Source organism: Methylobacterium sp. Leaf85 (assembly GCF_001422125.1).
Classification (GTDB): Bacteria; Pseudomonadota; Alphaproteobacteria; order Rhizobiales; family Beijerinckiaceae; genus Methylobacterium; species Methylobacterium bullatum.
The window spans coordinates 338677-394436 of record NZ_LMME01000001.1 but is presented as its reverse complement, the minus strand read 5'-3'; the positions used below and the strand labels follow the sequence as shown (position 1 = coordinate 394436).

Genomic DNA, 55760 nt, shown 5'->3' with positions numbered 1-55760 from the left:
CCGCCACCGGCCCCTTGTAGGGCACCTGACCTTCGATTCCCTCGGGGACGAGCTTGTGGGTGTCGCTGACCTCGGCCTGGAAGTAGCGGTCGGCCGAGCCGCGGGCCATGGCCCCCACCGAGCCCATGCCGCGATAGCTCTTGTAGGAGCGGCCCTGGTGCAGGAACACCTCCCCCGGCGCCTCGTCGGTTCCGGCGAGCAGCGAGCCCAGCATCGCCACGGAGGCGCCGGCCGCGATGGCCTTGGCGAGATCGCCAGAGAACTTGATGCCGCCATCGGCGATGACCGGTACGTCGGCCCGGTCGGCGGCCTCCACCGCTTCCATCAGGGCGGTCAGCTGGGGCACGCCGACGCCGGCCACGATGCGGGTGGTGCAGATCGAGCCCGGGCCGATTCCGACCTTGATCGCGTCCGCGCCGGCATCGATGAGCGCCTGGGCCCCGTCGCGGGTGGCGACGTTGCCGGCCACCACCTGAACGGCATTGGAGAGCTGCTTCACCCGGCGCACCGCATCGAGCACCTTGATCGAGTGGCCGTGGGCGGTGTCGACCACGATCACGTCGCAGCCTGCATCGATGAGACGCTCGGCCCGCTCGAACCCGCTATCGCCCGTGGTGGTGGCGGCGGCGACGCGCAGGCGGCCCTGCTCGTCCTTCACGGCGCCGGGATAGGCCACCTGCTTCTCGATGTCCTTGACCGTGATCAGGCCGATGCAGCGGTAATGGTCGTCGACCACGAGGAGCTTCTCGATGCGGAACTGGTGGAGCAGGCGCTTGGCCTCCTCCTGGTTCACGCCCTCGCGCACGGTGATGAGCCGGTCGCGGGTCATCAGCTCGGCGACGGTCTCGGAAGGGTTGGTGGCGAAGCGCACGTCGCGGTTGGTGAGGATGCCGACGAGCTTGCCGCGCGAGCCGTTGGGGCCGCGCTCCACCACCGGGATGCCGGAGATGCGGTTCTGCTTCATCAGCGAGAAGGCGTCGGCCAGGGTCTCGTCGGGATGGATGGTGATCGGGTTGAGCACCATGCCCGACTCGTATTTCTTGACGAGGCGGACCTGCTCGGCCTGCTCGTGCGGCTCGAGATTGCGGTGAATGACGCCCATGCCGCCGTTCTGGGCCATGGCGATGGCCATCGGCGCTTCGGTGACGGTGTCCATGGCCGAGGCCAGGATCGGCATGTTGAGGTGGATCGTGCGGGTCAGTCGCGACGCGACGCTGACCTCGGTGGGCATCACCGAAGATGCGGCGGGACGGAGAAGCACGTCGTCGAAGGTCAGGCCTTCGATGATGGAATCCGCGGTGATACGAGCCATGTGCCAACTCCCGAAACGGTGAGAGGCGCCGGGCTGTAACAGCCGTCGACGCCGAATGCGTTGGCACGGCGCAGTATCATGGGGCCGGACCCTGCGCAAAGGCAGGATCGCGGCATCGCAATGGAAAACTCAGTTGATCGTGACGCGGGGGCCCTTGTCGGTCCATTCCGGCGGCAGGCCGAGATAGTCGCCGACCATGCCGTCGATGCCGGGCGCGCGGCCGAACTGCTCGCAATCCGGGTCGAGCGGAGCCTCGCCGAGGGTGGTGACGCGGATGCGGTCCCAGCTCGGAATCGCCAGCGGCTCCTTGAACGGGTCGCGCCCGGTGACGAGCAACGTGCCGAAATCCTGGCCGAATTCGCCGGCCAGATCGTAGGCGTCCCCGGCCGCCGAGAAGCGCGCCTGGTTGGTGAAGGCGTTGGCGCCGCCGCCCCAGATCATCGCCGCCCGCTGCTGGTGACGGCTATCGAGGGCCTCGGCCTCGATGGTGATGCTGCCGAGACCGATCGGGATGCGAGGGATCGGCACGCGGCCGACAGCGGTGGCGAAGCCGACGCCGAGCTGGGACGCGATGGTGATTCCCGCCGAGGTGGCGATGGTCGCGCCGGCCGCCGGGACGTTGGTGAGTTCGACACGGGTGACGGCGGACCGGATCGTGAGGTCGGCCTTCTTGGTGGAGACCACGTCGTAGCGCAGCGACAGCTCGTAGCAGAGGGCGCGGTCGGCCGCGTTGGCGATCAGCCGGCGCTCGACGCTGTTGAGACCGGGGCCAGAGATCGATTCCGGAAACGCCGCCGGGATGATGCGGACCGTCCGCGTCGCCGCGAGGGTCGGCTGATCGGCGTAGAGCTTCGCCCCGGTGGCCACTTCGGTGCTTCCATTGAGGCGGTCGTAGCGGGTGAGCGACCCCGTCTCGTTGAGAATGACGGTGCCGCAACCGGCGACCATGAGCAGCAGGCCCAGAGCCCCACCGATGAGGGGCGAGCGTCGACAGGTTTCGAACCGCGAGGGCATTCAATATCTTTCGCGCAAAATGGCGGCGGTGGCTCGCTCGACCGACGTGATACGAGACAGCCGAATTGTTGCTGAGCTTAAGGCCGTATCGACTCCCCCGAAAGGCGGCCATGCCGGCCTGACGACTTGAAGCCTGCACCTGTGGCTCGTGGGTCACGGTCGTCCACCACGTGCGACACCGCACGTGTCATCCACAGAGACCATCATTTGTGTGCATGTTCGTTCGAGAGCCGAGTTGCGCGCCCTCGACGGCGTGACGGAACCGGGCGGCTTCGGCCGCGCTACCTACGCGATCCCCATGCGCCCATCACAGATCGTTCCCCTCGTCGTCGCCACCGCGCTGTTCATGGAGAACACCGATTCCACGGTGATCGCCACCGCGCTGCCGGCCATCGCCCGAAGCCTCGGCGAGGATCCGATCGCCCTGAAACTGGCGCTGACCTCCTATCTCGTGAGTCTCGCGATCTTCATCCCGATCAGCGGCTGGATGGCCGACCGCTACGGTGCGCGCACGATCTTCCGCGCCGCCCTCGTGGTGTTCATGGCGGGGTCGCTGGCCTGTGCCGCGTCCGATTCGCTCGGCGCCTTCGTCGCCGCGCGCGCGTTCCAGGGCATCGGCGGAGCGATGATGGTGCCGGTCGGCCGTCTCGTCATCCTCCGGGCGGTGCCGAAGGGCGAACTCGTCAGCGCCCTCGCCTACCTGACGATCCCGGCCCTGATCGGACCGATCATGGGGCCGCCTCTGGGCGGGTTGATCACGACCTATCTCGATTGGCGCTGGATCTTCTTCATCAACATCCCGATCGGGCTGGCCGGAATCGCGCTCTCGACGATCTATTTCGAGAACGTCCGCGAGCCGTCCCGGCCGCCCCTCGACGTCCTCGGGTTCCTGCTCTCGGGAGCCGGCCTCGCCACCTTGATGCTCGGCCTCGCCTCCCTGGGGCGCCACCTCCTGCCGGATTACGTCTCGTGGGGGTGTCTTGGCGGCGGCGCGATCCTGCTCGCGCTCTATCTCGCGCATTCGCGCCGGGTCGAGCATCCGGTGATCCGCCTCGATCTGCTGAGGTACCCGACCTTCCGCGCGGCGGTGACCGGCGGCAGCCTGTTCCGCATCGGCACAGGGGCGATCCCGTTCCTGTTGCCGCTGATGCTGCAAATCGGCTTCGGCCTCGATCCGCTGCAATCGGGACTGCTCACCTTCGCCGCGGCGGCGGGCGCGCTCCTCATCAAGATCATCGGGCCGCGCATCCTGCGCGCCTACGGTTTCCGCCGGGTGATGCTGTTCAACGCCGTCGTCGCCTCTTGCTTCCTCGCGGTGAACGGCCTGTTCACGGCGCAGACGCCGCATTGGATCATCATCGGCATCCTGCTCGTCGGCGGCTGCGTGCGCTCGCTTCAATTCACCTGCGTCAACGCCATCGCGTATGCCGATCTCGACAAGCGGGAGATGAGTTCGGCGACGAGTCTCGCGAGCGTCGCGCAGCAATTGTCCCTCAGCCTCGGCGTCTCCATCGGAGCCCTGGCCCTGGAGACGGCCGCCGCGCAGCATGGCCGCACGACCATCGAGGCCGGCGATTTCTGGCCTGCCTTCCTCACCGTCGCGCTGATCTCGTCCGTCTCCCTCCTCGCCTTCCTGCGGCTGAAGCCGGATGCGGGCGCGGAGGTGTCGGGTCAGCGCCTGGCGTCGAAGGGCGTTTAGGCCGCCGCACGGCTCGACGGCCGGGCGGGGCTACGCTTCGGTCCCTTGGCGGATTTCGCATTGGCGTTGGCCGATTGCGGCCGGGCGGGAGCGAGCGCCTCCCGGGTCGAGCGGCGCCAGCCCTGCCAGCTCCATGCGCCCGGGCCGGCCAGCGCGTAGATGAGGAAGCCGCCGGCCAGGCCGAGATCGGCGAGGAACAGGGTGCGCTCGGTCATCGCCGCCGCGCCGGAATAGGCCCAGAACCCGTGCAGCAGCACCGCCATCGCCACCGCGAACCCCGCCAGGGCGAAGCCGGTGATGCGGGGCAGGACACCGAGGATGAGCGCCAGCGGCCCGAAGACCTGAACCACCACGGCCGCCGTGGCGACGGCATTGGGAGACGGCATCCCGGCCCCGGCCAGCGCGAGCGCAAAACCCGACACGTTGAGCGCACGCGCGATGCCCGTCGGCAGCAGCGCCGCCGCCAGCAACAGGCGCGACGCAAGGAGGATTCCGTCCTGGCTCCGACCGAACACGCGCGAACTCCGTCCCTGACCCATCGAGGTCGGAAGAATGCGAGTGAGCGACTGAAGACGGCGTTAAAGCTTGGAGCCGGCGCTCACTCGCCCGGGGAGCGACGCTCCGCCTTCGCCAGCGAGCGCTCATGCAGCAGCACTGCGAGCCAGCCGAGGCCGACGGCGAGTAACGGCGTGAAGACGAAGGCGATCGCGTAGGAGGCGCTCATCGATCGAACTCTTTTGGGATCGCCCACCGTCAAGAGAAAGATAGGCGAGGCGCGCGTTGAGTTCAACTTATGGTCGCTGCCGAACCGGTGCGGTCCTCAACCCGACACCCCACCTCGGAACAACCGGCCACGTTCGGTCCAGGCGACCACGAGGAGGGCCGATCCGCCGAGGCCGGCATAGCCGAGGCCGAGGGGCAGCACCGTGCCGTCGAAGGCGTGGCCGATGATGAAGCCGCAGAAGGCGCCGAGGATGGTGGTGTAGAAGCCGAGGAAGGACGAGGCCGTGCCGGCGATCTCGCCGAGGGGCTGCAGGGCCAGCGCGTTGAAGTTCGGCATGGCGAAGCTGATCATGAACTGGTTGCCGGCCAGCACCGTCAGGAACAGCCACAAGGGCGGATGCCCGGCATAGGCGAGGCCGATTCCGACCTGGGCCAGAGCCACCGCCACGAACAGGGTGAGGCCCACATGCGAGAGCGGCCGCATCCCGAGGCGCCGCACAAGACGGGCATTGACGAGGGTGGCCGCCCCCATGGCGCCGGCCACCAGGGCGAAGGCGAGCGGGAACAGGGCCCCGAGCCGGTAGAGCCCGGTATCGAAGAGCTGCTGGGCCGAGCCGACATAGCCCATGATACAGCCGGTCAGCAGCCCAAGGGCGGTGGCGTAGCCGACCGCCACGCGGGTGCGGAAGGTCAGGGAGACCGCCTGCCCGATCGACCGCAGGGAGAGCGGACGCCGAAATTCCGGATGCAGCGTCTCCGGCATGCGCCAGGAGAACCAGAGGGTGAGGATTCCGGCCAGGGCCAGCATGGAGACGAAGACGTAGTGCCAGGAGCCGAGCAGCAGCATCGCCCCGCCGATGGCGGGCGCGATCATCGGCACGATGAGGAACACCATCATGATCAGCGACATGACGCTGGCCATCTCGCGCCCCGAATAGCGGTCGCGCACGATGGCGGTGGAGAGGACGCGCCCGCCCGCCGCCCCGATTCCCTGGATGACGCGGGCGGCCAGCAGCCATTCGAAGGACGGCGCGACCATGGCGAGGCCCGTGCCCGCGCCGTAGACCGCCAGACTCCCGAGCAGCACCCGCCGGCGCCCCAGCGCATCCGAGACCGGCCCGTAGACGATCTGGGCGACGCCGAAACCGATCATGTAGACGTAGACGAGAAGCTGCAGCGCATTCGGGTCGGCGACCGAGAACCGTGCCTGGATCGCGGGGAAGGCCGGCAGCAGATTGTCGATGGAGATGGCGGTCACGGCCATCATCAGGGCGACGATACCGACGAATTCGCCGAAGCCCGGGCCGTTCCAAGCCGGACCGCCCTCCGGAAAAGCCCGTTCCGTTACCGGCCGGCCGCTCGGCGGAACCGGCCTCAAAGGTGCAGTCACTGGTCCTGAGCCTCGCTGCGGTCGCCGGCTCCTGCGCCGGCGAGTCGTGATGGAAAGTCAGCGGCCCGACCTCCGGTTGCACGAGCCCTTCGCGGACCGCCATTCCCGGAGGCCGGGCTCGGCTCGGCTCGGCGGGGTGCTACTGCCCGCCGCCCGCCATCTGACCGAGCTTGTCGATGTTCTTGGTGACGAGGGCGATGTTGCCGTCGGAGGGCTTGGTGGGCTCGCCGGCGGCGATCGCCTCGTTGATGTCCTTCAGCGCGGCGGCCTTGTCCTTGGGCTTCATCTTCGTGTCGGCCTCGATGGCGGCGACCTGCTTCTTCAGCAGCGGCACGACGCCGACATAGGTCTTCGTCTCGGGGTCCACGCCGTCCAGCACCGCCTCGACGCTGTCGGCCGCGTCCTGCAGGTCGTCGACGCTGGCAAAACCGTTCTTCTTCGCGATGGCCACGGCCTGGGCCTGGACCTTCGGATCGGGCTTGTCCGCGTTGCCGGCAGGGAGTTTCGCCAGTTCGGGCTGCGCCGCCACGAGGCCGTCGATCAGCGCCTGGGTCAGGGCGACCTCCTTCTGCTCCTCGGCCTCGGGGGCCGGGGCGGGAGCGGCCTTGGCGGGTGCCGGCGCCTTCTGCGGCGCCTGGGCGAAGCTGACCTGCGAGACCAGGGCGGAGGTACCAAAGGCGAGGGACGCTGCCAGCAGTGCGCGAGTGGTGCGGCTCATGGATGTCTCTTCCTGTTGCGTGGTTGGGGAAGGGCCGTCATCGGCGGAGCGGGTCCGGTCGTGACGGATGGCTTCGTCCGTCGGCACGAAGGCGGGCCATGTTGCCGAGCTTCGGGGCAAAACAGTGATCTCGGCGCCGATGCCGATCACGGTTTCGCGGGAATGCCGCCGATCTCGACCGGGGGTGGCACTCCCGCGCAACCACGCCACATTCCCGCGCAACCTTGGCAGGATCGCAGCCGACGGATCACCGCGCCTCATGCTTTCACGCTTCCTTTCCGGCGCTTGCGCCCTGTTGCTGCTGCTCGGCGCGGCGACTGCCCAGGACAGGGCGTCAGGCACTCCCATGCAGGACGGGACCGGCGACTTCGCGCGCGAGGCCTCGGCCCTCATGGACTCGCACGCCAGGGGCGGCGTCTTCTCGGGTGCCGTGATCGTGGCGCGGGACGGCATCCCCCTGTTCCGCCGCGCCTACGGCATGGCCGACCGCGAATGGGCGATCCCCAACACGCCGGACACCATGTTCCGCATCGGCTCCATCACGAAGCAGTTCACCGCCGCGGCGATCCTGAAACTCGCCGAGGCCGGTTCCCTCTCCCTCGACGATCCCGCCATCCGCTACCTGCCCGAACTGCCGCCGGTCTGGGCGCCGATGACGATCCGGATGCTCCTCAACCACAGTTCCGGCCTGCCCAATGTCACCGCCCTGCCGGGCTACGCGACGCAGCTCGGGCGGATCGAGCGCTCGCCGATGGAGACGGTGGCCCTCCTCTACCGCGAGGATCTGCTCTTCCCGCCGGGGACCGGCCACGAATACAGCAATACCGGCTACATCCTCCTCGCCGGCCTGATCGAGCGGATCACCGGCCAGAGTTTCGCGCGCTACCTCAACGACGCCATCCTGGCACCGGCCGGATTGGCCTCGACGCGGGACGCCGATCCGGGCGCCATCATCCCCCGGCGTGCCGCCGGCTACCGCCGCGTCTCTGGCGAATGGCGCCACGCCCTGCCCCTGGCGGCCAGCGTCCCGTCGGGTGCCGGCATGCTGGCCTCGACCCTCGACGATCTCGTCGCCTGGGACAGGGCGCTGTTTTCCGGCCGTGTCCTCTCGGAGGCGTCGCGCCGGGCCATGGTGACCGATTACGGCCACGGCTACGGTCTCGGTTTGTACATCGGCACGGCCTACGGGCACCGCCTGTGGTCGCATGGCGGGTTCATCAGCGGGTTCAGCGCGATCAAGGATTCCTACCCCGATCTCGGCCTCACCATCGTGGTGCTCGGCAATTCCGAGATCGTGCCGGCCCAGGCCCTCTCGCGACAACTCGCGGCCCTCTATCTCGGCGAGCCCGCGCGCATCGAGATCAGCGTCGGCCAGACCGTTCTCGACCGCTATGTCGGCTTCTACCGGACCGGCCCGCGCTCGGTCCTGGGCGTCACCCGCGACGGCGACCGCCTCACGGCGCAGGCGCTCGGTCAGGGATCGACCGAGTCCCGCATCACCCTCGTCGCCGAGAGCGACAGGGCCTTCGTGGCGGAGAACGGCGCGATCCGCGTGGCTTTCGACATCGAACCGGACGGACGCGCCACGGGCGTGATGATCCACCGCGACGGCATCGAACGGGCCGGTCCCAGGATCGACCGGGCCATCGCCCGGCGGATCACCGCCCGGCGCTTCACCCGGCTGCCGTCGGGACGGTGAGTGTCTTGCCGAGCCTGTTTGGGTTGTTCGTCCAAGGCTTTACCTCATCCTGAGGTGATCTGATCGGATGATCGATTTTGGCAGAACTCCCGCTGCGGATCCGCACTCCCGGAGATAACCGCCGGTGATCGAGAGTTTTGCGAGGCCTTCCAAATCGCCTGCCAACGGCATCGCCAGACCGCCGCAGAGGGGTTAGACTGCCTTCAGCGCGTAGCTCCCCGCCATAGAAGCGGGACCACGCGCCGACCCGCTCGATGCCGTCGATCCGAGCCGGTTAGGCCAAAAGTCTATCTTGATTTGGCAATCCGCCCGGCTTCTGCTGGCGCATACAAGAACAACACGGAGGAAACGCACATGAACAAGCCCGAATTCCTGTCGTCAGGTACCAAGGCGCCGTTCTCGGCCCGTTACGAGAACTTCATCGGCGGCCAGTGGGTCGCCCCCGTCGCCGGCCGGTATTTCGAGAACACTTCGCCGGTCACCGGCCGCGTCATCTGCGAGGTCGCCCGTTCGGATGCGCAGGACGTGGAGAAGGCCCTCGATGCGGCCCATGCCGCCAAGGAGGCCTGGGGCCGGACCGCGCCGGGCGAGCGCGCCCTCATCCTCAACCGCATCGCCGACCGGATGGAGGAGAATCTCGACCTGATCGCCCTCGCCGAGACCTGGGACAACGGCAAGCCGATCCGCGAGACGACCAACGCCGACATCCCGCTGGCCATCGACCATTTCCGCTACTTCGCCGGCTGCGTCCGCGCGCAGGAAGGCTCGATCTCCGAGATCGACCACGACACCGTCGCCTACCATTTCCACGAGCCGCTCGGCGTCGTCGGCCAGATCATCCCGTGGAACTTTCCGATCCTGATGGCGGTGTGGAAGCTGGCACCCGCGCTCGCCGCCGGCAATTGCGTGGTGCTCAAGCCCGCCGAGCAGACCCCGGCCTCGATCCTCGTGGTCGCCGAGCTCATCGCCGACCTGCTGCCGCCCGGCACCCTCAACATCGTCAACGGCTTCGGCCTGGAATGCGGCAAGCCGCTCGCCTCCTCGCCCCGCATCGCCAAGATCGCCTTCACCGGCGAGACGACGACGGGCCGCCTCATCATGCAATACGCCTCGCAGAACCTCATCCCGGTGACGCTGGAGCTCGGCGGCAAGTCGCCGAACATCTTCTTCGCCGATGTGGCCAACGAGGATGATGATTTCTTCGACAAGGCCCTCGAAGGCTTCACCATGTTCGCCCTCAACCAGGGCGAGGTCTGCACCTGCCCGAGTCGCGCGCTGGTGCACGAATCGATATACGACCGCTTCATGGAGCGGGCGATCAAGCGCGTCGAGGCGATCACCCAGGGCTCGCCCCTCGACCCCGCCACGATGATCGGCGCGCAGGCCTCCTCCGAGCAGTTGGAGAAGATCTTGTCCTACGTCGATATCGGCCGCCAGGAGGGCGCCGAATGCCTCACCGGCGGTGAGCGCAACGTGAAGGACGGCGAGTTCGCCGAAGGCTTCTACATGAAGCCCACCGTGTTCAAGGGCCACAACAAGATGCGGATCTTCCAGGAGGAGATCTTCGGCCCCGTCCTCTCGGTCACCACCTTCAAGGACGATGCCGACGCGCTCTCCATCGCCAACGACACCCTCTACGGCCTCGGCGCCGGTGTCTGGACCCGCGACGGAACCCGCGCCTACCGCTTCGGCCGCGCGATCCAGGCCGGCCGCGTCTGGACCAACTGCTACCATGCCTACCCGGCCCATGCGGCCTTCGGCGGCTACAAGCAGTCCGGCATCGGCCGCGAGAACCACAAGATGATGCTCGACCATTACCAGCAGACCAAGAACATGCTGGTCAGCTACTCGGCCAAGAAGCTCGGCTTCTTCTAGGCCTTCACGAACGAGACCACCTTGCCCCGGCCGGAAACGGCCGGGGCTTTTTCATGCCCTGATCTCTGCGAAGACGCTATTCGCGCCAGCCGTAATCCCGCGCATGGGCGGCCGCCCGGTGGAACACCAGCCGGCGGTCGTATTCGAGCGGGTCCTTCGGCTGGACCAGGGCGCCGGGGGGCACGTTGAGCCAGTCGACGAGGCGCGTCAGCATGAAGCGCAGGGCGGCACCCCGACACAGGATCGGCAGCGCCGCGACCTCGTCGTCCTGCAGGCGCCGCACGGATTGGTAGCCGGCGATCATCGCCTCGCCTTTGTCGGGGAAGAACCTGCCGTCGGGCTCGAAGCACCAGGCATTGAGGCAGATGGCGAGGTCGTAGGCGAAGGCGTCGGTGCAGGCGAAGTAGAAATCGATCAGGCCCGACAGGTCGTCGCCGATGAAGAACACGTTGTCGGTGAAGAGGTCGGCATGGATCACGCCGGAGGGCAGGCCGAGCGGCCAGCCGGCCCGGAGCACCGCGAGGTCGCCGCGCACGCGCCCGGTCAGACCCTCGGACACGGTGTCGGCGGCGGGGCCGGCAGCCTCGAACAGCGGCTCCCAGGATTCCACCGAGAGGTTGTTGGCGCGGGTCATGCCGAAATCGCTGCCCGCCCGGTGCAGCCCGGCGAGAGCGACGCCGAGAGCCCGGCAATGGTCGACCGTCGGGCGCTTGACCGAGACGCCGTCGAGGAAGGTCACGATCACCGCCGGCCGGCCGCAGAGTTCGCCGAGCGCCACGCCGTCGCGCTTCGCGATGGGCTGCGGGCAGGCGAGGCCACGGGCGGCCAGATGCTGCATCAGGTTGAGGAAGAACGGCAGGTCGCCGGCATTCACCCGCTTCTCGTAGAGGGTGAGGATGTAGGAGCCGGCGGTGGTGTGCAGGAAGAAGTTGGTGTTCTCGACGCCCTCGGCGATGCCCTTGTAAGAGAGCAGCGTGCCGATCTCGTATTGGGCGAGGAAGGCGGTCAGCGCCTCGTCGGAGACCTCGGTATAGACGGCCACGGGCTTCGCTGACGTTGGAGGGCAGACATGAGAAGGGGCGCCCTCCGGCGCCCCCAGCGAGGAAAACGGGCGATGCGGCCTACTCGGCGGCTTCGCTGCGCAGTTCGCGCGGCAGCGGGAAGGACATGTCCTCCACCACCGTGGAGACCGTGTCGACGGTGACGTCGTAGCGGGCGGCGAAGGCGTCGATGATCTCCTCCACCAGCACCTCGGGCGCCGAGGCGCCGGCGGTGAGGCCGAGCTTGCGGATGCCCTCGAAGGCCGGCCAGTCGATCTCCTCGGCGCGGAGCACGAGGCGGGTGATCGGGCAGCCGACGCGCTCGGCGACCTCGCGCAGGCGCTGCGAGTTCGAGGAGTTCGAGGAGCCGACGACGATCACCGCATCCACCAGCGGGGCCACCTGCTTCACCGCTTCCTGGCGATTGGTGGTGGCGTAGCAGATGTCGTCCTTGTGCGGCCCGGTGATGGTCGGGAACTTCTGCTTCAGGGCGGCGACGATATGGCGGGTGTCGTCCACCGACAGGGTCGTCTGCGTGACCCAGGCGAGGTTGTCGCGGTTGTCCGGCTCCAGGGCGGCGATCTGCTCCAGATCCTCCACCAGGGTGATCGAGCCCTTGGGCAGCTGCCCCATGGTGCCGACCACTTCCGGATGGCCGGAATGGCCGACCAGGAGCACGTGGCGGCCGCGCTTGTGGTGGATCTCCGCCTCGCGGTGGACCTTGGTCACCAGCGGGCAAGTGGCGTCGATGGTGACGAGGCCGCGATTGTCCGCATTGGCCGGCACCGTCTTGGCGACGCCGTGGGCCGAGAAGATCACCGGGGCGTTGCCGTCCGGCACTTCGTCGAGCTCGCGCACGAACACCGCGCCTTTGCGCTTCAGGCTCTCGACCACGTATTTGTTGTGGACGATCTCGTGACGCACGTAGACCGGAGGTCCGTAGATCGCCAGCGCCCGCTCCACCACGTCGATGGCACGGACCACGCCGGCGCAGAAGCCCCGTGGCGCGCAGAGCAGGATCTCCAGCGGCGGCTTGGCCGAACCGTCGGGAAAGGTCTTCGAAAGAGGATCGCTCATGATAGCCGGGATGTGGCGAGGCGAGGCCGCCCCTGTCAACCTCCTATAGCGCATAATGCGCCGCGGTGTCAGGGCGGACGGGGCACACCTGCCATCCCCATCGCTTCCGTCGCGGGCCCCGCCCCCGCCGGCTGACGTTCCGGGAACGCCGCACCGCCGTCGAAGACGAATCACGAACGTGGCAAGCTCTCCCTATCCCACCGTCTCCCCCGCTCCCGCCCACGGCCTCCGCGATAGACCGGCCGGCCCCGTCTCAGGCTATAAGTCACTCTCGCCGGACGAGATGAGCGGCATTGTACGGACAAACCCTCTGCCTTAAGCTCCCCGATATACCGTTCCGGAGGAGTATTGCTCGATCCTCCCTCGATCTGATCGCATTCTTGGGCGCCCTTCATCTGCCGACGGGCAGAGCATCGATCTCTCTCCAGCGCGGAGGCGAGCCTCTGGGCCAATAACGGAGGCCGACCATGACCAGTGACGCCGGAACCGCGCCTCCGCCCCCGGCGGCGGGCGAAGCGGCCACGTTCGAGGCGTTTTCGCGCGCCGTGCAGGCGCGGTTCGACGCCGTCGTCGCGGCCGACGGCCATCTCTTCGAGGTCGACGCTCCCGATCTCGGTCCGCTCTTCCTCGAGCACCTGCCGGCGGAGCGGCGGCCCTATCACACCTGCTCCTGCTGCCTGACCTTCCTGCGCCGCTTCGGCCGCCTCGTCACCGTCACGAAGAACGGCGGCATCGCCTCCGCGCTGTGGAGCCCCGATACCGTTCCCGACCTCTACCGGCCCGCCGTCACCGCGATGATGGGAGCCGTCACCGGCGCCCCGATCCGCTCCGCCTTCCTGGCCTCCGGCGAGACCTGGGGCCGCCCCACGGCCGGTGGCTTTCCCCATTTCTCGCTCGCGGTGCCGGAAACGCGACGCTACGGCGGCATCGTGGTCACCGCCCGGCAGGCGATGGCGGCACGGCGCGAGGATTTCCGCACGCTCTCCCACGCCCTCGACGTGTTCGACCGGCGCGTCGTGGCGCAGGCCCTCACCCTCCTGCGGGCCGAGGCGCTCTACCGCTCCGAGAAGGTGATCGGCCCGGCCGAGTTTCTCCTGCGCCTGCACGACGAGGTTCCGCGCAAGGCCGGCCCGAAGCGGGACGCGATCCTGTGGCGGGCCGTCGCCAATGCGCCGCCCGGCTTCTGCACGCCGCGCGGCGGGATGATCGGCACGTTGCTGGAGGACATCGCAGAGGGCCGGGATTTCGCGACGGTCAAGGCACGCTTCGCCGCCAAGATGCACCCGCTCGTCTACCAGCGCCCGCAGGCCGCACCGAGGGCGGGCACGATCGCCCAGGCCGAACGCCTCTTCGCCCAGCTCGGTCTCGAACCGGCCTTGCGCCGCCGCTACGCGCATCTCGACGAGATCCCGACGATCTGGCGCCCGCGCCATGAGGCGGCGGCGGCCGAAGCGACGGCCTCCCACACCGCCTCCGGCATCTTCGCGGGTCTGAAGGCGAGGCAGGCGGCCGTGCCCGAGGCCGTGCTCGACATGCCGGCCCAGACGGTCACCTGGTCGAAGTTCGCCCGCGACGTCCTCCCTGACGCGCAGCGGATGTGGGTGTTCACGGCGGAGCGTATGACCTTTTGCGGCCTCGTCACCGCCGTCGATCCCGAGGCGCCGCCCCTCCTGCAATGGGACCGCCCCGAGGCGCGCAACCCCGTCTCCTGGTACATCTACGTGAACGGCTCGACCCCGACGCGCTGGCGCCTGCCCGAGGGAGCGTGGGTGCCGGTGACGGGGGCCACGCTCCTGCCAGTCCTGTGGTCCGGCGCGGACCGATATCGCCACCACAGGACGGGCGCGGTGCTGATCCTCGACGGCGCGCAGGATGACGCCGCCTCGGGCCTCTGCCTGTTCCCCGAGTTCCTGCGCTCGGACCTGCACGGGGTACGGGCCGTGATCGAGGCCTATTCGAAAGCCCACAGGATCGAGGGCGTCGAGGAGGGGACGGCCAACGGTCTCCTTGTCGGCCAGGATGGGGATCATCGGATCCGCGTCGAGAGCCCTATCGGCACCGCCACCTATCGGATCGACCGCTGGGAGTGATCCGCGACGGTCGGTCCGCCGGCGCGGGCACCGCCCAGGCGTGAGGGCGTTTCCCTCACCCCCGCCCCAGCATCCGGTCGCTGATGATCCGCCGCTGGATCTCGCTCGTTCCCTCGAAGATCGTGGTGAGCCGCGCGTCGCGCCAGTAGCGTTCCACCCGGCGTTCGGTGGTGTAGCCGTTGCCGCCGTGGAGCTGCATCGCCTGGTTGGTGACGCGCACCGCCATCTCGGTGGCCAGCAGCTTCACCTTGGCGGATTCGCTCTCGGCCGCCTCGCCCTCGTCGAGGAGGTGGGCCACCTGCTGCCAGTAGGCGCGGGCCTGATCGACCTCCGCCGACATGTCGGCAAGCGCGAAGCGCAGGGCCTGGAACTCGCCGATCGGGTGGCCGAACTGCTCGCGCTCCTGCAGGTAGAGCTGGCAATCCTCCACCGCCGCGCGGGCGACGCCGACGGCGCGGGCGGCGGTGTGGACGCGGGCGATGTTGAGGCCGCGCTGCACCGAGGCGAAACCACCGGAATCCGCATCCGCCCCGCCATCGCCATAGAGGCCGGTGAGGCGGTCGCCCTCGGGCACGCGCACGCCGTCGAGTTCGAGCTCGAAGGTGAGGAAGCCGTGATAGCCGATCTTGTCGATGACATGGCCCGTCATGCCCTCGGGGAAGGTGCCGGGCTTCTTGACCACGAGGAACGGCTCCAGCCCGGCCGAGCGCGGCTCGCCCGGCTCCGGCTCGCGGGTGCGGGCCAGGACTTCGATGAAGTCGGCGGCGAGCGCGAAACCGGCCCAGCGCTTGGTGCCGGTGAGCACCCAATCGTCCCCGTCGCGCACCGCGCGGGTCTTCACGCCGGCGAGATCGGAGCCAGCGGTGGGCTCGGACAGGGCGATGCCGCCGATCCACTCGCCGCGGGCGGACTTGCGCAGCAACGCGCGGCGGCGCTCCTCGTCGAGGGTCTGGGTGCCGAGCCCCTGCCCCCGCGCCAGGATGCTGCCGACGGAGAGCCAGGCGCGGGCCAATTCCTCCGAGACGAGGCAATATTCGAACACGCCGAGGCCGAGCCCGCCATGCTCGGCCGGGATGGTGATGCCGAACCAGCCCTTCTTCGCCATGGCGTCGATGAGCGAGCGCGGCATCTCGGCCTTCTGCCGGTCGAGTTCGTCGGCGAGTGGCAGGACCACATCCCTGGCGAAGTCGCGGGCCTCCTGCTGGAGCCGGGCGCGTGCCTCCGTGCGCCAGGGCGAGAACAGTTCGGGCGGACGCGGCTGCTTCAACTCCGGCTTCGACAACTCCGGCTTCGACATGGGTCCTCCCGACATATTTTTTGAGCTTTGCCGTATCTCTTCAAAGCCTCGGCCCGGGCGGTGGGTTCCGGGCAGGGCCAACCGGACCCCGATCAAACCGCCGCCATGGCGTCTTCCAACACCGAGAACGTCCTCGGATCGGCGCAATGGGCCACGTTGAAGCGCAGGAACTCGCGACCGCCAGCCCCGGCACTGAAGGCGGCGCCCGGGGCCAGCACCACGTCCCTGGCGAGGGCATGGCGCGCGACATCGGCGGAATCGAGCCCGTCCGGCAGGCGCGCCCAGAGGAAGAGACCGCCGCGCGGCTCGGTCCAGATCGTCAGGCCGCAGCGCTCCAGCCGCCGTGCGGTCTCGCCCATGGCGCGGGCGAGCTTTTCGCGGATTTCTGCGAGGTGGCGGCGATAGGCTCCGTCGGTGATGAGGCAGTGCATCAGCGCCGCCGAGAGATGTCCGTTGCCGAGGCTGAGGGCGAGCTTCAGGTCGATCAGCCCCTCCACCCAGTCGGGGCGCAGGGCGATGTAGCCGCAGCGGATCGAGGCCGAGAGGGTCTTCGAGAAACTGCCCACCGCGATCACCCGGTCGAGCCCGTCGAACCCCGCCAGACGCTGGGCCGGGTCGGCTTCGAGGTCCCCGAAGATGTCGTCCTCGACGATGAGCATGTCATGCGCCTCGGCGAGCTTGAGGACGCGGTGGGCCACGGCCGGGGCGAGGGTGGCGCCGGTGGGGTTATGGAGCGCGGAATTGGTCAGGTAGAACCGGGGCCGGTGCTCGACGATCAGCCGTTCGAGTTGCGCCACGTCCGGCCCGGCGGGGGTGAAGGGCACGCCCACCACCTTCGCGCGGTTCGCCCGCAGCAGCGCATGGTAGTTGAAGTAGCAGGGATCATCGACCAGCACGGTATCGCCCGGGTCGAGGAGGAAACGGCACAGCAGGTCCACGGCCTGTGTCGCCGAATCCGTCAGGACGATCTGGTCGGCCTCCGCCTCGACACCCTTGTCGGCGAGCCGCCGGGCGATCTGGCTCCGCAACGGCGGAAAGCCGAGGGGCTTGTCGTAGCAGATCACGTTCGAATCGGCGTCGCGGGCGATGTGGCGCAGGGCGCGCCGGATCGCTTCCTCGGGCATCCATGACGAGGGCAGCCAGCCGGAACCGGGCTTCAACAGCTCCGGCCCGGACTGCATGGATTGTCGGGTGATCCAGAGCGGGTCCACCGCCCGGTCGAGCTGCGGCCCGATCTCCTTCAGGCAGAGCGGGCGGGTCTTGCCCGCCACATAGAACCCCGAGCCCCGGCGCGCGACGATGGCGCCTTCCGCGCCGAGGCGCTCATAGGCCTCCACCACGGTGGATTTCGACACGCCCATGGATTCGGCGAAAGCCCGCACCGAGGGCAGCCGCGCGCCGGGCATGAGCTGCCGCCCGGCGATCCGCTCCGTGATCGCGGAGGAAACCGTGTCCACCAGGGTGGGCGTGGTCCGCGCCGATCCCGCCATCTGTACTGCTCCACCGTCCGGACAATTCAGGCGAAGCGTACTGGACTGTCCCTATCGTCGCCAGTGCCCCGGAGCGCATCACGACCGAACGATCACGTTGGGCGAGACGAGGACGATTGATGACCACGCTCCTGAAGCAGCAAGCCGGCACCGGGGCCGGTGACCGCGCCGGACGGCTCGCGCGGTTCGCTCGCCGGCTCCTGGCGAAGGCCGCCGCCGAGTTGTCGCGCCAGGCCATCAATCGTCGGGTCCTGCACAAGCTCAGCGTCATGACCGATCGCGAGCTAAAGGATATCGGCCTGATCCGGCAGGACGTAACCGATGCGGGCGCCGGCCCGGCCGATGCCTCCCAGTTCCTGATGAGCCGCCGGGACGAGAGACGGGAGGCGCGCCGCCGCCCAAGTCGTTAAGATCTGATCAGAACAGCAGAACGTGCATTATTGAGCATGACTTCGAATTCGGCATGCCGCCAAACTGGTCAATCGGGTGGTGATTGAGGTTTATCCGTGGTCCGGTTCTACCAGACCTGCAGGCACCGCAAGTCTATTGAGGCTAAGTGTTCGATCGCACGTCATTCACGGCGAAGGGGGCGCACATCACCCTCATCACCTTCCTCGTCGTGCATCACCTTCCTCATCGTGAACGTGCGCCGAGAACTTGGACACTAGGATCATGAACAGCACCCTCAACTGGACCCCGGGCGACGCAGCAGCCGAACAGGTCGGACGGGCCACCCGCTTCGTCGGCAGCCTCGTCACCAAGGCCGCCTCCGTTTTCTCGCGCAACGATGCCGACGAGCGCGGCCTCGTGGAGCTCGGCTCGCTTTCCGAGCGGGAATTGAACGATATCGGCCTGACCCGCTGGGACGTCCTCGACGCCTACGACGCGCCTACGCCTTCGGACGCCACGAAGATCATCCTGGCCCATCGCGCCGTCCGCCAGGTGACGCGCCGCTTCGCCTGAACCGCGTGCCGCTCCGCACCGGTGATGGATCCGACACCGCCCGTCCACGCCATGGAGGCGTGGCGGGGGCGGTGCCCCTGGTCTAAGAGGAGAGCACGGCGACGCGCCTACGGCATTGGCCGCGGGCGACCCCACTCCTCACAGACCGGATCGACATGGCGAGCGCCTCAACCCATGTGAGCTTCCTGCCGCCGGTGCTGACCTTCCTGTCGGCGGCGGTGATCGGCGTGCCGATCTTCCGTCTCATCGGTCAGAGCGCCGTGCTCGGATATCTCGTCGCGGGCGTCGTCATCGGCCCCTTCGGGTTCTCGCTCATCGCCGAGCCGGAGACCGCCGCGAGCGTCGCGGAGCTCGGCGTCGTCCTCCTTCTCTTCATCGTCGGCCTCGAACTCGAGATTTCGCGACTGATCTCGATGCGGCGCGACATTTTCGGGCTCGGTGCGACGCAGCTGCTGCTCTGCACCATTGTGCTTGCCGGCGCCGGTGCCCTGTTCGGGCTCACCCCGGCCGCGAGCCTCGTCATCGGCGTCGCCCTCGCCCTGTCGGCCACGGCGGTGGCGCTGCAGCTCCTCGAGGAGCGCGGAGACCTCGGCACGCCCTATGGCGGCCGCGCTTTCGCGGTGCTCCTGTTCCAGGACATCTCCGTCGTGGCGATCCTCGCCCTGATGCCGCTCCTCGCCTCCACCGGCAGCAGCGGCAACGACGCGTGGCTCGGCCAGGCCCTTCAATCCACCGCCACGGTGGGGGGCGCACTCCTCGCCGTGGTTCTGGTGGGCCGCTACGGCCTCAACCCGTTCTTCAGCCTGCTCGCGGCCAGCGGTGCGCGCGAGGTGATGACGGCGGCGGCCCTCCTCGTGGTGCTCGGCACGGCGATGCTGATGGAGCATGTCGGCCTGTCGATGCCCATGGGCGCCTTCCTCGCCGGCGTGCTGCTCGCCGAATCGAATTTCCGGCACCAGCTCGAAGCCGATATCGAGCCGTTCCGCGGCATGCTCCTCGGCCTGTTCTTCATGAGCGTGGGCATGTCCATCGACGGCGGCCTGCTCAAGAGCGCGTGGCCCGCCCTGCTCGGGGCGACGGCGGCGGCCATCCTCATCAAGGTCGGGCTGGTGGCCAGCCTGTTCCGCCTGTTCGGCTCGCCCTGGCTCGACGCGGTGCGCGGGGCCGCGATTCTCGCGCCGGCCGGCGAGTTCGCCTTCGTGCTGCTGCCGGCGGGCGCCGAACTCGGCCTGATCGACCAGCCCTCCACGCGCTTCGCGGTGGCGCTGGCCGCCCTCACCATGCTGGTCGGCCCCGTCGCCGCCAAGGCCCTCGACGGCTACCTGTCCCGCCACCGGCCGGAGGCGGCCGAGCATGCCCCCGACCAGATCGAGAGCACCGAGGCCCGCGTCCTCGTCGTCGGCTTCGGCCGCTTCGGCCAGATCCTGACCCAGGTGCTGCTCGCCGAGGGGATCAGCGTCACGGTGATCGACAAGGACGTGGAGCAGATCCGCAGCGCCTCGCGCTTCGGCTTCCGCATCTATTACGGCGACGGCACCCGCCTCGACGTGCTGCGCGCCGCCGGAGTGGGCCGGGCGGAACTGCTCTGCATCTGCGTCGACGACCCGCAGGCCGCCCTCAAGATCGTCGACATCGTGCACGAGGAATTCACGGCGGTGCGCACCTATGTGCGCGCCTACGACCGGATGCATGCGGTGGAACTGATGAACCGGGACGTGGATTACCAGCTGCGCGAGACGGTGGAATCGGCCATCGCCTTCGGCCGCGCCACCCTGGAAGGGCTCGGCATCCCGGCGGAGGCCGCCGCCGCTACGGCCCAGGACGTGCGCAAGCGCGACGTCGCCCGCCTCGTCCTGCAGCAGGCGGGCGCTCTTCCGGAGGAATCGCGCTACATGGGCGGCAGCCCCGAGATCAAGCCGGAACCGCTCACCGAGCCCAAGCGCCCCTCGCGCGCGCTGAGCACCGAGACGCGGGACATCATCGGTCTCGAGCGGCGCGAGGCGGCGACCCGCACGCTGCAACCCCAGGACACCCCGTCGGATGCCTGACACCCGCAAGGCGGCGGGACTTCCCGCCGTCCGACAGGAGGCCGGACGGTTCGTCACGGGATCGATCCTGCGGCACGTGGTGGTGATGACCGGCACGGGCTCCATCGGCCTGATGGCGATCTTCGTGGTCGACCTGCTCTCGCTGATCTACGTCTCCAAGCTCGGCGACCCGACGCTCACGGCGGCGGTGGGCTTTGCCACCATCGTCCAGTTCTTCGCCATCGCCATCAATATCGGCCTGATGATCGCCGCCGGCGCCCTGGTCTCGCGGGCGATCGGCGCCGGCGACGAGGCCGGCGCGCGTCGGCTCGCCACCTCGGCCTCGATCCACGGCATCGTCGTCTCGGGCATCCTCGTTCTCGCGATGCTGCCGTTCCTGCCCCTCATCCTGTCCTGGATCGGCGCCGATGCCGAGACGCTTCCCGTGGCCGAGCGCTTCCTCTGGATCGCCCTGCCCTCGAACCTGCTGATGGGGCCGGGCATGATGTTCTCCGGCCTGCTGCGCGCCGTCGGCGCGGCACGCCAGGCCATGTACGTGACGCTGGGCGGCGCCATCGTCACCGCCGGACTCGATCCCCTCCTCATCTTCACGGCGGGTCTGGGGATCGACGGGGCGGCGATCACCACCTGCGTGGCGCGGGCGACCTTCGCCCTCGTCGGCCTGTGGGGCGTGCGCCAGCACCGGATGCTGGCCGCCCCCACATTGGCGGACGTGATCGCGGACGCGCCCACCGTGTTCAGGATCGCCCTGCCCGCCGTGCTCACCAACCTCGCCCCTTCGGTGGCGAGCGCCTTCATCGCCCACGCGCTGGCCAAGTTCGGCGCCGTGGCGGTGGCCGGCAACGTGGTGATCGACCGGCTGACCCCGGTGGCCTTCGGCGGCCTCTTCGCCATGTCCGGCTCCATCGGCCCCATCCTCGGGCAGAACTGGGGAGCGGGGCGGTTCGACCGCATGCGCGGCGTGCTGCGGGATGGGGCGCTGGTGACGGCGGCCTATGTCGTGGTGGTCTGGGCCGCCCTGATCGTCTTTCGCGGACCGCTGACGGGCCTGTTCGAACTGACCGGCACCGCCGCCGAGCTCTTCGTCTTCTTCTGCCTCGTGAGCGGGGGCGTGTGGTTCTTCACCGGGCTGCTGTTCCTCGCCAACGCCTCGTTCAACAATCTCGGCTTTCCCTTCCTGTCGACCTTCCTCAATTGGGGCCGGGCGACCATCGGGACCGTTCCGCCGGCCCTCCTCGGCGCCCATCTGTACGGCCCGAAGGGCATCATCGCCGGGGTGGGCTTCGGCTCGGTCGCCTTCGGGGCGATCGGGATCGCGCTGGCCTTCCGGACGGTGGCGCAACTGGAGAAACGGGCCGGTCTCGCGCCGAAAATGGCATCGGAGGCCGAGGCGGATGCCTCCGGAGGCGATATTCCGGCCCCGGAGAGGCCGAACGCACTGGTTTAGTGCCGGTACGGGCACGATGCCGGGCTGGTAAGTGCCGCTGGGATGCGACAGAGTTCGCTCCTCGACAGCGGGCAGAAGCATTTCCGCCTGGCCGCGATGGGATTCGGAAGGCTTCCGCCATGTTCAACCTGTTCGATCTCATGCAGGCGCAAGGCGGAATGGGCGCCAACGGTTTCGGCCAGCAGTTCGGCCTGTCGCCGGACCAGACCCGGCGGGCCATGGAAGCGCTGATGCCGGCCCTGACGCTGGGCCTCCAGCGCAACGCCGCCGCCGATCCCACCGGCTTCACCCAGATGTTCAGCTTCATGGACCCGAGCGCGTCCGCCACCACGCAGGCCAAGCCGCAGATGGACGCCATGATGCGCCAGCTCTTCGGCTCGCAGCATCTGGGGCAGGCCGTGCTGCAGCAGGCCGCGGCGGCGAGCGGCGTCGCGACGCCGGCCCTCCGGCAGATGCTGCCGCTCATGGCCGGGATGGTGGTGGCGGGGATCGTCCACGTCATGATGAACCCCGGCCAGGCGGCTCAGGCCCCGGCGGCGCCTCCGCCCTCCCCCTTCGGCATCCCGACCCATCCCTATTGGACGGAGATGATGAACACGTTCATGGCGGCGGGCGGCTCGATGCTGTCCGCGCCCAAGGACGTGACGTCTTCCCGCGCAACCCCGGCCCAGAGAAGCCTGCCGCCGGCGCGCTTTTTCCCGGAGCCCAGCCCATCCGCGAGTTCGAAGGCTGCGTCGGGTTCCAAACCCGCCTCGGGCACGAGGCCCACCGAAGCGGCGCAAGCCTCCCCGCTCAACCCGTTCGACCTGTTGCAGCAGATGTTCCAGTCCGGGCTGGAGGCCCAGCAGGAGAACGCACGGACGATGCAGAGCCTGTTCGACAGCCTGTGGCGCGACGGCATGACGGCCATGGATCAGTCGAAGGCGAAACCCGCCGCCAAACCCGGCCCGACACGGCGCTGAGCGTCGCGCGAAGCCTCACGTGCTCCGGGCGATGGCGTCACCGATATATTTGTACATCGCGCCGACGCTGTCGGCATAGAGGTGGAGAGCCGTGACGATCGCCAGGAAGATCAGTCCGGTGATCAGCGTGTATTCGATCGCCGTCGTGCCGCACGTGTCCCGCTTGAACCGGGCGGCGAGGCCCGGGACACGGGATCGAGCCCGATCCCGCTGCGTCGCCCGAATTGTCTCGCGGTTCGTCATGGAAGTGGGGCTATCCTCGACGAAGCCGGCGCAGGTTGTCCTACGCCGGAAATCGTTGCCGCCCGTTTAAACGTTTCCCGTAAAACGCCCGCTTCTCCACTCAGGGAGCAGCGGAAACCGAGGATGAGGGCGGATCAGCCCCGTCCGGCTTCCTTGCGAAGGGCGTCGATGCGCTTGGAAGCCTCGGCCTTGTCGAGATCGGGCTCGAACGAGTCCGGCGACTTCGCCTCCTCCGACAGGGTCTTGAGGTAGGAGGCCTGCGCGCCGGTCATCGGCTCGTCGCCCGTGGTCCACTCGCTCGGATCCTTGATCCGGTTCGATGCGTCGCCACCGGCCGTCTTCGGGTTCTCGTTCTCGTCCGTCGCCTGCTTCTTCGTCATCGCGCAACCTCGTTCATGAATTGTTCTCTTCATAACGAGGGCCTCGCCGATGAGTTCCGCGCCGCCGCGCCTGTTCCCGGGGCGAGGATTCGAGGCCTCGTCGTCGACTCGCGCAGATGTGAGGCGGCATGTCCCAGGGCGCCCTGGTGGCGGTCGAGCCCGCCTGGACGGCGACGACACCTTGATTTTCGAGACGCGCGCCAGATTTCGCTCAAGGCGCCGGATGGCGCGAGCGTCGCCGTCTCTCAGGGTGTCGCACGCCTCACGCCGGCGACGGACCGGCGGTCCGATCCATCCGGTGCCGCCGGTTCTGCGCGCAGGGAAATGTAGATGAACGAGATGACGATCGACAAGACGAATACCGACTCGTACCCGATGGCGGGCCAATGCCCGTTCGGAGGCGACCGCATCGGCGGAGCCCTCGGCAGCCGCCCGGCCCTCGAGAACTGGTACCCGCACCGCTTAAGGGTCGAGCTCCTGCATCAGAACGGCCTCGCGGCCGATCCGCTCGGACCGGATTTCGACTACGCCAAAGCGTTCGAGACCATCGACCTCGACGCGCTCAAGAGCGACATCAAGCAGTTCCTCACCTCGTCGGTGGCGTGGTGGCCATCCGATTACGGCAATTACGGCCCGCAGATGATCCGCATGGCCTGGCACTCGGCCGGCACCTACCGCATCGCGGACGGGCGGGGCGGCGCCGGCACCGGGATGCAGCGTTTCGCGCCGATCTCGAGCTGGTGGGACAACGGCAACACCGACAAGTCGCGCCGCCTTCTGCAGCCGATCAAGCACAAATACGGCAACGCCCTCTCCTGGGCCGACCTGATGGTGCTCACCGGCAATTGCGCCCTGGAGATCATGGGCCTGCCGACCTACGGTTTCGCCGGTGGGCGCCTCGACGCCTGGGAGGCGGACAACGCCACCTACTGGGGTCCGGAGGTCGTCGAGATGGGCTCGGTGTCGAGCTTCGACGACATGGTCAACCGGGACAAGCGCTGGCGCGGCAAGAATGGCGACGCCGATTACGACTTGGAGAACCCCCTCGCCGCCTCCCACCAGGCGCTGATCTACGTGAACCCCGAGGGGCCTTACGCCAACGGCGACCCGCAGGGCTCGGCCAACGACATCCGCGTGACGTTCACCCGCATGGCCATGAACGACGAGGAGACCGTGGCGCTCATCGCCGGCGGCCACGCCTTCGGCAAGAGCCATGGCATGACCCCCGCCAAGGAGATCGGACCGCCGCCCGAGATGGCGCCGATGGAGGCGATGGGCCTCGGCTGGCACAACCCGAACGGCACCGGCGCCGGCAAGGACACGATGACCAACGGCATCGAGGGCAGTTGGACCCCCGACCCGACCCAATGGGACAACGCCTACCTGGAGAACCTCTTCAAGTTCGACTGGGAGCAGACCAAGAGTCCGGCCGGCGCCCTGCAATGGACACCGAAAGACCCGAGCGCGCCGCGGACGCCCGACGCACATGTCGCGGGGCAGTCGCATCCCCTCATGATGATGACCTCCGACATCGCCCTCAAGGTCGATCCGGAATACCGCAAGGTCTGCGAGAAGTTCCTCAACGACTTCGACGCCTTCACGCAGGCCTTCTCCAAGGCGTGGTACAAACTCACCCACCGCGACATGGGGCCCAAGCACCGCTACCTCGGCCCGGAGGTGACGATCGAGGACGGTCTGCTCTGGCAGGATCCGATCCCCGATGCGGCCTATGCCCCAGTGGGCGAGGCCGAGGTCGCCACCCTCAAACAGGCGATCCTGGCCACGGGCCTGTCGGTCTCGGATCTGGCCTTCACCGCCTTCTCGGCGGCCTCGACCTACCGCGACAGCGACAAGCGCGGTGGCGCCAACGGCGGCCGGCTCGCCCTTGCCCCGCAGAAGGACTGGGCCGTCAACCGCCGGGCCGCGCCCGTGGTCGACGCGCTCCGTGGGGTCATGGCGGAGTTCAACCATGGCCGGACCGACGGCAAGCAGGTCTCGCTGGCCGACCTCATCGTGCTCGCCGGCTGTACCGCCGTGGAGAAGGCCGCCAGGGATGCCGGGGTCGAGACGCAGGTGCCGTTCACGCCCGGCCGGGTCGACACCACACAGGAGCTGACCGACATCGAGATGTTCCAGTGGCTGAAACCCGTCGTCGACGGCTTCCGCAACTACGTCGATGACGGGTTCGGGGCAATGACGCGGAGCCTGTCGCCGGAGGAACTGTTCCTCGACAAGGCCAACCTGCTGACGCTGACCGCACCGGAATGGGTGGTGCTGACCGGCGGCCTGCGGGCGCTCGCCGCCAATCACGACGGCTCGAACCGGGGCATCTTCACCGACCGGGTGGGCGTGCTGACGACGGACTTCTTTCGCACCCTGACAGACACGAATCTGGTCTGGGAGAAGATCGATGCGGACGGAACGTCCTTCGCCCTCAAGGACCGTGAAACCGGACAGGCGAAGTTCGAGGCCACGCGCAACGACCTCATCTTCGGGTCGAACGCGCAGCTGCGTAACATCGCCGATGCCTATGCCGGCAGCGACGGCCAGAGCCGGTTCGTGGCGGATTTCGTGCGCGTCTGGGACAAGGTGATGATGCTCGACCGCTACGACGTGAAGGGCCACCGGCGTCAAGGCCCGATGGCGGCCTGATCGACGGCGGCGATAGACGCCCCCGTCCCTTCCTTCAATGGGACGGAGGTCGTGCGATGGACGGCCCCGCCTCGTCACCACCGGGGGCAGGCGATGTCGACGCGTCTTGTCCCTCGCCGTCGCAGGCTCCCACGAAGTGACGGCGAGGCCGTCATGTGGCGGGAGCCGCCGGATGCGTGGGCGCAACCGCGCGAAAGGGCCCCGAACTACGCCGCCACCGCCTTCGGCTGAACCTCGGCGGTGTAATCGTCCATGAGCGTCTTGGTCATGGCGGCCGGGGTGAAGCGGTAGGGGCCGATCTCGGAGACCGGCGTCACTTCCGCGGCCGAGCCGGTGATGAAGCACTCGGAGAAGCCCTCCATCTCCTCGGGCCTGATCCGCCGCTCGATCACCTCGAAACCGCGCCGACGGGCGAGGTCGATGACGGTCTGGCGGGTGATGCCGTTGAGGAAGCGGTCGGCGAGTGGCGTGTGGACCACGCCGTCCTGGATGAAGAAGATGTTCGCGCCGGTGCATTCGGCGACGTAATCCTCCCAATCGAGCATCAGGGCATCGGCATAGCCCTTGTTCTCGGCCCGGTGTTTCGAGATCGTGCAGATCATGTAGAGGCCGGCCGCCTTCGAGGCGGAGGGGATCGTCCGCGGATCGGGCCGGCGATAATCGGCCATGTCGAGGCGGATGCCCTTCATCTTGGTCTCGGGATCGAAATAGCTCGGCCATTCCCAGGCGGCGACGGCGAGGTGGATGGTGTTGTTCTGGGCCGAGACGCCCATCATCTCCGAACCGCGCCAGGCCACGGGACGCAGGTAGGCGTCGGTGAGGCCGCTGGTCTTGAGCACGAGTTCCTTGGCCGCCTCGATCTCGGCGACGCCGTAGGGAATCGTGAAATCGAGGTACTGCGCCGAGCGGAGCAGGCGCTCGGCATGCTCGTGGCTCTTAAAGATCCGTCCGCCATAGGCGCGCTCGCCCTCGAACACCGCCGAGCCGTAATGCAGGCCGTGGCTGAGCACGTGGATCTTGGCCTCGCGCCACGGCACCAGCACGCCATCGAACCAGATGGTGCCCTCGCGTTCGTCGAACGGGATCACGGACATGACGAATTCCTTGAATCCGCGGGCTCGCATCGTCGCGCCTGCGGGGTCGATCGATCGGGTTGGCGCGATGGCCAGGCAATGCCCCGCGCAGTATCCGCGAGGACGGAGGTCCGCAAGACGGCCGTTACGGCGAGCCGGCCCCGGTAAGGCTTGACGGGTATCAACGCCCCTGAGATATGTCAACAACACTGACGTATATTGAGGATGTCGCCGGACGTGACGCGCCAATCCACCCTGGCAACGGGCCCGGCCCCCCTATCCCTGTCCGAGGAGGAGGACGGGCAGGCGGAGTCAAGTCCGGCTCCGGAGGGCGTAACGAACGATCTCGTCGAACTGCTGTTCTTCGCCTACCGCGACTTCGTCGGCGACCCGGACCGGATGCTGGCCGAATACGGCTTCGGGCGGGCGCACCACCGGGTGCTCCATTTCGTCTATCACTACCCCGGCCTGACCATCGCCGAACTCCTCGACATCCTGCGGATCACGAAGCAGAGTCTGAACCGGGTTCTCAAGGATTTGATCGAACAGGGCCACATCGTGCAGAAGACCGGCCGGAGCGACCGCCGCCAGAGGCTGCTCTATTGTTCGGAGACGGGCGCCACCCTCACGGCGGAGCTGACGCGGGTCCAGGTGCGGCGGGTCGCCCGCGCCATCGCCGATCCGGTGGCGGACGAACCGACGGGCGCCCGGGACGGAAACGGATTTGCCGCGGCACAGGGATTTCTCATGGCGATGATCGAACCCGAAGAGCGCGCGGCGGTGACCAGCCTGATGGCGCGCCGCGCCCGGAGCCGTCGCTGACATGGCGTCGCCGGAGCCGAGAATCCGCGCCGAGCTTCCCGACCACGCCCCCCACATCCTCGTGGTGGACGACGACCGGCGGGTGCGCGAATTGCTGTCGCGCTATCTCTACGAACAGGGGTTTCGCGTCACGGCCGCCGGGAATGTCGAGGAGGCCCGGCAGCGGGCGCAGAGCTTCGTCTTCGATGCCCTCGTCCTCGACGTGATGATGCCGGGGGAGAACGGGTTCGATTACGCCCGGCAGGTGCGTGAGACCTCGCGGGTGCCGATCCTGATGCTCACCGCCCGCTCCAACCCCAACGACCGGGTGATGGGGCTCGAGATCGGGGCCGACGATTACCTGCCCAAGCCCTTCGAGCCGCGCGAGCTGATCCTGCGCCTCAACAACATCATCAAGCGCCGCCCGGACGGCGCGCCGCCCTCCGACCGCACCATCGCCACGGTGACGTTCGGGCCGTTCTCCTACCGCATCGATCGGGGCGAGTTGCGCCGCGACGAGGAGACCATCCGCATCACCGACCGCGAGCGCGAGATCCTGACGATCCTGGCCGAGGCCAAGGGCGGCAATGTCGACCGCGACGTGCTGGCCGGGAATGGCGGACTCGCGGCGGAGCGCACCATCGACGTGCAGATCAACCGCCTGCGCCGCAAGACCGAGGTCGATCCGGGCAACCCCCTCTTCCTCCAGACGGTCCGCGGCATCGGCTACCGCCTCGCGATCGATTAGACGGGACCCGCCATGGCCCTCGCCGGCCTGAACCTGTCGCGGATCAGAACCAGCACCGCCGCCGCCTGGCGCGCGAGACCGCATCCGCGCCGGATATGGAAGAGGCTCGCGCGCGCCATCGGCAACGCCCTGCCGAAGGGGCTCTATGCGCGCTCGCTCATCATCATCATCGCCCCGGTGGTGCTGCTGCAATCGGTCATCGCCTACACCTTCATGGAGCGGCACTGGCAGCTCGTGACCCGCCGCCTCTCGGCGGCCGTCACCGCCGACGTGGCGGCGATGATCGACGTCTACGAGAGCTACCCCCAGGACAAGGACGCCGACACCCTCACCCGCATCGCCGGCACGCGGCTGAACCTCGACCTCGACATCCTGAAAGGCGCCAAGCTCCCCCTGCCGGGGCCGCGCCCGTTCTTCTCCATCCTCGACGAGACGCTCTCCGAGGAACTCGCCAAGCAGATCGGCCGGCCGTTCTGGATCGACACGGTGGGCCGGTCGAGCCTCATCGAGATCCGCGTCGAGATCCCGGACGGGGTGCTGCGGGTGACCGCGCGGCGGAGCATGGCCTACGCCTCGAACTCGCATATCTTCCTGCTGTGGATGAGCGGTTCGTCCCTGGTGCTCCTCGGCGTGGCGATCCTGTTCCTGCGCAACCAGATCAAGCCGATCCTCCGGCTGGCCGACGTGGCGGAGAGTTTCGGCAAGGGCCGCGAGATCGAGTTCCGGCCGCGCGGCGCCCGCGAGGTGCGCCAGGCCGGCCACGCCTTCATCGAGATGAAGCGGCGCATCGAGCGGGCGATGGAACAGCGCACGACCATGCTCAACGGCGTCAGCCACGACCTGCGCACCATCATCACCCGGTTCAAGCTGTCGCTCGCCCTGGTGGAGCAGACGTCGGAGGTGGAAGACCTCCAGCGCGACGTCGACGAGATGAGCCGGATGCTGGAGGCCTACCTCGCCTTCGCGCGCGGCGATTCCGGCGAGGCCGCCGTGCCCACCGACATGCGGGCGATGCTGGAGGATCTGCGCACCGACGTGGAGCGCCTCGGCGCCCACGTGGCCGAGGTGAAGTTCGACGGCCGCGCCATGGTGACGCTGCGGCCGGACGCGTTCCGCCGCTGCCTGTTCAACCTCGCCGCCAACGCCGCCCGCTACGGCGAGACGGTGGCGATCCGGGGCCGCACGGAGGCGCGGTCCTTCCTCGTCTCCATCGACGACGACGGTCCGGGCATCGCTGTCGAGAGCCGCGAGGAGGTGTTCAAGCCCTTCGTCCGCCTCGACGATGCGCGCCAGGATGCCGGCGGATCGGGCCTCGGCCTCGCCATCGCCCGCGACATCGCCCGCGCCCATGGCGGCGACGTCGCCCTTCACGACAGTCCGCTGGGGGGATTGCGCGCCACCGTCCGCATCCCGGCGTGACCGTCCGATCCCTGTGAATTTTGTTGCGTCCGGGGTGTCCCCTCGGGCGCTGAGCAATGCTATGACCGGGGCCGCTTTACAGAGAGAAGGGCCGAACCCCGGTCCCGACATACGCGAGTACGCCATGAACCCGCTGGGTCCCGTCCTGATCGTCCTGCTCCTGCCGATCTCCGCCATCGGCCTCCTGCTCTACACCGATACCGGCATCGAGCCGGCGCTGTTCACCGCCACCGTGAAGACCTTCGTCGCGCTGTTCGCCATCGCCGGGATCCTGTCCTACGGCGCGAGCCGGCTCGCCGCCCGCTCGGAAGGCTAAAAAGACCGCGTCTCCGGACCGGCCCCATGGCGGGGCCGGTTCTGCGCCGACGCAACGGTGACGATGGGATCGAGGACGACATGAAGGCCGCCCTCGCTCGCATTTCTGTGTCTGCCCGGCAGAACGACGATAGTCGCAGATCTCGCGGGCCGCTCGGGTCCCCTCTCCTGGAACGAGAGGGACAGGGTGAGGTGTGCGACCTTTTCGGAGAGTCCACGCACCTCTCCCCAGGCCTCTCCTTCCAGGAGAGGGAGCCCGTCGCGCAGATCGGCGAATCCCGGAGATGGCGGGGGACGGTTCGAATCCTCGCCCTCTGCCTCGCGGCGGGCGTCGCAGCGCTGTCGCTTCCGGCCCTGGCCGCCGAGGAAAAGTCGGCCCCTCCGCCCGCGTCGATGCCCGAGCCCCCGGCCCGGCCCGCCGAGTTGAAGCCCGAACCGGCGCCGACGCCCGCAACGGTTCCGCCGCTCCCGGACGCTCCGGCCCCGCCCGAACGCCCGGCCGAACTGACGCCCCCTCCCCCGGCCGCGCCGGAGACGGGTCCGGCCGCCGAGATGCCGCCGCCGCCCCCGCGCCCGGCCGATCTCTCGACGCCGCCGAGCACATCGCCCGCCCTCACCCTGACGGTCGCCCCCCTCGACGACACCGCTTGCCGCAAGCGTCTGGAGCGCCTGGGCGCGACCTTCGAGGCGCTGCCGCCGATCTCGAACGGTCAATGCGGGGCCGAGAAGCCGCTGAAGCTCACCCGCCTCTCCGGCGACGTGGCGCTCATGCCTCCCGCGACTTTGGTCTGCAACACGGCCGAGGCCCTGGCGCGCCTGGCGACGGAGGCGCAGGAAGCCTCTGAGCGCATCCTGAAGGCCCCCCTCAGGAGCCTGTCCATCGGCACCTCCTACGAGTGTCGCGGCCAGAACCACGATCCCGAAGCCAAGCTCAGCGAGCACAGCTTCGCCAACGGCGTCGACATCATGGGCTACGGTTTCGAAGGGCGTGCACCGATCAAGGTCGGCGCCGGTCTCGACGACGCACCGGAAGCGACGTTCCAGGCCGCCATCCGGGCCAAGGCCTGCGGCTTCTTCCGCACCGTGCTCGGACCCGGATCGGATGCGGCCCACGGCAACCACCTCCATCTCGACGAGCGCGAGAGGAACGCGGGACATCGTCTCTGCCAGTAGGAGATGTGGAACGCCGAAGGGGCGCGCCGGCTTTAAGGAGCGCACCTGTCGATCCCCCGGCGAAAGTTGATCCCGAAATGGCCCATCTGCCCCTGCCGAGCGCCGTCGCGCTCATGGCCCTCGTCTGCCTGGCGACACCGGCGGCGCTAGAGGCGAAGCCGGCAGGAACCACGTCCTCCGACGCGGGCAAGACCACCCCCGCCGAGGCCCTGACCGTCGAGGCGATCAACGGCGCGACCTTCATGGCGCCGGAGAGCGGCGACAAGGCGGGCGGCAAGAAGGCCCGCACGAGCGCGAAGGACAAGCGACCCCAGCCGCTTCTGGTGAAGGTCCAGGTGCTCCTCGACCGGGCGCATTTCTCCCCCGGCGCCATCGACGGCCGCGACGGCGAGAACATGCGCAACGCCCTGTCGGCCTACGCGGTGGCGCAGGGGCTGCCTGCGAGCCAGACCCTGAACCAGGAGCTCTTCGACAAGCTCGCCGCATCGAGCGCCGACCCGGTGGTGGTCCCCTACACGATCACCGAGTCCGACGCGGCGGGCCCCTTCGCGGAGAAAATCCCCGCCAAGATGGAGGAGCAGGCCGATCTCGAGGCGATGAGCTACACCAATCCGCGCGAGATGCTGGCCGAGCGCTTTCACATGTCGCGCGACCTCCTCACCGCCCTGAACCCGGACGCCGCCCTCGACCAGGCCGGCACCACCATCACCGTGGCGGCGGTCCCGCCCCTGGAGACCGGCAAGCCGGCGAAGGACGAGGCGAAGCCGAAGAACAAATCCGAGGACAAGCCGGACGCTGAGAAGGGCACGGAGACGTCGAAGAAGGACGATACGACCAAGGGCGAAGATGCGCCCAAGAAAGCTGATACTTCCAACAAGGATGACACCCCCAAGAAGGACATCGCGCGGGTCGAGGTCGACAAGGTCACGCGCCATGTGCGCGGCTTCGGCGAGGACGGCACCCTGCGGGCCTATTACCCCGCCTCCATCGGCAGCGCGGAGAAGCCGGCTCCCTCCGGCGAGGCCAAGGTGAAGGGCGTCGCCTTCGCGCCGGTCTACACCTACAACCCCAAATACGCGTTCAAGGGCGTGAAGACGAAGAAGACCTTCTCGATCCGCCCCGGCCCGAACAACCCGGTCGGCATCGTCTGGATCGACCTGTCGATCCCGTCCTACGGCATCCACGGCACGCCCGAGCCGGAGAAGGTGGGCAAGACCGAATCCCACGGCTGCATCCGCCTGACCAACTGGGACGCCCGCGACCTCGCCACCCGCATCGAGCGCGGCGCCAAGGTGGTGTTCAAGGACGAGTGAGACCTGTTGCGGCGTGGGATCGATGGTTGGGGCGCCGTCGACCCATAGGGGTCACGGTCTCACCCATCGCAAGGCGTCGATCAGAGCGCGGAGCGCTGGCGTGACCTGCCTGTTGGGATAATAGAGGTGACAGCCCGAGAAGGGCGGGCACCACGCGTCGAGCACCTGAACCAACGTTCCGGCCGCGAGATCGGCTGCGACCTCGTCCTCCAACATGTAGCCGAGCCCCGCCCCCGCGCGCACGGCCGCAGCTGCGAGGGGGCCGTCATTGACGATGAACTGTCCGCCCGCGCGCACCCGTATCTCGCGGCCCTTGTCCATGTCGGTGAACTCCCAGGGCAGGAGGCCGCCGCCACCGATCAGGCGGTAGTTCACGCAGTTATGGGCTTCCAAGTCGCTTGGAGTCGCCGGCCGAGGATGGTGGGCGAAATAGCCCGGCGTGCCGACGACGACCGTGCGCAGGTCCGGTCCGACGCGGACCGACACCATGTCCTGCTCCACCGTGTCGCCGAAGCGTATGCCGGCATCGAAGCCGGCCGTGACGACGTCGGCGAGGCGATCGTCGATCACCACCTCGACCGAGACCGCCGGGTGTTCGAGCAGGAACCGTGGCAGGGTCGGCTCGAGGATGGTGCGGGCGGCGTAGGAGAACGTCGTCAACCGGAGGGTGCCGGACGGCGCGTCGCGCCAATCGGCCAACGCCGCGAGGCCACGCTCGACCTCTTCCAACGCCGGGCCGAGCGAGCGCAACAGTCGCTCGCCGGCTGGCGTCGGGGCGACGCTACGCGTCGTGCGCGCGAGCAGGCGCACACCCAGACGCGTCTCCAAGCCTCGCATCGCATGGCTGAGGGCCGACGGGGACAGGCCGAGTTCGGCCGCGGCCCGTGTGAAGCTGCGGGTCCGTGCCACCGCCGCGAAGGCCGCGAGATCGTCGAGTGCGCCACGCCGCATTGCTGCATTCCATTCACAGACCCTTGCCGCCGGCAACGGCTAATCGAATGGGGGCGGTATCGCTACCATCCGCTGGATCATTAGCGAGGCTCAACAATGGATTTGACGCATTATCGGTCGCTGGGCCGCTCCGGACTCGCGGTGAGCCCCCTGGCGCTGGGCACCATGACGTTCGGCGCGGCGCGCTGGGGTCTCGACGAGGCCGGCAGTCGCGCGGTGTTCGATGCCTATGTCGAGCGTGGCGGCAACTTCGTCGATACGGCCGACGTCTACGCGAGTGGCGGCAGCGAGACGATGGTCGGTCGTTTCGTCGCCGAACGCGGCCTGCGCGACCGGCTCGTCCTCGCCACCAAATCGGGTTTCGCCACCGGGAGCGGACCGCATGCAGGTGGCTGTGGCGCCAAGCACGTCCACGCGGCGATCGACGGTTCGCTGCGCCGCCTGGGAACGGACTACATCGACCTGTACTGGCTGCACGTCTGGGACGGGATCACGCCGGCGGAAGAACTCCTCGAAACGATGGTCGGCCTCGTTCGTGCGGGCAAGGTTCGCTACTGGGGTCTGTCGAACACGCCGGCCTGGTATGCCGCCAAGCTCGCGACCCTCGCCGCCTCGCGCGGTCTGCCGGGTCCGATCGCGCTCCAGTATTTCTACTCGCTCGTCAATCGGGAGGTGGAGGACGAGCACATCCCGCTCGCGGCTGAATTCGGCATGGGCATGGTGCCTTGGTCACCTCTCGCCTACGGGTTGCTCACGGGCAAGTACGACCGCGCCACCGTGGAGGCGGCCGGCCCACTCGCGGGTGGCCTGCCGAAGGACGCGGCGCAGGCCGGTGAGGCGCGCCCGGCCGACGACAAGCGCCTCGACGGCGCGAATCCGTTCGGCGACCGCCTGTTCACGCCGCGCAACTGGGATATCGTGGAGGCCGTCCGCCGCGTGGCCGACGCGATCGGACAATCGCCGGCGCGTGTCGCGCTCGCTTGGGTCGTGGGCAAACCGGGCGTGGCCTCGACCCTGATGGGCGTCAGCCGCGCGGCACAGGTCGCCGACAATGTGGCGTCCCTCGGCCTCGTACTGGAACCCCAGCACCGTGCCGCCCTCGATGCGGCCAGCATGCCCGCCGAGCCGCGACTGATCTACGCCCTGGCGCAACCGCCGTTGCGGCAACAGGTCGTCTTCGGAGGTGCGCAGGTTCAAGCTTCGGCAGACATCTCTCGATGCCGCTGACATCCGCCCAGCGCGGTTTGCTGTAGAAGGCGCGCGCGGGGCAGTGCCAGACGTCTCGCACGCGAGGGACAACAGGGATCGTTGTCCCCTCGAACGTCTGATTTTACGCACCGGCTTCCACGAACCGTCCCGTCTCAAGACCACCTGGGATGGACACGGCCTCGTCGTGCCGTTCTGACCGAAGACCGGCGAACGCCGCATCCGGTCGCCCCGGACGATGTCCCGGCCACGGCACCGGCCCGACGCGCCCTCGGGGGCCGTTCACGCCGTCCGGCCAATCAGGTGCCAACGCCGGGCAGACTCGCGTCGCCGCGAATACCGAGAAAGTCTCACATCCCGTCGGCTAGATCGTTTGTCTGCGCCAATGCGGATCTTCGAGTTTTCTCCGTGCCATGTGCATCAGATCGTCCCGCACGGACTTCGTCGCGCTGAACGGGATGTCGAAGTTCAAGCTATGATAGATCAGGCCGAGGACGGTGCCGTAATCGGGATCGTCAGCGCCGCCGTCGATGAAGTCCAAGCCCCATCGGTAGACCGCTTCATGATCCGATGGAGAGGGATCGTCCCCGACGACCAGCCGACCTCCGGTGATCCACTCGCTCCGCAATGCCGCGATGTCGTGCGCCGTCAGATTTGTCATACCGCCTCGTGACGTTCGAACAGGCCCGGAAACGGCCGCGCCGATCATCCCAGCCAACCACCTCATCCTGAGGTGCCGAAGCGGAGCGGAGGCCTCGAAGGAGCCCTCCAGTTCGCGTAGCGGGTTCTGGAGCCCTCCTTCGAGGCCGCTGCGCGGCACCTCAGGATGAGGTTAATGCGTTGGACAAACAACTCAAACAGGCTCCAACTCGTCGCCGATTTCAGATCGCAAAATCGGTCACCGCCTTTGCGAAACCCGTTCATCCCCGCGCCCGGTCCGCCGAGGCGATGCTCGCCAGCGCCAACATGGCTGCGTCGCAGAGGAAGGCCAGGGCGGCGGTGGCCAGGGCGCCCTGGAGCATCGGCAGGACGTTCTGGTTCTGCAGTCCGGCGACGATGGGCGTGCCGAGGGTCGAGGCTCCCGCCAGCGCGCCCACGGCCGTGGTGGCGATCGCGAGGACGAGGGCCGTGCGCAGGGCATCGACGAGGCCCGGCATCGCCAGAGGCAGTTCCACGCGCAAGAGGATCTGGAGGCGCGTGAACCCCATGGCTTGCGCCGCCTCGCGCGCCTCGGGCGAGACCGCTTCCAGCGCCCCCACCGTGCCGCGCAGGACCGGCATGATGCCGTAGGCGACGAGCGCCAGAAGGGTCGGCGGACCGCCGAAGCCGAGGATGGGCAGGGCCAGGGCCACCATCACCACCGGCGGTACCGCCTGCGCGGCGGCCGCGATGCCGTCGATGCCGCCGCGCAGGGACGCCGCGCCGGCGCGCGTGGCGAGGATGCCGAGGCCGAGGCCGAGCAACGCCACCAGGGCGAGCCCGGTCCCGGCGAGGGCGAGGTGATGCGTTGCCAGGGCCAGCAGGCGCTCGGCGCTCAAGCCGCGCCGCGGCGCCTCCCCGAGGCCCGAGACGATCCAGGCCGCCACGGTCGGATGGCTCATGGCGGCGAGGGCCGCCCCGACGAGACCGGTGGCGAGGGCGGTGCGCAGGCCGGGCCTCATGCGCGCCACCGCGCCCGGCAGGAGGCCTCGACGGCGCTCAGCGACCCTTCCGCCGCCAGGGACAGGAGGATGATGGGGATCGCGCCCAGCAGGATCAGGTCCGGGGCGAATTGCGCCATGCCGTCGAAGACGATCCGCCCGAGGCCGCCCGCGCCGATGAGGGCGCCCAGCGTCGCGAGGCCGAGGCTCTGCACCGCCGCGACCCGCAGGGCGCCCACGAGCATCGGCGCGCCGAGGGGCAGCGTCACTCGGGCCAGGATCTGGGCCTTCGTCAGGCCCATGGCCTCGGCGGCGTCGATGGCGGCGGGATCGGCGGCGCCCAGGGCCGTGCCGATGCCGCGCCAGAGGGGCAGCAGCAGGTAGGCGGCGATGGCGAGGAGCGCGGGCCACGGCCCGAGGGCCGAGAGGCCGAGATCGCGCAGCGCCGGCACGGCGCGCAGCACTCCGCCGACGAGGGCGACGAGGGCGCCCAGCAGGGCGACGGCGGGGATCACCTGCACGCCGCTGACGAGGAGCCCGACGAGCCCCTGCGCGGAGCGCCAGAGGGACAGGAGGACGGCCGCCGGGATGGCGAGGGCGATCGCTCCCCCCGCCAGGAGCAGGTGTTCGGCGATGGCCTCGTGCAGAGCCTCCCGCCGCGCGGCATATTCCACCGCCAGGGACAGCCCGTCCAACCCGCCGCCGCGCCAGGCCGCGACCAGGAATCCCGAGGCCGCGAGGATGGCGAGCACGCCGAGCCCCCGGCGTCGGACCCGTGCGATGCTGCCTCCGGCCAGCGCCAGGAGGCAGGACGAGGCCAGCCAGAAGCCGGAGCCGAGGCTGGCCCTCGCGGCCGGCGGCATGGTCGACACGATCCGGGCCGCCTCCGCGCCGAGGCCGAGCAGGAGCACGGCCCAGGCCGACAGGAAAAATCCCAGGGCGAGAAGGCCGCCCGTCCGCCGGGGCAAAATTGCACCGACGACGAGGCCGGCCAGCGACAGGAGCGAGACGAGGCCGATCGACCATTCGTGGAACGTGGACGCACGGACGGGATCGCCGGGCAGTAGGCGGTTTGCCGCCACGTCGAGGAGCGCCATCCCATGGAGGGACGCGACGAGAAGGCCGGCCGCGAAAAGCCCGGCCCATGGCGCTCGATGGCCCGTCGCATGGCGCATCGAAGCGGGCGACGATGGCGCTCTCACCCGATCAGTCCGCGCTCGTTGAGGTAGCGCCGGGCGACCCGATCCGCGACCTCGCCGTCCACGGTGATTCGCCCGTTGAGGCCGCGCAGGGTCGGTGCGTCGAGCCCGGCGAAGACCCGCGCCAGGGCCGGACCGATGGCCGGGTAGCGCTCCAGCGCGGAGGCGCGGATCACCGGGGCGACCTCGTAGACGATCTGGGCCGCCTTGGGATCGCCCATGACCACGAGATCGAGGGCGGCGAGCGCCCCGTCGGTGCCATAGACCATGCCCGCATTGACCCCGCTGATGCGCTGCGCCGCGGCCCGGGCCGTCACCGCCGTGTCGCCGCCGGGCAGGCTGACGATGCGGTCGAGGGGCAGGCTGAAGCCGTAGGCCGCCTCGAAGGACGGCAAAGCCGCCGGGCTCTCCACGAACTCGGTGGAGGCCGCCAGCAGGATGAGGCCGTCATTGGCGGCCCTGGCGAAATCCGCCATCGTGGCCAGATGCCGCGTCCGTGCGAAATCCCCGTTGAGGGCGATGAGCCAGGTGTTGTTGGCGGGCGCCCTGGCGAGCCAGACCAGCCCCCGTTCGGCATCCTTGCGCCGGATGGTCTCATAGGCCTCCTGCGGGATCTTCCAGGCGGGATCGGTCTCGGTTCCGGTGAAGAACGCGCCGTTGCCGGTGTATTCCGGGTAGATGTCGACCTCGCCGGAGAGGAGGGCCTCGCGGACGATCAGAGTGGGGCCGAGGCCGAGCTTGCGGACCACCGGCACGCCGAGATGCTCGAGCACGAGGGCGATCATCGCCCCCGTGAGCGCGCCTTCGGTGTCGCTCTTCGAGGCCACGACGAGGGGTCGCTCCGCCCGCGCGGATGTGCCGGCGGCGACGGCCCAGCTGACAAGGAGTGCCAGGGCGCCGCGCCGGTTCGTCGCTCCGGGCGCAACAGGTCCCGCCGATCTGCGTGAAAATGTATCGTCCGATAACATTAACCCGATCCTGAACCTCCGCGGCCACTTTCTGCGCCTTGACACGCCAAGCGGAACGGGCGACGGCTCGACCGTTGCCGCAGGCGCTAAACGTCATTCTCGCCAACCTCACGGATGGCAAGCCTGTAAGGCTCCGGATGACGGCACCGTTCCAGGCCGGAACGAATCGAAGGGAAGAATCCCCAGCGTGAGTGCTGAACAGAACGACACTCTCCTCGACGGCGCCAGGGTTCTGGTGGTGGAGGACGAAGCCGCCATTTCCATGCTGCTCGAAGACATGCTGCTCGATTTCGGGTGCACCGTCGTCGGGCCCGCGGCTCGTCTCGCGACGGCCCTGGAAATGGCACGGAGCGAGACCTTCGAGGTCGCCATCCTCGACGTGAACGTCGCTGGCGAACCCATCTATCCGGTGGCCGAGGCGATCACGGAACGCAACCTGCCCATCGTTTTCTCGACGGGGTATGGCGGCGCGGGAATTCGCGAGCCGTTCCGCGACCGTCCCGTGGTCCAGAAGCCGTTCAGCCAGGCCGATCTCAAGCGCACGCTGATCGCCGCCCTCGCCGCAGCGAGGAAGTAAGCGGCGACCTTCGATGTGCGGTACGGCCGTCGCGCCGCCTCACATGCCCTCGATCGCGAAGGCATCGGGCAGGTGGCGCGGCCAAGTGCGCGGTGCCACGAAGACAGCATCCGCACGCAGCGTCATCGACCCATAGCGCGGATTGCGCGCGATCCAAGCGCGCACCGCGCGCGAAAAACGGGCGCGCTTCTTCGCATTGATGGCGGTCCGGGCCGCGTCGAGGGTGGCCCTCGCCTTCACCTCCACGAAAGCGATCGTGTCGCCCCGGCGCAGGATCAGATCGATCTCCCCGCCGCTCGCGCTGAAGCGCCGGGCGAGTGGGCGATACCCCTTCATCATCATGGCGAGGAGCGCGAGGGTCTCGCCCGAATGGCCGCGCAGGTAGGTGGCGCGCCGCCGCTCTTTGGCGTCGACGAGCTTAGACGTCGGCATCGGTGCGCCGGGCGAGGACGAGGGCGCGGGCATAGACCACGCGACGGGGCTGACCGGTGGCATCGGCCACGAGGGCGGCGGCATCCTTGATCGAGTGGCGCGACAGCGCCGCTTCGATCGCCGCATCGAGACCGGCCTCGACCTCCTCCTCCGGCGGTTCTTCCGGGTTGGTCCCGATCACCACCACCACCTCGCCCTTGGGAGCCCCCTCCTCGGTGAAGGTCTCGGCCAGGGTCGCGAGGGTGCCACGCCGGATCGTCTCGTAGAGCTTGGTGAGTTCGCGGGCGACTGCCGCGGGCCGGCTCCCTCCGAGGATCGCGGCGGCATCCACCAGCATCTCGGGCAGGCGGTGGGGTGATTCGAACAGGACCAGCGTTCCGGGGATCTGCCCGAGCGCCGCAAGGCGATTGCGCCGGGCACCGGATTTCTGCGGCAGGAAGCCTTCGAAAAAGAAGCGGTCGGTGGGCAGGCCCGCCGCGACGATGGCGGTCATCACCGCGGATGGACCGGGGATAGGCGTCACCGCAATGCCCGCCTCGATCGCAGCCTGGACGAGCTTGAAACCGGGGTCGGAAACCAACGGCGTTCCGGCATCCGAGACCAGGGCCAAGGCCTCGCCGTTCTGCATCCGTGCGATCATACGCTCACGCACCGCCGCGTTCGAATGCTCGTGATAGGCGACCAGCGGCGTCGTGATGCCGTAATGCATCAGGAGGGTGCGAGTGACGCGGGTGTCTTCGGCGAGCACGGTATCGGCCGCCGCCAAGGTCGCCAGCGCACGGAACGAGACGTCCTTGAGGTTGCCGATCGGGGTCGCCACCACGTGCAGTCCGGGGTCGAGCGGTTCGGCCTCCGCCGCAAGGCCGAAAGCGGTGAAGGTGGAGACGGGCTTGGCCGGATCGTGCACTACCCTGGAGCGGCGCGTCCGATTGTCGATTCTCTGAGTCATGAGGCGGACTTTGCCACGGGGACACGGGCCGGAGGAATGCCCGCGCCGGGGGTGTCGGCACATTTACTTTTGTCGTCCAGGCTTTAACCGTGCGCGGATCGGGCGGGCGATGCAGATGAGCGACGGGGAGTACCGTGCAATGGGGAAAAGCCTTGCAAGGGGCCACGGTCCCGCCACTGTCGGTTGGGCAAGGGCCGCGGCGATCCTCATGCTCGTCGGGGGGCTTGGCGGCTGCATCGGCGGCCCCGATGGCGGCCCGCGCGGCACGAAAGCCGCGCCTAACCCGGATATGGCCGCCGCGGGCGATCCGCAGGCGACGTCATTGGGTGCAACGAAGATCGGCACCGGGTCGGTGAAGATCGCTCTCATCCTGCCCCTCTCCGGTCCGGGTTCGGCAGTCGGCGCGGCTCTGCGCAATGCCGCAGAACTCGCCGTGGAGGATTTCCAGAAGCCCGACCTGCAGATCCTGGTGAAGGATGACCGCGGCTCGCCGGATGGCGCGCGCGAAGCGGCCCAGGCCGCCCTCGCCGAGGGCGCCGAGCTGGTGCTCGGACCGCTTTTCGCGGCCAATGTCCAGGCGGCGGCGGGGGTCACGCGTGGGGCCGGCAAGCCGATCATCGCCTTTTCCACCGATGCGAGCGTCGCGGCGCGCAGCGTCTACCTCCTCAGCTTCCTGCCGCAGGCCGAGGTGGACCGCGTGGTCGACGAGGCGGTCGCAGCCGGCCGCCGCTCCTTCGCCGCGCTGATCCCCGAGAGCAGCTACGGCAATGCCGTGGAGGCGCAGTTCCGCGAGGCGGTGGCGAGGAAGGGCGCCCGCCTGGTGGGAATCGAGCGCTACGCGCCGGGCGCGCCCGCCCCCGCCATCTCGCGCCTCGCCGGCCTGATCAACGGTCCCGGCGCCCAGGCCGATGCCCTGTTCCTGCCGGAAAGCCCGGAGGGCTTGGCCGTCGTCGCACCCGCGCTCACCAAGGCGGGGTTTTCTCCCGGCCGGGTCAGACCCATTGGCACGGCGGTGTGGAACGATCCACGCGTCTTTGCCCTCCCCGCCCTGCAGGGCGGCTGGTTCGCAGCGGCGGATGCCAATGGGTTCAACGGTTTCTCGCAGCGTTATCAGGCGCGTTTCGGCTCCGTGCCACCACGCGTGGCGACGTTGGCCTATGACGCCGTCTCGCTCATGGCGGCGCTGACGCGGCAGTACGGATCGCAGCGCTTCGCCGACGTCACCCTGACGACGCAGGCAGGCTTCTCTGGGATCGACGGCACCTTCCGCTTCCGGCCGGAGGGGTTGAGCGACAGGGCACTGGCCATCTACGAGATCCGTAGCGGCGCACCGACCATCGTCAGCCCGGCACCGCGCACGCTCGGCCCCTCCGGCACATGATCCGCCGTGCGCGTCAGGTGTGGCCGATGAAGGCTGCATGGAGGGCGACCATGGCCGGCGATGAACCCCAGGCGATCGGCTAGGTCTGGCCGAGATCGCCCCTGCGATCGGTCACCGGCAGCAGAGCGTTTTAGGCGATGTGGAGGAGGCCGCCGCGTAGGGCCAGCTCGACAGGTTCGGCAGGCCGAATGCGATGAGGCCCGCGAGGCCGAGCCCGCCGACGGCAAGGTTCATCACGCTCATCGACCAGAGCCGGTCCGTGCCGCCACGCAGTAATATGTTCCAGGCGGCGTGGAGGAAGGTCGCGACGAGCACGAGGGCGACGACCGACGCGGTCATGGCCGGCGCTCCGGCATCAGGCAGCGAGTTCCGCCACCACCGCGTTCAGAACCGGCGCACCGCGCGGGGTCGCGGCGATACGGCCTCCGTCCAGACGGGCGACGAGCCCATCGCCGATCAGGGCCTCGACCCGGACCGGATCGAGGGGGCGACCCTTGAGCATCGCATAGCGGCCCGGATCGACGCCCTCCCTCAAACGCAGGCCCATCATCAGGAACTCGTCGCCCTGGTCTGCGGCCGAGAGGGTTTCGGTCTCGACGATGCCGTGGCCGTCGCGCTCGACCCGGGCGAGCCAGGCTTCTGGAGCCCGTTCGGTGACCGTACCGATTCGCCCTTCGCCGGTCACCAGCCGGCCATGCGCGCCGGGACCGATGCCGGCATATTCGCCATAACGCCAGTACAGCAGGTTGTGCCGCGATTGCGCACCGGGGCGGGAATGATTGGAAATCTCGTAGGAAGAGAGCCCGGCCGCGTCACAGACCTCCTGCGTCACGTCGTAGAGCGCTCTCGCCATATCGTTGTCCGGTGGGACGAGCTTGCCGGCGGCGTGAAGGCCGAAGAACGGCGTCCCCGGCTCGATGGTCAGTTGATAGAGCGACAGGTGCTCGGCCGCCCTGGCGATGGCCTCCCTGAGCTCGGCACGCCAGGCGGACGCGCTCTGGTTCGGCCGCGCATAGATGAGATCGAAGGAGTAGCGCTCGAAATGCGCGGCTGCCGTCTCGACCGCCGCCATCGCCTCTGCGGCCGTGTGGAGCCGCCCAAGGGCCTTCAGGGAGGCGTCGTCCATGGCCTGGACCCCGAGGGAAACGCGGTTCACTCCGGCGGCCCGATAACCGCGAAAACGGCCGGCCTCGACGCTGGTTGGGTTCGCTTCCAGCGTCACCTCGATATCGGGCGTCGCGCCCCAGGCATCGTCGATGGCCTCGAGCAACCCCGCGACGGTGCTCGGCTGCATCAGTGACGGGGTGCCGCCGCCGAGGAAGATGCTCGACACGGTGCGGCCCGGAATTCGCGCCGCCACATTGGCGATCTCGGCCCGAAACGCAGAGAGGAAACGACCCTCATCCACTGGTGCATGGCGGACATGGCTGTTGAAGTCGCAATAGGGGCACTTCGAGGCACAGAAGGGCCAATGGACATAGACGCCGAACCCGGCATCGCGGGTCGGGTGGTCTGGGCCTGAACGATCGGTCATCGGGCGGATGTGCGCGCGGCTGGGGATTTTGGCAATGGTGCCGGGACGATCCAAGGTGACCGCCTCACCTCCGCATGGGGCCGAGGTGAGGCGTAAAGAAGCTCGCCCGCCCGTTCAGCCGGGCCGACGCAGGCAGCTGCCGGCCAGAAGCACGAACGCGCGGGCGCGGTGCGACAGGGCGTTCCCGCTCTGCCAGTCGACGCCATGCTTCTCCTCCGAGGAGATCTCGCCGAAGGTGCGATCGTAGCCGTCCGGCAAGAACATCGGGTCGTAGCCGAAGCCCTGTGAGCCGCGCGGCTTTACGAGATCGCCGAACACCCGACCCTCGAACGTTTCGGTATGGCCATCCGGCCAAGCGATGACGAGGGCAGAGACGAAGTGAGCTCGGCGGGTCGCGGCGCCACGCTTGTCGAGTTCGGCCGCAATGCGGGCCATGGCGCCGGAGAAGTCCTTGTTCGGACCAGCCCAGCGGGCGGAGAACAGGCCGGGTGCGCCGTCGAGGGCATTGACGCAGAGGCCGGAATCGTCGGCGAAAGCGGGCAAGCCCGAGGCCTGGGCTGCGGCAACGGCCTTGATCGCCGCATTCTCGGAGAACATCGTACCGGTCTCATCGGGCTCGGGCAGACCGAGTTCGCCCGCCGAGACGGCCTCCACGCCGAATGGCGCCAGTAGCTCGCGCATCTCCACGAGCTTGCCGGGATTGTGGGTGGCGATGACCAGCCGCCCTGTGAGAATGCGCGGCTCGCTCATGCGATCGCCTGCTTCTGAAGGGAAACGAGCTGCTCGACTCCGCCACGGGCCAGCCGCAGCAATTCGATGAGTTCGGCCTCCGAAAAGGGCTTGCCCTCGGCGGTGCCCTGCACCTCCACGAGGCCGCCGGAGCCGGTCATGACGAAATTCGCATCGGTCTCGGCGGCCGAATCCTCCGCGTATTCGAGATCGAGCACCGGGGTGCCCTTGTAGATGCCGCAGGAAATCGCGGCGACATGCTCGCGCAGGGGGTCGACCGAGATGATGGAGCGCCCGCGCATCCAGGTGAAACAATCGTGCAGGGCAATCCAGGCTCCGGTAATCGCAGCGGTGCGGGTACCGCCATCCGCCTGAATCACATCGCAATCCACGGTGATCTGTCGCTCGCCGATGGCGGGAAGATTGGTGACGGCACGGAGCGAGCGGCCGATCAGCCGCTGAATCTCCTGCGTCCGCCCGGAGGGCTTGCCGGAATTCACCTCGCGGCGAGTGCGCTCATGGGTTGCGCGGGGGAGCATGGAATACTCGGCGGTGACCCAGCCCTTGCCCGAGCCGCGCAGCCATGGCGGGCCGCGCTCTTCGAGGGAGGCCGTGCAGAGCACTTTCGTCTGGCCGAAGGTGACGAGGCAGGAACCCTCGGCATAGCGGGCGACGGCGCGCTCCAGGGTGACGGTGCGCAGTTCGTCGTTCGCGCGCTTCGAGGGCCGCATGGGCACTCTCCTTGGTCGAGTTCCGGATTGATCGTCCGGGCTCTTAGGCCCCGGTTTGTCCACCGGCAAGCGCGGCCAGAATGAAGAGGAGCGCGCCCACGGGGACGCGCCCCCGACTCACGCCTCAGTAGCGGTAGTGGCGACGATGATGATGACCGAAACGGCGGTGATGGTGGTGGTGGCCGAAGCGACGGCCGTAGTGATGGCCGAAGTGGCGACCGCGATGGTGACCGAAGTGACGGCGATGATGCCGGCCGTGATGGCGCCAGTGACCACCACCGTACTGGACCTGCGTGGCGGCCACGTTGACCGAGCCGGCGACTTCGCTGGACACCGCCATCGGTGCGGCTTGGGCGCCGCGCGGAGTACCGAGGATCATCGCGCCCACCAGGGCGACCACGATGGCGAGGGTCTTCGCCATGGCGGACAGGGTTGGGTTCTTCATCAGGACGGACTCCGTTCCGTGAGTTACTCGTATCGCCGACCGTATTGGTGCGGATGCGATGGAACGCGTGCTCGCCTGGAAAGGCAGCATGCGCTGCTCCGAATTTATATTTTTTGTTTCGGGATTAAGCAGAAGGCGCGCTTCCACCGGACAATGTTCCTAGCCACACGACCACGCTGCGTCGTCGCTTGCTAAGCAAATGGGCAAGGCAACGATGGCGAACAGAATATGAGCATTCGCTCGAGCACTTCCCGGATGCCCATTTAGGGGTGCCTACACGGTAGGCAGAAACATTCCCGCGAGAAGGATTCTCTATCCCTGTGAGTAAAGGGTCCGCCTCGTTGCGGCCGGATCCCGCCGTCGATGGCACCTCGCCCCACGACCATGGCTGGCACACGTTATGCTAGCGGCGATTCCGGCTACGAACGGCCGCGAACGATGTGAGGGGGAGACCCGGCCGTCGGATCGCTTGAGGGACGAGAGGCTCGAAATGACGAAATATAAGCTCGAGTATCTATGGCTCGACGGATACACGCCGGTGCCGAACCTGCGTGGCAAGACCCAGATCAAGGAATTCGACGGCTTCCCGACCCTCGAGCAGCTTCCGCTTTGGGGCTTCGACGGCAGCTCGACGATGCAGGCCGAGGGCGGCAGCTCCGACTGCATGCTCAAGCCCGTGCGCCACTTCCCCGACAGCACACGCAAGAACGGCGTGCTGGTGATGTGCGAAGTGATGATGCCGGACGGCGTGACGCCGCATGCCTCCAACAAGCGCGCCACGATCCTCGACGACGACGGCGCCTGGTTCGGCTTCGAGCAGGAGTATTTCTTCTACAAGGACGGTCGTCCGCTCGGCTTCCCCGCCAGCGGCTACCCGGCCCCCCAGGGCCCGTATTACTGCGGCGTCGGCTACAAGGAAGTCGGCTCAATCGCCCGCAAGATCGTCGAAGAGCACCTGGACCTGTGCCTGGACGCCGGCATCAACCACGAGGGCATCAACGCCGAGGTGGCGAAGGGCCAGTGGGAGTTCCAGATCTTCGGCAAGGGCTCCAAGAAGGCCGCCGACGAGATGTGGGTCGCCCGCTACATCCTGCAGCGCCTGTGCGAAAAGTATGAGATCGACATTGAATACCATTGCAAGCCACTCGGTGCGACCGATTGGAACGGCTCGGGCATGCACGCCAACTTCTCGACGGAGCACCTCCGCACGGTGGGCGGCAAAGCCTATTTCGAGGCGCTCATGGCGGCGTTCAAGGAGAACCTGGACGACCACATCGCCGTCTACGGCCCGGACAACCACATGCGTCTGACCGGCAAGCACGAGACTGCGGCGATCGACCAGTTCAGCTACGGCATCGCCGATCGCGGCGCCTCGATCCGCGTGCCGCATAGCTTCGTCAACAATGAGTACAAGGGCTATCTGGAAGACCGCCGTCCCAACAGCCAGGGGGACCCCTACCAGATCGCTTCGCAGATCCTGAAGACCGTCGCCTCGGTTCCGACTTCCGAGGAAGCGAAGGCAGCAGCCTGACACGACATCCGCCACGGCGCTGCTCGGCGCCGTGGCGATTTTCATTCTCCATGACTGCTTCATGAGCCGAATGACGTCTTTTTAGGCACAATGCCCGATATCGACGCTGCGCGGACGATAGTCGAGGCATTAGCTCAGAACCGCCGCGCTTCACCCATGCTGAGATGGAGTGCCCTGCTGAGACCGCTCATTTCAGTGGGTGTAGGAGGTCGAACTCCGTGGCGAAAGCCGCACCAGGACGGGCCATGCAGCGCTCGACCCACGCATCGAGGACCGGATCGCCCGGTTTGCCGAACCAGGCATAAGGCGAGTGAAGCAGTAGGTCCGCCGCCGTGAAGCGCTCGCCGAAGAGATAGGGCCCCTTGGCGAGTGCTGCAGCGAGCCGCTGTCGCACCTCCACACTCCCGCGAAAAGTCGAAGCGATGGCGGGATGCGTGAGCCCGATCGCTTCCAGCAGCATGACCGGCTCGACCACACCCGAATACCACGCGAACCAGCTGAGATAGGCCCCCCGCTGCGGATGACCCGGCGGGATAGTCAGGCCAGCTTTCGGGTAGAGGTCGGCGAGGTAGAGCATGATCGCGCTGCTCTCCCAGATCGTTACGCCGTCATGAACGAGGAGCGGCACCTTTCCCTCGGGATGGGGATTGCTGGGATCGCACTGGCCGGAGCCGTCCTGGCGCGCGATGGCGACGATTTCCACCGACACCTCGTCGAGGGCGCCGAGCTCGTGCAGCAGCGCGATGATGCGGGTCGAGCGGCTTTTGGGCGAATGAAAGAGGGTCAGCATCGGGGTACTCGTGTTGGCGGGGTCGACACCGATGCTTATAAGCGAGCGCTACTGCCACTCTGCGTCAGTTGAACTTTGGCTCGCACGGACCGCCTCTTCCGACTGCTTCAGGCTCTGCGCATGCTGCCTGCGCCGGTGACGGCGGCCCGGCTGGCGGAGGAGACGGGCGTCTCCCTCCGCTCGCTCTACCGCGACATCGATAGCCTTCGCGCAGCCGGCGCCCATATCGAGGGTGAGCGCGGCTACGGCTACCGACTGATCGAGGACGGGGCTCTGCCGCCGCAGATCTTCGATCGAATCGAGATCGAAGCGCTGGTGCTCGGCTTGTCCGAGGTCCGGCAAATGGGGGATCCGGCGCTGGCGAGGGCCGCCGCCGCAGTGCTCGCCAAGGTGGCGGCGACCCTCCCCGATACCGGCCAACATCACCTGCTCCACGCGGTCTCGCAGGTCCGGCGCTCCGAGGAGCGCTTCGCCCCCTCCCCCGCCACGGCGGTGATCCGCGAAGGGTGCTGGCGCGAAGAGGCGGTGACGATCCGCTACGCGGACGGTGAGGCGCGGATCACGGAACGAACGATCTGGCCGCTTGCCATCGTCTATCTCGACCGCAAGCTGGTGGTCCTCACTTGGTGCTGTCTGCGCGAGGCCCACCGGATGTTCAGAGTGGACCGGATCGCCGCTGCCGAACTCGCGGGCGCGAGCTTCCGGCCGAAACGCGTGGGGCTCCTGCGGGACTACCTCGCTGTGTTGAAGAGAAAGGCCGCGGACGCGCCGGAGGGCTGAGGACCGGAAAGGCGCCCGGGCGAGCGCGATCAAGCGCCGAAGATCGACCAGCCGAGGCGCTTGGTCAGCTGTTCGAGGGCGATCCGGCCAAGATGGGAATTGCCGGATGCGTCGAGGCCCGGCGACCAGACCGCGATCGAAGCCTTTTCCGGTGCCACGGCGATGATCCCGCCGCCGACTCCGCTCTTGCCCGGCAGGCCGACCCGATACGCGAACTCACCCGAGCCGTCGTAGTGACCGCAGGTAAGCATCACCGCATTGATACGCCGGGCTCGCTCAGCCGAGACCACGGAATAACCGGTCATCGGGTTGCGCCCGGAATGCGCCAGGAAACGGGTGGCGTTGGCGAGCTGCCGGCATGACATGGCGATGGCGCAGTGGTGAAAATAGACGCCGAGGGTAAAATCCACCGGATTGTCGAGAACGCCGAAGGATTTCATGTAGTTGGCGAGCGCGATGTTGCGAAAGCCCGTGCGCAGCTCAGAGGCCGCCACCGCCTCGTCGATGATGATCGTGGGATCCTGCGCCAGGAACTGCATGAAACGCAGGATCTCGCCCAGGGCCTCCCTCGGCTGATGGCCCGACAGGATCACGTCGGTGACCGCAATGGCACCGGCATTGATGAAGGGATTGCGCGGAATGCCGCGCTCGCGCTCCAGCTGGACGATGGAGTTGAAGGGACTGCCCGAGGGCTCGCGTCCCACCCGGCGCCAGAGACGGTCGCCGGCCATGCCGAGTGCCAGGGTGAGGGTGAAAACCTTCGAGATGCTCTGGATCGAGAACGGCGTGTCGCTGTCGCCTCCCGCCGCCACGTGACCGTCCGCATCGATGACGACGAGACCGAACGCCTTCGGGTCGACCCGGGCGAGTTCCGGTATGTATGTGGCGACCTCCCCCCGGTCCGGCCTGTCCGCCATCTCCTCGGCGATCTCTTTGACGACGGTGTCGAGGTCGGGCACGGCGGCGTGTTCCTCCGAACGGACGGGAGCTGCGGGTCCGTCAACCAGACCCGCCGGCCACGGCGAGCAGGCTCGCGAGGGCGGCGACGCAACGCAAAGGCCGTTCCGTTCGGGCGGCAAACGGATTAGCAGACCACAGGGCGGCTATGCCTCACCGGTAAAGGTTGTGCCCGGGCTCCGGGCCGGACACAATCGGCGGTCAGGAAACACACAGTGACCGAACGCGCGCATCCCTATTCGTCCTCGCAGCAACTTCAGGCCCTCTCGGCCCTGAATGAGCGGACGCGTGAGATCTTCCGGCAGATCGTCGAGAGCTATCTCACGACGGGCGAACCGGTGGGGTCGCGCAACCTCGCGCGGATCCTGCCGATGGCCTTGTCCCCGGCCTCGATCCGAAACGTCATGGCGGATCTGGAGCATTCCGGGCTCATCTTCGCGCCCCACACCTCCGCCGGGCGCCTGCCGACGGAACTCGGCCTGCGCTTCTTCGTCGACGCCATGTTGGAGATCGGCGATGTCGGCCGCGAGGAGCAGGAGCGGATCGAGGCGCAGATGCGCGCCGCCGCCTCGGGCCACACCTTCGAGAGCGCCCTCGCCGAGGCCTCGTCGATGCTGTCGGGCATTTCGCGGGGGGCGGGCGTTGTCGTCACCACCAAGAGCAACGTCCATCTCAAGCACATCGAGTTCGTCAGGCTCGATCCCGCCCGCGCCCTCGTCGTCCTCGTCTCCGATGACGGCTCGGTGGAGAACCGCCTCCTCGACCTGCCGCCCGGCCTTCCGGCGGGCGCCCTGCAGGAGGCCTCGAACTACCTCAATGCCCGCTTGCAGGGGCGGACCCTCGGAGGCTTGAGAGCGGAAATCGAGGCTGGCCGCGAGGCGATGAAGCGCGAACTCGACGTCATCACCGAGCGGCTGGTCGATGCCGGTCTCGCCACCACGGTCGGGCCGTCAGAGGCCCGCCAACTGATCGTACGCGGCCAGGCGAACCTGCTTGACGACCTGCGCGCGGTGGAGGATCTCGAACGGATCCGCCTGCTGTTCAACGATCTCGAGACGCAGAAGGACGTCATCGAACTCCTCTCCCGCGCCGAGGGCGGCGAGGGCGTCCGCATCTTCATCGGCTCGGAGAACAAGCTGTTCTCGCTCTCGGGCTCATCGATGATCGCGGCGCCGTTCCGGGACGGTTCGCAGAAGATCGTCGGTGTCGTCGGCGTGATCGGTCCGACCAGGCTCAACTACGCACGGATCGTTCCGATGGTGGATTACACCGCCAGGGTGGTCTCGCGGATGCTGGATCGAGGCGGCCGCTGAGGGGCACCGTGCGGGCCGGCTTTGCCCGAGCTACGTGGTCCGGAAAGGCACCGCGCGTTTCTGCGCTTGGGAACCTGCGACACGTCGAGGGCCCGAACGACCAAGCGGTGCCGGTGGCGGAGCGACATGCCTTTCGCCCCGAGCAACAGATCGGTGCAAAAGCTGAAACGTAGAGGCTCCGGATCGGTGATGACAACCGATCCGGAGCCTCTGGACTTACTTTCGCATCATCACGTGGAGGCGGTCGAGCACCAGTATCGCTATGGCCGGCATCGCGGCTACGGACGACAAAGGAAGATGCTTCGCCCTGCGGCGGCTCCCCTCTCGGGGAAACCGCCGATCCGAGATCAGCCGCGAATGACGTCCACGATTTCGTAGGTATCGGGATCGACGATGACGATGTCGTCATCGACGAGGACGTAGCGGTAGTCTTCGTATTCCGGCACGATCCGAACGATATCCGGCGGGAGGTCGTAAAGGGTGTAATTGCGAGCAATGGCTGTCCCCACCGTCAGGGCGAAGGCACCGGCGGCGAGGCGTGGAATGCCGCGACGCAGCACGTTCTGGCGAAACTCCGTCCGCTGCGGAGCACCAAGCCGGCCATAGGCTCCGCGCACGGCGCCACTGTCGCCTCGTCCGCCACGATCTCCACGCCCGCCCCTGTCACCGCGATCACCCTTCTCGCGATCCATCCGCTCGCCACGGTCCGCCTTGCCGTCCTTCATGTCGCGATCGGCTTTGCCGCCTCGCTCCATGCGCTCGCCCCGGTCCGGCTTGTCATCGCGTTCAGGCTTACCATCGCGATCGGCCTTGCCGTCACGATCGGGCCGGCTTGCATCTGTCCTTCCGCCGGCACCCGGGCGTTCACCCTGCTCCATGCGGCCATTCCGGTCGCCACCGCCCCGTTCCATCCCGGCAGCTCCGCCGCGCTCGCCCGCCGGACCGCCACGTTCCCCCGGGGAACCGCCGCGCTCCGAACCGCCTGCCGCTCCACCACGTTCCGCTCCGGCGCCACCGCCGCCACGCATTCCGGCGCCACCGGCCGATCCCGCACCACCCGCGCCGCCACCCCCCGGCGCACCGGCTCCTGCCGCGCCGCCGCCCGCACCGCCTCCACCGCCGGCTCCAGGCCCACCTTGGGCGAAAGCAGTCGCCGCACCGACGACCAGAACGGCAGCCGTCATCGTACTCCGCAAGAGCTTACTCATGTCGATCAGTCCATTCTCATGTGGAACTCAGACGCCGACAGGCGCCGATGCGAAGCCGAAACAGAAAGACCGGCAAAACCGTTCCTCATTTTTTGTAACATGACGCCTCTCATCATGGAGACCGCTACGCTCAAGCACGCTCAAGCTTGAATGATGCGCCTTTCATTGGACGGGCGCGCTCGCCTATCCTTTGGCTCTGAACAGCCAACCGTCCCGGCGCGAAGAACGGCTGACATTTCAAGCGCGCTGTAGAAAAGCCGCGCTTAAGCCCTTGTGAATCTTGGACCGGTGCTTAACGTCGCCGCCCAAGAGACCTACTCCGAAGGTCCTGCTCGAAGTCTGGGAGTCCACATGTCCGATGCTATCGCGATCGATCCTTCGCGGCCCGACGATCCGGAAGATCGCCGTCGCCGCATCTTCGCCATCGTCGGCTCGTCGTCGGGCAACCTGGTCGAGTGGTTCGATTTTTATTGCTACGCCTTCTTCGCCCTCTACTTCGCGCCGGTTTTCTTCCCAGAGGGTGACGATACCAGCCAGCTCCTGAAATCCGCGGCCGTGTTCGCCGTGGGGTTCTTCATGCGCCCCATCGGCGGCTGGTTGTTCGGCCGCATCGCCGACCGTCTCGGCCGCAAGACCTCGATGATGATCTCGGTGCTGATGATGTGCGGCGGATCGCTGATGATCGCCGTGTTGCCGACCTATGCCAGCGTCGGGCACTGGGCTCCCGCCCTGCTGCTGCTCGCGCGCATGATCCAGGGCCTGTCCGTGGGCGGCGAGTACGGCACCAGCGCGACCTACATGAGCGAGGTCGCCCTGAAGGGTCAGCGCGGGTTCTTCGCCTCGTTCCAGTACGTCACCCTGATCGGCGGCCAGCTCCTCGCCTCGCTGGTGCTGATCATCCTGCAGAGCGTCCTCACCGCCCAGCAACTCACCGCCTGGGGCTGGCGCATCCCGTTCTTGATCGGCGCGATGGCGGCTGTGGTCGCCCTGTTCCTGCGCTCGTCGCTCGCGGAAACCGCCACGAAAGAGGACATGGCCTCGAAGGAATCCGGCACCTTCGCCGCCCTCTTCAAGCATTGGCGGGCGTTCTGCGTGGTGCTCGCCTACACCGCCGGCGGCTCCCTGAGCTTCTACACCTTCACCACCTACATGCCGAAGTATCTCTTCAACACGGCGCATATCGACAAGATCACCGCCTCGCAGATCTCCACGGCGGCGCTTCTCGTCTACATGGTGATCCAGCCCTTCTTCGGCTGGTTGTCGGACCGGATCGGCCGCAAGACCAACATGCTGCTCTATAGCGGGCTCGGCACGTTGATGGTGGTGCCGCTGATGACCGCCATCGGCGCCACGACCAACCCGTACCTCTCGTTCGGCCTGATCATGATCGGCCTCACGGTGATCAGTTTCTACACCGGCATCAGCGGCATCGTGAAAGCCGAACTGTTCCCGACCCAGGTCCGCGCGCTCGGCGTCGGCCTCTCCTACGCGGTCGCGAACTCCATCTTCGGTGGCACGGCGGAGATGGTGGCCCTGTATCTGAAGCAGATCGGCTCTGAGAGCAGCTTCTTCTGGTACGTCACGGCGATGCTTGCCATCGCCTTCATCGGCTCGCTGATCATGCCGAACCCCAAGCGTCACGGCTATCTCGACGGCGACGGCACCGTGGAAGAAGCGCTGATGCGCAAGTCGCGCCGGGTGGTGCCGGCCTGAAACGACCAATCCCATCCGCCCTTCCAGGGCGGATGGGGCGATGGCGAAACCAGCTCCTGGGTCCGGCACAGAAAATCGCGAAGCGTCCTGTGCTTATCCAGACTCGCCCATGATCGCCCGCCTCTGCCGGTCGAGTTCCTCGGTGTAGCGCTTCAGCGTGTGGCTCTCGGTGAGCAGGCCGACCACCCGGCGCGAGGCCGGATCGTCCACCACCGCCAACGCCTCGCTCTCGGCGCCATCGAAGGCACAGGCCGCCTGCTTGGCGTTCATGTCGGCAGTGAGGAACACGTCGGCATAGCGTATGGCCTCGGCGAGAGCCGCCTCGCCATCGACGTTAGCGAGGGCATGGGCCTCGGGCACCAGGACGATCCCCGCATAGCGCCCTTCCCCGTCGACCAGCACCACGCGCGAGGGCGAGCCGAGGGGATGGGCTTTCAGGAAATCCCGCAGCGTCATGTCGACCGGTGTGGTTTCGACCTCGCGGCGCATCAACGCCCCCACGGTGAGCGACCGGATCCAGCCGATATCGTGCGCGCTGCGGATGCTTTCGCCGCGAAGGTGGAAGCGCCAGGTGGCGAAGGAATAGCCGAAGGTCTTCCGCACGGTCATCGACGAGGCGATCACGGCCACGAGGACGAGGCCGGTTATGGGAAAGCTGCCGGTGAGTTCGAGGGCGAGGAACGTCATCGTCAGCGGGCCGCCGATGACGGCCACCGCTAGCGCGCTCATGCCGATCACCGCATAGGCGAGCGGCGTGAGGCCGAACATTGTGAGGCTCTCCAGACCGGACAATCCGTGAAGGCCTGACAGGCCGGGGATCGTCTCCGCCACCAACGCGGCGAAGAGTTTCCCCGCAAGGGCGCCGAGGAAGAGGGAAGCGAAGAACAGCCCGCCGCGAAAGCCCGATCCGATGGAGATCGCCGAGGCCGAAGCTTTGGCCACGAACAGCAGCGCCAGGGCACCGATCCCCATGGCGGGCATGTCGACATCGAGGTGGAGATGGAGCGCGCCATGACCGCCGGAGAGAATCTGCGGCGAGACCGCGAGAGCCAGGGCGCCGACGCAGAGACCGCCGAGGGCCGGCGCGAGGAAGGACGGCAGACCGGTCGCCCGCACCCCCTGCTCCACCAGGGTGACGCCGCGCATGATCAGGATGCCGAGCCCGGCGCAGGCAAGACCGAGGGCGAGGCTCGGCAGGGTGTCGATTCCCGTAATCGCCCGGGTCGTCAGGGCCTCGAACCCATTGGCGCTGACGAGGGGGCTTTGCGTCACCAGCGCCTTGGCCACGAGGCTGCCGCACAGGGCCGCCACCACGACCGGTGTCAGGGTGGCAATGGAATAGGTGCCGATGATGAGTTCGAACGCATAGAACGCCCCCGTGAGCGGCGCGCCGAAGGCGGCGGCGATGGCAGCGGCCGACCCGCAGCCCACCAGGGTCCGTAGATCGGAGCGGCGCATTTCGAAGGCGACGCCGAGACGGGAGGCGAGGCTGGCGCAGATCTGGGTGAAGCCGGCCTCGAGGCCGACCGAGGCACCGCTGCCGTTCGAGATCACGTTCTGGGCCGCCACGGCGACGGACCCCTTCACCGAGAGCCGCCCCCCATGCAGGGCATTGGCCTCGATGGGATCGACGATGGGCCGTTGCGGGCCGCCGCGCCAGCGCGCGAGCGCGAAAGCGATGAAGCCGATAGCCAAGCCGCCGATGGCCGGGCCGAACAGGATGAGGAGCGGATCCACATCCGTCGATGCGCTGAGGCGCGCGCCG

53 protein-coding genes (2 of these 53 only partly in view) are annotated in these 55760 nt (G+C 68.1%); 23 read left to right on the top strand and 30 right to left on the bottom strand.

The window, feature by feature from the left end; translation table 11 throughout:
• Both guaB and ASF08_RS01775 read right to left on the bottom strand, forming a co-directional pair.
• Nucleotides 1-1312, bottom strand: the 5' portion of a protein-coding gene (gene guaB, locus ASF08_RS01780; protein WP_018045077.1) for an IMP dehydrogenase. The gene continues 182 nt to the left of window position 1, outside the view; the window shows 1312 of its 1494 coding nt (coding positions 1-1312); its start codon is at nt 1310-1312; its stop codon lies off the left edge, out of view.
• Nucleotides 1313-1441: 129 nt separating this feature from the next.
• Nucleotides 1442-2326: a DUF3313 domain-containing protein gene (locus ASF08_RS01775; RefSeq protein WP_056140452.1), complete on the bottom strand. Its 885-nt coding sequence runs from the start codon at nt 2324-2326 to the stop codon at nt 1442-1444.
• A 298-nt stretch (nt 2327-2624) separates the two neighbouring features.
• Here ASF08_RS01775 and ASF08_RS01770 point away from each other — a divergent pair, with 298 nt between their 5' ends.
• Nucleotides 2625-4025: a DHA2 family efflux MFS transporter permease subunit gene (locus tag ASF08_RS01770; protein WP_056140874.1), complete on the top strand. Its 1401-nt coding sequence runs from the start codon at nt 2625-2627 to the stop codon at nt 4023-4025.
• Here ASF08_RS01770 and ASF08_RS01765 read toward each other — a convergent pair.
• The 4 genes from ASF08_RS01765 to ASF08_RS01755 form a co-directional block, all read right to left on the bottom strand.
• Nucleotides 4022-4540 carry a DoxX family protein gene (locus tag ASF08_RS01765; RefSeq protein WP_056140449.1) on the bottom strand — a complete coding sequence of 173 codons (519 nt, stop codon included), beginning with the start codon at nt 4538-4540 and terminating at the stop codon, nt 4022-4024. The two genes, ASF08_RS01770 and ASF08_RS01765, sit on opposite strands and share 4 nt — an antisense overlap.
• An 83-nt stretch (nt 4541-4623) precedes the next feature.
• Complete coding sequence (locus ASF08_RS25960; protein WP_274533758.1) at nt 4624-4749, bottom strand: hypothetical protein; 126 nt, start codon at nt 4747-4749, stop codon at nt 4624-4626.
• A 96-nt stretch (nt 4750-4845) separates the two neighbouring features.
• Nucleotides 4846-6012, bottom strand: coding sequence for a multidrug effflux MFS transporter (locus ASF08_RS01760; protein WP_056140872.1), 1167 nt, complete (start codon nt 6010-6012; stop codon nt 4846-4848).
• 265 nt (nt 6013-6277) lie between these two features.
• Complete coding sequence (locus ASF08_RS01755) at nt 6278-6856, bottom strand: hypothetical protein (protein ID WP_056140869.1); 579 nt, start codon at nt 6854-6856, stop codon at nt 6278-6280.
• 259 nt (nt 6857-7115) lie between these two features.
• Between ASF08_RS01755 and ASF08_RS01750 the strand changes: the two genes are divergently transcribed.
• Together ASF08_RS01750 and adh are read left to right on the top strand one after the other, a co-directional pair.
• Nucleotides 7116-8555, top strand: coding sequence for a serine hydrolase (locus ASF08_RS01750; protein ID WP_244474418.1), 1440 nt, complete (start codon nt 7116-7118; stop codon nt 8553-8555).
• Nucleotides 8556-8909: 354 nt separating this feature from the next.
• Nucleotides 8910-10430, top strand: coding sequence for an aldehyde dehydrogenase (gene adh, locus ASF08_RS01745; RefSeq protein ID WP_056140443.1), 1521 nt, complete (start codon nt 8910-8912; stop codon nt 10428-10430).
• Between the two features lie 76 nt (nt 10431-10506).
• Here adh and ASF08_RS01740 read toward each other — a convergent pair whose 3' ends face one another.
• Entirely contained in the window at nt 10507-11472 is a 966-nt protein-coding gene (locus tag ASF08_RS01740; RefSeq protein ID WP_056140440.1) for a homoserine kinase, read from the bottom strand.
• A 79-nt stretch (nt 11473-11551) separates the two neighbouring features.
• The gene (ispH, locus tag ASF08_RS01735) at nt 11552-12547 is read right to left on the bottom strand and encodes a 4-hydroxy-3-methylbut-2-enyl diphosphate reductase (protein ID WP_018045088.1); all 996 of its coding nucleotides are present in this window, start codon (nt 12545-12547) and stop codon (nt 11552-11554) included.
• 467 nt (nt 12548-13014) lie between these two features.
• Between ispH and ASF08_RS01730 the strand changes: the two genes are divergently transcribed.
• Nucleotides 13015-14637, top strand: coding sequence for a hypothetical protein (locus ASF08_RS01730; RefSeq protein WP_056140437.1), 1623 nt, complete (start codon nt 13015-13017; stop codon nt 14635-14637).
• 55 nt (nt 14638-14692) lie between these two features.
• On the opposite strand, the gene ASF08_RS01725 is transcribed toward ASF08_RS01730, so the two are convergent.
• Complete coding sequence (locus ASF08_RS01725) at nt 14693-15934, bottom strand: acyl-CoA dehydrogenase family protein (protein WP_200931812.1); 1242 nt, start codon at nt 15932-15934, stop codon at nt 14693-14695.
• A 92-nt stretch (nt 15935-16026) separates the two neighbouring features.
• The gene (locus ASF08_RS01720; RefSeq protein WP_056140434.1) at nt 16027-17424 is read right to left on the bottom strand and encodes an aminotransferase-like domain-containing protein; all 1398 of its coding nucleotides are present in this window, start codon (nt 17422-17424) and stop codon (nt 16027-16029) included.
• 119 nt (nt 17425-17543) lie between these two features.
• On the opposite strand from ASF08_RS01720, the gene ASF08_RS01715 reads away from it, so the two are divergent.
• The 5 genes from ASF08_RS01715 (at nt 17544) to ASF08_RS01695 (ending at nt 22844) form a co-directional block, all read left to right on the top strand.
• The gene (locus ASF08_RS01715; RefSeq protein ID WP_056140425.1) at nt 17544-17834 is read left to right on the top strand and encodes a DUF1127 domain-containing protein; all 291 of its coding nucleotides are present in this window, start codon (nt 17544-17546) and stop codon (nt 17832-17834) included.
• 262 nt (nt 17835-18096) lie between these two features.
• Nucleotides 18097-18387: a DUF1127 domain-containing protein gene (locus ASF08_RS01710; RefSeq protein WP_056140417.1), complete on the top strand. Its 291-nt coding sequence runs from the start codon at nt 18097-18099 to the stop codon at nt 18385-18387.
• 155 nt (nt 18388-18542) lie between these two features.
• A complete protein-coding gene (locus ASF08_RS01705; protein ID WP_018045094.1) occupies nt 18543-20435 on the top strand; it encodes a monovalent cation:proton antiporter-2 (CPA2) family protein in 1893 nt (630 codons plus the stop codon).
• The gene (locus tag ASF08_RS01700) at nt 20428-21882 is read left to right on the top strand and encodes an MATE family efflux transporter (protein ID WP_056140413.1); all 1455 of its coding nucleotides are present in this window, start codon (nt 20428-20430) and stop codon (nt 21880-21882) included. Before ASF08_RS01705 ends, ASF08_RS01700 begins: the two co-directional genes overlap by 8 nt.
• Before the next feature lie 119 nt (nt 21883-22001).
• On the top strand, nt 22002-22844 hold the full coding sequence (locus ASF08_RS01695) for a DUF937 domain-containing protein (RefSeq protein WP_056140410.1): 843 nt from the start codon (nt 22002-22004) through the stop codon (nt 22842-22844).
• A gap of 15 nt (nt 22845-22859) precedes the next feature.
• Here the strand turns inward: ASF08_RS01695 and ASF08_RS01690 are convergent, their stop codons facing one another.
• Both ASF08_RS01690 and ASF08_RS01685 read right to left on the bottom strand, forming a co-directional pair.
• Nucleotides 22860-23087: a Flp family type IVb pilin gene (locus ASF08_RS01690; RefSeq protein WP_056140408.1), complete on the bottom strand. Its 228-nt coding sequence runs from the start codon at nt 23085-23087 to the stop codon at nt 22860-22862.
• Nucleotides 23088-23221: 134 nt separating this feature from the next.
• Complete coding sequence (locus ASF08_RS01685; protein ID WP_056140406.1) at nt 23222-23467, bottom strand: DUF3072 domain-containing protein; 246 nt, start codon at nt 23465-23467, stop codon at nt 23222-23224.
• Nucleotides 23468-23797: 330 nt separating this feature from the next.
• Here ASF08_RS01685 and katG point away from each other — a divergent pair, with 330 nt between their 5' ends.
• Complete coding sequence (katG, locus tag ASF08_RS01680; protein WP_056140405.1) at nt 23798-26119, top strand: catalase/peroxidase HPI; 2322 nt, start codon at nt 23798-23800, stop codon at nt 26117-26119.
• A 206-nt stretch (nt 26120-26325) separates the two neighbouring features.
• Here katG and ASF08_RS01675 read toward each other — a convergent pair whose 3' ends face one another.
• Complete coding sequence (locus ASF08_RS01675; protein WP_056140863.1) at nt 26326-27213, bottom strand: branched-chain amino acid aminotransferase; 888 nt, start codon at nt 27211-27213, stop codon at nt 26326-26328.
• Between the two features lie 204 nt (nt 27214-27417).
• Here ASF08_RS01675 and ASF08_RS01670 point away from each other — a divergent pair, with 204 nt between their 5' ends.
• From ASF08_RS01670 to ASF08_RS01645, 6 genes are all read left to right on the top strand, one after another.
• Nucleotides 27418-28014 (top strand): MarR family winged helix-turn-helix transcriptional regulator, encoded by a 597-nt coding sequence (locus ASF08_RS01670; RefSeq protein WP_156629419.1) that lies wholly within the window; start codon nt 27418-27420, stop codon nt 28012-28014.
• A 1-nt stretch (nt 28015) separates the two neighbouring features.
• Nucleotides 28016-28741 (top strand): response regulator, encoded by a 726-nt coding sequence (locus tag ASF08_RS01665; protein ID WP_018045104.1) that lies wholly within the window; start codon nt 28016-28018, stop codon nt 28739-28741.
• 12 nt (nt 28742-28753) lie between these two features.
• Nucleotides 28754-30160 (top strand): ATP-binding protein, encoded by a 1407-nt coding sequence (locus ASF08_RS01660; protein ID WP_018045105.1) that lies wholly within the window; start codon nt 28754-28756, stop codon nt 30158-30160.
• A gap of 124 nt (nt 30161-30284) precedes the next feature.
• Nucleotides 30285-30476: a hypothetical protein gene (locus ASF08_RS01655; RefSeq protein WP_018045106.1), complete on the top strand. Its 192-nt coding sequence runs from the start codon at nt 30285-30287 to the stop codon at nt 30474-30476.
• 302 nt (nt 30477-30778) lie between these two features.
• Nucleotides 30779-31648: an extensin-like domain-containing protein gene (locus ASF08_RS01650; RefSeq protein ID WP_056140858.1), complete on the top strand. Its 870-nt coding sequence runs from the start codon at nt 30779-30781 to the stop codon at nt 31646-31648.
• 77 nt (nt 31649-31725) lie between these two features.
• A complete protein-coding gene (locus ASF08_RS01645; protein ID WP_082473004.1) occupies nt 31726-32961 on the top strand; it encodes a L,D-transpeptidase family protein in 1236 nt (411 codons plus the stop codon).
• Between the two features lie 51 nt (nt 32962-33012).
• Here the strand turns inward: ASF08_RS01645 and ASF08_RS01640 are convergent, their stop codons facing one another.
• Entirely contained in the window at nt 33013-33912 is a 900-nt protein-coding gene (locus tag ASF08_RS01640) for a LysR family transcriptional regulator (RefSeq protein ID WP_056140402.1), read from the bottom strand.
• Nucleotides 33913-34008: 96 nt separating this feature from the next.
• On the opposite strand from ASF08_RS01640, the gene ASF08_RS01635 reads away from it, so the two are divergent.
• Nucleotides 34009-35139 carry an aldo/keto reductase gene (locus ASF08_RS01635; protein WP_056140399.1) on the top strand — a complete coding sequence of 377 codons (1131 nt, stop codon included), beginning with the start codon at nt 34009-34011 and terminating at the stop codon, nt 35137-35139.
• 343 nt (nt 35140-35482) lie between these two features.
• Here the strand turns inward: ASF08_RS01635 and ASF08_RS01630 are convergent, their stop codons facing one another.
• The 4 genes from ASF08_RS01630 to ASF08_RS01615 all read right to left on the bottom strand — a co-directional run bounded on the left by ASF08_RS01630 (nt 35483) and on the right by ASF08_RS01615 (nt 38925).
• Nucleotides 35483-35827, bottom strand: a complete 345-nt coding sequence (locus tag ASF08_RS01630) for a hypothetical protein (protein WP_244474426.1) — start codon at nt 35825-35827, stop codon at nt 35483-35485.
• A 211-nt stretch (nt 35828-36038) separates the two neighbouring features.
• Nucleotides 36039-36779 (bottom strand): ABC transporter permease, encoded by a 741-nt coding sequence (locus tag ASF08_RS01625; protein WP_056140852.1) that lies wholly within the window; start codon nt 36777-36779, stop codon nt 36039-36041.
• Nucleotides 36776-37933, bottom strand: coding sequence for an ABC transporter permease subunit (locus ASF08_RS01620; RefSeq protein WP_056140392.1), 1158 nt, complete (start codon nt 37931-37933; stop codon nt 36776-36778). Before ASF08_RS01620 ends, ASF08_RS01625 begins: the two co-directional genes overlap by 4 nt.
• Before the next feature lie 23 nt (nt 37934-37956).
• Complete coding sequence (locus tag ASF08_RS01615; RefSeq protein WP_056140389.1) at nt 37957-38925, bottom strand: glycine betaine ABC transporter substrate-binding protein; 969 nt, start codon at nt 38923-38925, stop codon at nt 37957-37959.
• A 187-nt stretch (nt 38926-39112) separates the two neighbouring features.
• Between ASF08_RS01615 and ASF08_RS01610 the strand changes: the two genes are divergently transcribed.
• On the top strand, nt 39113-39502 hold the full coding sequence (locus ASF08_RS01610; protein WP_018045115.1) for a response regulator: 390 nt from the start codon (nt 39113-39115) through the stop codon (nt 39500-39502).
• 39 nt (nt 39503-39541) lie between these two features.
• On the opposite strand, the gene ASF08_RS01605 is transcribed toward ASF08_RS01610, so the two are convergent.
• Both ASF08_RS01605 and rsmI read right to left on the bottom strand, forming a co-directional pair.
• A complete protein-coding gene (locus ASF08_RS01605) occupies nt 39542-39934 on the bottom strand; it encodes a YraN family protein (protein WP_056140849.1) in 393 nt (130 codons plus the stop codon).
• Nucleotides 39921-40883: a 16S rRNA (cytidine(1402)-2'-O)-methyltransferase gene (gene rsmI, locus ASF08_RS01600; protein ID WP_056140385.1), complete on the bottom strand. Its 963-nt coding sequence runs from the start codon at nt 40881-40883 to the stop codon at nt 39921-39923. The genes ASF08_RS01605 and rsmI overlap by 14 nt, the downstream gene beginning before the upstream one ends.
• 208 nt (nt 40884-41091) lie before the next feature.
• Here rsmI and ASF08_RS01595 point away from each other — a divergent pair, with 208 nt between their 5' ends.
• Nucleotides 41092-42264 carry a penicillin-binding protein activator gene (locus ASF08_RS01595; RefSeq protein ID WP_200931811.1) on the top strand — a complete coding sequence of 391 codons (1173 nt, stop codon included), beginning with the start codon at nt 41092-41094 and terminating at the stop codon, nt 42262-42264.
• 111 nt (nt 42265-42375) lie between these two features.
• Here ASF08_RS01595 and ASF08_RS01590 read toward each other — a convergent pair whose 3' ends face one another.
• The 5 genes from ASF08_RS01590 to ASF08_RS01570 form a co-directional block, all read right to left on the bottom strand.
• Entirely contained in the window at nt 42376-42603 is a 228-nt protein-coding gene (locus tag ASF08_RS01590; RefSeq protein WP_056140378.1) for a hypothetical protein, read from the bottom strand.
• Between the two features lie 16 nt (nt 42604-42619).
• Complete coding sequence (hemW, locus tag ASF08_RS01585) at nt 42620-43798, bottom strand: radical SAM family heme chaperone HemW (protein WP_056140846.1); 1179 nt, start codon at nt 43796-43798, stop codon at nt 42620-42622.
• Nucleotides 43799-43912: 114 nt separating this feature from the next.
• The gene (gene rdgB, locus ASF08_RS01580) at nt 43913-44548 is read right to left on the bottom strand and encodes an RdgB/HAM1 family non-canonical purine NTP pyrophosphatase (RefSeq protein ID WP_056140374.1); all 636 of its coding nucleotides are present in this window, start codon (nt 44546-44548) and stop codon (nt 43913-43915) included.
• Complete coding sequence (rph, locus tag ASF08_RS01575; RefSeq protein ID WP_018045122.1) at nt 44545-45258, bottom strand: ribonuclease PH; 714 nt, start codon at nt 45256-45258, stop codon at nt 44545-44547. The genes rdgB and rph overlap by 4 nt, the downstream gene beginning before the upstream one ends.
• Nucleotides 45259-45382: 124 nt before the next feature.
• Nucleotides 45383-45703, bottom strand: coding sequence for a hypothetical protein (locus tag ASF08_RS01570; protein ID WP_056140371.1), 321 nt, complete (start codon nt 45701-45703; stop codon nt 45383-45385).
• Between the two features lie 490 nt (nt 45704-46193).
• On the opposite strand from ASF08_RS01570, the gene ASF08_RS01565 reads away from it, so the two are divergent.
• Nucleotides 46194-47234 (top strand): glutamine synthetase beta-grasp domain-containing protein, encoded by a 1041-nt coding sequence (locus tag ASF08_RS01565; protein WP_018045125.1) that lies wholly within the window; start codon nt 46194-46196, stop codon nt 47232-47234.
• A gap of 187 nt (nt 47235-47421) precedes the next feature.
• On the opposite strand, the gene ASF08_RS01560 is transcribed toward ASF08_RS01565, so the two are convergent.
• Nucleotides 47422-48024, bottom strand: coding sequence for a glutathione S-transferase family protein (locus ASF08_RS01560; RefSeq protein ID WP_056140368.1), 603 nt, complete (start codon nt 48022-48024; stop codon nt 47422-47424).
• A gap of 75 nt (nt 48025-48099) precedes the next feature.
• Here ASF08_RS01560 and ASF08_RS01555 point away from each other — a divergent pair, with 75 nt between their 5' ends.
• Nucleotides 48100-48804, top strand: a complete 705-nt coding sequence (locus ASF08_RS01555; RefSeq protein ID WP_056140366.1) for a helix-turn-helix transcriptional regulator — start codon at nt 48100-48102, stop codon at nt 48802-48804.
• Between the two features lie 29 nt (nt 48805-48833).
• Here ASF08_RS01555 and ASF08_RS01550 read toward each other — a convergent pair whose 3' ends face one another.
• Entirely contained in the window at nt 48834-49763 is a 930-nt protein-coding gene (locus ASF08_RS01550; RefSeq protein WP_082473002.1) for a glutaminase, read from the bottom strand.
• A gap of 213 nt (nt 49764-49976) precedes the next feature.
• On the opposite strand from ASF08_RS01550, the gene hrcA reads away from it, so the two are divergent.
• A complete protein-coding gene (hrcA, locus tag ASF08_RS01545) occupies nt 49977-51074 on the top strand; it encodes a heat-inducible transcriptional repressor HrcA (RefSeq protein ID WP_056140363.1) in 1098 nt (365 codons plus the stop codon).
• A gap of 347 nt (nt 51075-51421) precedes the next feature.
• Here hrcA and ASF08_RS26085 read toward each other — a convergent pair whose 3' ends face one another.
• Complete coding sequence (locus tag ASF08_RS26085; RefSeq protein ID WP_308444979.1) at nt 51422-51799, bottom strand: DUF1236 domain-containing protein; 378 nt, start codon at nt 51797-51799, stop codon at nt 51422-51424.
• Nucleotides 51796-52233, bottom strand: coding sequence for a hypothetical protein (locus ASF08_RS26080; RefSeq protein ID WP_338011730.1), 438 nt, complete (start codon nt 52231-52233; stop codon nt 51796-51798). Before ASF08_RS26080 ends, ASF08_RS26085 begins: the two co-directional genes overlap by 4 nt.
• 400 nt (nt 52234-52633) lie before the next feature.
• Here ASF08_RS26080 and ASF08_RS01535 point away from each other — a divergent pair, with 400 nt between their 5' ends.
• Entirely contained in the window at nt 52634-53995 is a 1362-nt protein-coding gene (locus ASF08_RS01535) for an MFS family transporter (RefSeq protein WP_056140357.1), read from the top strand.
• Nucleotides 53996-54088: 93 nt separating this feature from the next.
• Here ASF08_RS01535 and ASF08_RS01530 read toward each other — a convergent pair whose 3' ends face one another.
• Nucleotides 54089-55760, bottom strand: the 3' portion of a protein-coding gene (locus ASF08_RS01530; protein WP_056140354.1) for a chloride channel protein. The gene runs 161 nt beyond the window's last position; only the last 1672 of its 1833 coding nucleotides appear in the window; its start codon lies off the right edge, out of view; its stop codon occupies nt 54089-54091.

What these genes read in the sequence shown, in the direction of transcription:
- ASF08_RS01770 (WP_056140874.1), top strand. Translation starts at nt 2,625, where the DNA reads ATGCGCCCATCACAGATCGTTCCCCTCGTCGTCGCCACCGCGCTGTTC.
- ASF08_RS01720 (WP_056140434.1), bottom strand. Translation starts at nt 17,424, where the DNA reads ATGGCGGGATCGGCGCGGACCACGCCCACCCTGGTGGACACGGTTTCC.
- ASF08_RS01730 (WP_056140437.1), top strand. Translation starts at nt 13,015, where the DNA reads ATGACCAGTGACGCCGGAACCGCGCCTCCGCCCCCGGCGGCGGGCGAA.
- ASF08_RS01560 (WP_056140368.1), bottom strand. Translation starts at nt 48,024, where the DNA reads ATGCTGACCCTCTTTCATTCGCCCAAAAGCCGCTCGACCCGCATCATC.
- ASF08_RS01700 (WP_056140413.1), top strand. Translation starts at nt 20,428, where the DNA reads ATGCCTGACACCCGCAAGGCGGCGGGACTTCCCGCCGTCCGACAGGAG.
- ASF08_RS01655 (WP_018045106.1), top strand. Translation starts at nt 30,285, where the DNA reads ATGAACCCGCTGGGTCCCGTCCTGATCGTCCTGCTCCTGCCGATCTCC.
- ASF08_RS01750 (WP_244474418.1), top strand. Translation starts at nt 7,116, where the DNA reads ATGCTTTCACGCTTCCTTTCCGGCGCTTGCGCCCTGTTGCTGCTGCTC.
- ASF08_RS25960 (WP_274533758.1), bottom strand. Translation starts at nt 4,749, where the DNA reads ATGAGCGCCTCCTACGCGATCGCCTTCGTCTTCACGCCGTTACTCGCC.
- rsmI (WP_056140385.1), bottom strand. Translation starts at nt 40,883, where the DNA reads ATGACTCAGAGAATCGACAATCGGACGCGCCGCTCCAGGGTAGTGCAC.
- ASF08_RS01715 (WP_056140425.1), top strand. Translation starts at nt 17,544, where the DNA reads ATGACCACGCTCCTGAAGCAGCAAGCCGGCACCGGGGCCGGTGACCGC.
- rdgB (WP_056140374.1), bottom strand. Translation starts at nt 44,548, where the DNA reads ATGAGCGAGCCGCGCATTCTCACAGGGCGGCTGGTCATCGCCACCCAC.
- ASF08_RS01675 (WP_056140863.1), bottom strand. Translation starts at nt 27,213, where the DNA reads ATGTCCGTGATCCCGTTCGACGAACGCGAGGGCACCATCTGGTTCGAT.
- ASF08_RS01660 (WP_018045105.1), top strand. Translation starts at nt 28,754, where the DNA reads ATGGCCCTCGCCGGCCTGAACCTGTCGCGGATCAGAACCAGCACCGCC.
- adh (WP_056140443.1), top strand. Translation starts at nt 8,910, where the DNA reads ATGAACAAGCCCGAATTCCTGTCGTCAGGTACCAAGGCGCCGTTCTCG.
- ASF08_RS01635 (WP_056140399.1), top strand. Translation starts at nt 34,009, where the DNA reads ATGGATTTGACGCATTATCGGTCGCTGGGCCGCTCCGGACTCGCGGTG.
- katG (WP_056140405.1), top strand. Translation starts at nt 23,798, where the DNA reads ATGAACGAGATGACGATCGACAAGACGAATACCGACTCGTACCCGATG.
- ASF08_RS01665 (WP_018045104.1), top strand. Translation starts at nt 28,016, where the DNA reads ATGGCGTCGCCGGAGCCGAGAATCCGCGCCGAGCTTCCCGACCACGCC.
- ASF08_RS01565 (WP_018045125.1), top strand. Translation starts at nt 46,194, where the DNA reads ATGACGAAATATAAGCTCGAGTATCTATGGCTCGACGGATACACGCCG.
- ASF08_RS01755 (WP_056140869.1), bottom strand. Translation starts at nt 6,856, where the DNA reads ATGAGCCGCACCACTCGCGCACTGCTGGCAGCGTCCCTCGCCTTTGGT.
- ASF08_RS01645 (WP_082473004.1), top strand. Translation starts at nt 31,726, where the DNA reads ATGGCCCATCTGCCCCTGCCGAGCGCCGTCGCGCTCATGGCCCTCGTC.
- ASF08_RS01630 (WP_244474426.1), bottom strand. Translation starts at nt 35,827, where the DNA reads ATGATCGGCGCGGCCGTTTCCGGGCCTGTTCGAACGTCACGAGGCGGT.
- ASF08_RS01690 (WP_056140408.1), bottom strand. Translation starts at nt 23,087, where the DNA reads ATGACGAACCGCGAGACAATTCGGGCGACGCAGCGGGATCGGGCTCGA.
- ASF08_RS01670 (WP_156629419.1), top strand. Translation starts at nt 27,418, where the DNA reads ATGTCGCCGGACGTGACGCGCCAATCCACCCTGGCAACGGGCCCGGCC.
- ASF08_RS01570 (WP_056140371.1), bottom strand. Translation starts at nt 45,703, where the DNA reads ATGAAGAACCCAACCCTGTCCGCCATGGCGAAGACCCTCGCCATCGTG.
- hemW (WP_056140846.1), bottom strand. Translation starts at nt 43,798, where the DNA reads ATGACCGATCGTTCAGGCCCAGACCACCCGACCCGCGATGCCGGGTTC.
- ASF08_RS01710 (WP_056140417.1), top strand. Translation starts at nt 18,097, where the DNA reads ATGAACAGCACCCTCAACTGGACCCCGGGCGACGCAGCAGCCGAACAG.
- ASF08_RS01640 (WP_056140402.1), bottom strand. Translation starts at nt 33,912, where the DNA reads ATGCGGCGTGGCGCACTCGACGATCTCGCGGCCTTCGCGGCGGTGGCA.
- ASF08_RS01775 (WP_056140452.1), bottom strand. Translation starts at nt 2,326, where the DNA reads ATGCCCTCGCGGTTCGAAACCTGTCGACGCTCGCCCCTCATCGGTGGG.
- ASF08_RS01685 (WP_056140406.1), bottom strand. Translation starts at nt 23,467, where the DNA reads ATGACGAAGAAGCAGGCGACGGACGAGAACGAGAACCCGAAGACGGCC.
- ASF08_RS01725 (WP_200931812.1), bottom strand. Translation starts at nt 15,934, where the DNA reads ATGTCGAAGCCGGAGTTGTCGAAGCCGGAGTTGAAGCAGCCGCGTCCG.
- ASF08_RS01535 (WP_056140357.1), top strand. Translation starts at nt 52,634, where the DNA reads ATGTCCGATGCTATCGCGATCGATCCTTCGCGGCCCGACGATCCGGAA.
- ASF08_RS01590 (WP_056140378.1), bottom strand. Translation starts at nt 42,603, where the DNA reads ATGACCGCGTCGGTCGTCGCCCTCGTGCTCGTCGCGACCTTCCTCCAC.
- ASF08_RS26085 (WP_308444979.1), bottom strand. Translation starts at nt 51,799, where the DNA reads ATGAAGGACGGCAAGGCGGACCGTGGCGAGCGGATGGATCGCGAGAAG.
- ASF08_RS01615 (WP_056140389.1), bottom strand. Translation starts at nt 38,925, where the DNA reads ATGTTATCGGACGATACATTTTCACGCAGATCGGCGGGACCTGTTGCG.
- ASF08_RS01705 (WP_018045094.1), top strand. Translation starts at nt 18,543, where the DNA reads ATGGCGAGCGCCTCAACCCATGTGAGCTTCCTGCCGCCGGTGCTGACC.
- ASF08_RS01620 (WP_056140392.1), bottom strand. Translation starts at nt 37,933, where the DNA reads ATGCGCCATGCGACGGGCCATCGAGCGCCATGGGCCGGGCTTTTCGCG.
- ASF08_RS01760 (WP_056140872.1), bottom strand. Translation starts at nt 6,012, where the DNA reads ATGGCCGTGACCGCCATCTCCATCGACAATCTGCTGCCGGCCTTCCCC.
- ASF08_RS01625 (WP_056140852.1), bottom strand. Translation starts at nt 36,779, where the DNA reads ATGAGGCCCGGCCTGCGCACCGCCCTCGCCACCGGTCTCGTCGGGGCG.
- ASF08_RS01595 (WP_200931811.1), top strand. Translation starts at nt 41,092, where the DNA reads ATGCTCGTCGGGGGGCTTGGCGGCTGCATCGGCGGCCCCGATGGCGGC.
- ASF08_RS01605 (WP_056140849.1), bottom strand. Translation starts at nt 39,934, where the DNA reads ATGCCGACGTCTAAGCTCGTCGACGCCAAAGAGCGGCGGCGCGCCACC.
- ASF08_RS01695 (WP_056140410.1), top strand. Translation starts at nt 22,002, where the DNA reads ATGTTCAACCTGTTCGATCTCATGCAGGCGCAAGGCGGAATGGGCGCC.
- ispH (WP_018045088.1), bottom strand. Translation starts at nt 12,547, where the DNA reads ATGAGCGATCCTCTTTCGAAGACCTTTCCCGACGGTTCGGCCAAGCCG.
- rph (WP_018045122.1), bottom strand. Translation starts at nt 45,258, where the DNA reads ATGCGGCCCTCGAAGCGCGCGAACGACGAACTGCGCACCGTCACCCTG.